Raw genomic sequence first — 42,329 nt, forward strand, 5'->3', positions numbered from 1 at the left:
CGGGCCCGGCGTCGCGGGCCGCGGCGCGGAGCAGCACGGAGGTGAACGCGGCGGCGGACAGCGCGAAAGTCCGCCGCCGCGCTCTCCTTCCCTGCGTTTCGCCGCCTGCGCGGCACCACGCCCGCGGCCCCGCCTTCCACCGGGCCCGGTTTCGCGTCCAGCTCGCTCGCGGCCGTGCGGCTTGCCCGCGCGGCTCGTCGATTGCCTTTGTCCTCGCCGCGGTGGAGGGCGGGGCCAGTCCGCCGCCGGCTCCTGCCCAGCTCTCCTGCCGCGTTTGTCCCGTCCTCACCAGGGCGGGAACCGGAAGCGGGACTTGCGAACTCTGGTGGGGTACCGGGTTGGATGGGGGCTGCCCGGTTGCGATTTGCACGGATGACCACACTCGGGGAGGCAAGGCGTGTCGCACGCGAATCCGAACAATCCCTATGGCGGGGGCGGCCACTACGGGGGCAACAACCCGTTCGGCCCGGGCGGACAGCCGCCGGTGCAGCACCGGCAGAACTGCCGCGAGCCGTTGCGGAATCCGTGCGAGAACCCGTGTGGTCAGGACGACGACAGCGAGATCGTCGACGCGCTCGGCGAGATGGGCGGTGGCGGTGACGGCGGCGGCCGAAGCGGTGGGGGCCGCGACGGCGGCGGGCGCGACCGCAACTACGACAACGGCCCCTCCGGCGACGCGACACCCAACACCGGCGGCGGCAACAGCAGCGGCGGTGGCGGTGACAAGGACGGCTGCGGCTGCATGCCCGGCGGAGGCGGCGGCCGGGGCGGCGGTGGCGGCGGAGGCCGCGGCGGGGGCGACGGCTGCGGCTGCGACGGGTGCCTGATCGTCATGGTCCTCACGCTGCCGTTCGTCGCGCTCTGGTCCGTCCTGCGCGCCCTGGTCGGCCGGCGGCCCGCCCGCCCCGACGTACCCGCGAAGCCGCCGTCGTCGGTCGACGGCGTCCTGCCGCGGGGCCGGGCCGCGCGCACGCTGTTCCGCGCGGTGCGCTGGTACCGCGTGAGCATCAGCCCGCGCAAGGCCGCGCCGGTGTGCCGGTACACGCCGAGCTGTTCGACGTACGCCGCCACCTCGCTGCAACGCCACGGGGCCTGGCGCGGCAGCCGCATGACGCTGCGCCGGCTGTCGCGTTGCAACCGGAACCACCCCGGCGGCCACGACCCCGTCCCCGAGGCCGACCCCGCACACTAGGCGCGGCGTAGGCCAGGCGGGCAGACACGCGCCCGTACTGAGTGGTAGCAAGGGAGCCGCAGGAAGCGCGGCCGCGTCGCGTCTTCGTTCATCGACCGGGAGGCAGTCATGGCGCGTGCGCCGTTCGACCCGCGGGATCCACTGGGCATCGACGACCTGTTCGACGCCGAGGAGCTGGCGGTGCGCGACACCGTGCGGCGGTTCTGCGCCGAGCGCGTGACGCCGCACGTCGCCGACTGGTTCGAGCGCGGCGAACTGCCCGTCGTCCGCGAACTGGCGGTGGAGCTGGGCCGCATCGGGGCGTTCGGCATGCACCTGGAGGGCTACGGCTGCGCCGGGGCGTCCGCGGTCCAGTACGGACTGGCCTGCCTGGAATTCGAGGCCTGCGACTCCGGGCTGCGCTCGCTCGTGTCGGTGCAGGGCTCGCTGGCGATGTTCGCGATCCACCGCTTCGGCTCCGACGAGCAGAAGGACGAGTGGCTGCCGCGCATGGCCGCGGGCGAGGCGATCGGCTGCTTCGGGCTCACCGAGCCGGACATCGGGTCCGATCCGGCGTCGATGCGCACCCGTGCGAAGCGCGACGGCGGCGACTGGGTCCTGAACGGCCGGAAGATGTGGATCACCAACGGCTCGGTGGCCGCGGTCGCGGTGGTGTGGGCGCAGACGGACGAGGGCGTGCGCGGGTTCGTCGTGCCGACCGACTCCCTGGGGTTCTCGGCCCCGGAGATCCGCCACAAGATGTCGCTGCGCGCCTCGGTCACCAGCGAACTGGTGCTCGACGACGTACGGCTGCCGGAATCGGCCGTGCTGCCCGGCGTCGTCGGCATGCGCGGGCCGCTGACCTGCTTGGGCGAGGCGCGCTACGGCATCGTGTGGGGTTCGCTCGGCGCGGCGCGGACCTGCCTGGAGGCCGCTCTGGAATACGCCGGGGGCCGCGAGCAGTTCGGCCGTCCGATCGCCGGATTCCAGCTCACCCAGGCGAAGTTCGCCGACATGGCCCTCGAACTGCACAAGGGCCTGCTGCTCGCCCTGCACCTGGGCCGCCGCAAGGACGCCGGGACGCTGCGTCCCGAGCAGGTCAGCTTCGGCAAGCTCAACAACGTGCGCGAGGCGATCGAGATCTGCCGCACCGCGCGCACGATCCTCGGCGCCAACGGCATTTCACTGGAGTACCCGGTCATGCGGCACATGACGAACCTGGAGTCGGTGCTGACGTACGAGGGCACGTCCGAGATGCACACGCTCGTCATCGGCAAGGCGCTGACCGGGTTGGACGCGTTCCGCTGACGGGTGCGGGAGCGCCGTCCGGCGCCCCCGCACCTGCGGACTCCCTTTGGCCAACCGGGCATTACGTCCGTTATGGGTCTTCTGGTGCCCGGCGAATGGCACTACCTTGCTCCCAGCGTTTCCGGCCCCGCCGTCCCGCGGGCCGACCGGTGCGTCGACGGCCGGTGCAGGGCCGAGGAAGAAGGTACGTGTGAGTGCGCAGCCCGACCCGGCGAGCGCGGCCGGCCCCGCGCCGGATCCGGGGCCTGCCCCGGCGCTCGACCCCGGATTCGACCCCTTCGCGGACGACGTGCTCGCGGACCCGTACCCGGCCTGGGCCCGCGTGCGCGAGGCCGGTGCCGCGGTGCACGTGCCGCTGCACGACGTCTGGGCCATCGGGCGCTACGCCGACGTCCGCGACGCGCTCCGCGACTCCGCGACGTTCTCGTCGCGCGGCGGCATCGGCCTGCGCGTACTGGACGACCCGGTCGAGGCCGGGCTGCCCAGCAGCGTCGACCCGCCCGACCACGACCGCTACCGGCGGCTGATGGGCGCGCAGTTGGGCCCGCGCCACCTGCCGCGGCTCGGCGACATGATCCGGGTGCGGGCCGAGGACCTGGTCAAGGACCTGGTCGAACGAGGGTCGTTCGACGCCGTGGCCGACTGGGGGCGCACCTTCCCGGTGGAGGTGCTCGGGGATCTGGTCGGTCTGCCGGTGCAGGGCCGCGAGCGGCTGCCGCAGTGGTCGGCCGCGGTGTTCGACAACTTCGGTCCGGCGGGCCCGCGCGCCGACGCCGCGCTGCCGCTGCTCGACGAACTCGTGCGCTACGTCGGCGAGGTGGTCACGCGCGAGAACCTGGACCCGGACGGCATGGGTGCCAAGGTCTACGAGGCGGCGGACCGCGGCGAGGTCAACGACGTCGAGGCGCTGTCGGTGGTCATGACCTTCCTGGTGTCCGGCATGGGCACGACCTCGGACGCGCTCGCGCAGATGCTGCTCCTGCTCGCCGAACACCCGGAGCAATGGGCGGCGTTGCGCGCCAACCCGGCGCTGATCCCGGGCGCCTTCGAGGAGGTGCTGAGGTACGACGCGCCGGTCCAGGCGTTCTTCCGGACGGTCACCCGCGACACCGAGGTCGACGGGGCCAAGGTGCCGGAGGGCGCGCGGGCCATGCTGCTGTTCGGCTCGGCCAACCGCGACGGCCGCAAGTGGGCCGACCCGGACCGCTTCGACGTCGGACGCAATCCCGTGGACCACCTCGCTTTCGGCTCGGGTACGCACAGCTGCGCGGGGCAGGCCCTCGCCCGGCTGGAGGCGAAGGCGCTGCTGGGCGCGCTGGTGTCGCGGGTCGAGAGCGTCGAACTGGCGGGCGAGCCGCGGCGACGGCTCGGACACGTCTCGCGGACGTTGGAGAGCGTGCCGCTGCGCGTGGTTCCGGCGCCCTGACGGCCGGGAGTTCGGCGGGGTCGGGCGGCGCTCAGGTCCGCCGGCGCTCGGGCGGTGCGCCTGGATCGGTGCTCCGGCGGGGGTCAGTACGCGGCTCTCAGCAGCGGCACCCGGACGCGGATCGTCTTCCCCGCCGACGACGGCAGCACGTCGATCACCCCGTGCGCCTCGGCTACCGTCAGCTTCACGATCAGCAGGCCGCGGCCGTCCTCCGAGTCCTCGTCGGTGTCCATGAGCGCGCGGGGCCGGAACGGGTGGTCGTCGGCGACGTCGAGCCGGATCCGGCCCTGGGTGAGGGCGAGGGTGACGCGTACCCGCTCGGTCAGAACCGCAGCGTGTCGGACCGCGTTGGACACGAGTTCGGTCGCCACGAGCAAGAGAGTGTCCTCAAGGTCGCGGTGAATGTGCCAACCCCGCAAGACGTCGCGCAGGCGGTGCCGGACTTCGGGCACCACGGCGACCACCGGCGGCAGCGTCCAACGGACCAGCACGGGACCGGGGGAGGGGGTGGGGGCGTGGTCCGGGCCGGGGGCCTCCGACCCGGTGCGGGGCCCCGGGGGGCCGGCGCCGACGGCGGTCTCCAGACTCCGGCGTACGCGCGCTTCGGCGCTCTCACGATGCGCGGCCCGGCGCGAGCCGGGCCGTCCTGGCACAGTCATGTGCGGCCCCGTGGTCGGCGGTGGTCGTGGTCTCTGACGTGGTTCGGACCGGGTGGCCGACGGCGCCGCGGGGTGGGGGCGAGGGATGCGGCGGGGCTGCCGGGATCGTGCGTGGCGTGCGTGGTGTGATGCCTGTGGTGGTTCCCCTGGGGTGCGGACGGAAGAGGGCGGGGGAAGGTGCGCGGCCGGGGATCGGCCTGACGGAAAGTCAGGTCCGGGGGGCGGCACGCGCCCACTGAGGGATGGCGCATCCCTGGATCCTCAAAAGTGCGGAGCGGCTTGGATGGCCAGTGTGAAGCGCCCCGAGATGAAGCATCCATGGTTTTCCGCCTGTGATCCGGAATGACATCGGACGTGATGTTTTGCCGGTCAGGTTTGCCCGTATCTGCATACTGATGGCCGACGCCATGCCGTGTCCAGGCGCCGACGCATAGTGACGGGCGCCTTCGTCGAGCCTTCGTCGCACCTTCGTCGCGCCGTCGTTCAGCCGTCGTTCAGTCTTCGTGCGACGTTCGCGGGTCCTTCATGGGGCCGCTGGGCGTACGCGACTTCGCCTCGTCGGCCTCCCAGGTGGTGGCACCGCCGCCGCCCTCGTCGCCGCCGTGGTCCTTCCCGCCCCGCGCACCGGCCTCCCGCTCGGCGGCGGCCGCGGCCGCGACGGCCTCCAGAACCGCCAGCACCAGAGCCACCAGCACCGCCACCAGCAGCACCGATCCGGGCGTCGGATCGTTCCAGAGGAACAGCCACAGGCCGCCGAGGGCGATGACACCGAGGTAGAGCGGGCCGCGGTGGGCGGCGACCCACGTCCCCACCGCGCCGGTGCGCACGCCCGCGTCCGCCGCGGCGCGCCCGGCCGCGCCGAGGCCGCCGGTGAGACCGCGGCGGATCGTCCGGGCGAGGCGGGCCGGGCCGTACAGGAACGCGGTCAGCGCGGTCACGACGCCGAGGACCGCGAGGGTCCAGGCCGACTCGCGGAGGAACTTGACCAGCGCGTCGAACACCGCCTTCGCGGCGCCCTGTTCGACGCTCGCCGGCAGCCGGTCCAGGTAGATGCGGCGGCCGATCACCAGGCCCAGCACGAGGACCAGCATGGCCGCGAGCACGCCGAAGCCGAGGCCGATGAACGCGCGGCGGCGGTTCGGCGCGATCCAGACGCCGAGCGCGGCGACGGCGAGCGCGATGAGGGGGAGCCACCAGCCGACGGCGTGCAGGATGCGGACGTACGTGCGGACCTCGTCGAGCTGGTCGGACTGCACGAGCACGATCGACCGGTCCACCTCGGGGATCGCTCCGGCGAGGCCGAACCCCCGGTCCACGAGGCGCTGTTGGGCCTGCGCGATGATCGGCCCGAGTTGCAGCCGCACGGTGCCGCCGTCGACGTCCACCGTGTCGCTGCCCTCGCCGGTGAGGATCTTGACCATCGAGGCGTGCGCGTCGCGGTTGGCGGTGGTCCACAGGTCGGCGAAGGTGTCGCTCTGCACGATGGACTCGACCTGATCGCGGACGAAACCCTCGATGCCGCTCTCCAGCGGCCCGGACAGGCGGCGCAACTGGTCGGCGACGCCGGGCGACAGGCCGTTGTTCGTCAGCGTGTCGGCGAGCGCGTCGGTGACCGCGTCCATGTCGATCCGGCTGCTCAGCGCGGTGGTGACGCGGTTGGTGACGGCCTGCTGCACCGCGGGGTCGTGCGCGAGGGGCGCGACGGTCGCGACGTACGTGTCGGTGTCCTCGATGACGTCGTCGGCCCAGACCGCGACCACCGAGAGCAGCGCGAGCAGGCACGCGAGGGTGAGCACCAGCGCGGATGCGGCGGCTCGGAACCGGCGCTTCACCCGTCCGGACGTACGCTTCCGCAACGCCTCCAACTCGGCGCGCTCGTCCCCCGACAGCGCGCTCGCCCCCTCGTCCGCAGCAGCCCGCGAAGGAACGTCTGCCGACTCGTCAGAGGGCTGCCCCGGAGACTCTTCCGGAGACCGATCCAGGGGCTGATCCGAGGGCGTGTCCGAGGAACCCGAGCTGCTGGCCATGCCTGATTGTCGCTATAAACAATGATAATTGCGACATTTAACACGCAGGCGGCCGACTCGCCCCGATCGCTCTATTCGCCCCGAGCGCTCTACTCGCCGCCGCTCGGTGACCGCCGCAGCCGCTTCACCTCACTGCGATGCGCCTTGCCGGCAAGCCGCCGCTCCTTCGCCCCCCGGCTCGGCCGCGTCGGCCGACGCGGCGGCGGGGGCGGCGCGGTGGCCTCCACCAGCATCTCGGCGAGCCGCCGCCGGGCCGCCTGACGGTTCATCAGCTGCGACCGCTGCTCCGAGGCGGCCACCGTCAGCACCCCGTCGACCAGCCGGTCCGCCAGGTTCCGCAGCGCCCGTGCCTTCAGCGGCTCCGGCAGCGCGGAGGTCGCGGCGAGGTCGAACGACACCTCCGCACGGCTGTCCGTCGTGTTGACCGACTGCCCGCCGGGCCCGGAGGAGCGTGAAAAACGCCAGGACAGCTCGGCCGCGGGCACCACCGAGCCGCGGATTTCGAGATCTGTCGGCATGGATCCATTGTCCGCCGGGCCGCGGCTCCCGTCCAAGCACTTTCCGCCGTCGCGCCGGGGCTCAGGCTTCCTCCAGCACCGACTTCAGGAAGCGCCGCGTGCGGTCGTGCTGCGGATCGCCGAAGATCTGCTCCGGCGGGCCGGACTCGACGATCCCCCCGTCGCTGAACATCAGCACGCGGTTGGACACGTCGCGGGCGAAGCGCATGGCGTGCGTCACGCACAGCATCGTCACGTCGGTGGTCCGGGCGACCTCCCGCAGGACGTCCAGCACTTCGGCGGCGATCTCCGGGTCGAGGGCCGAGGTCACCTCGTCCAGGAGCAGGATGTCGGGCCGGACCGCCAGGGCCCGGGCGATGGCCACGCGCTGCTGCTGGCCGCCGGAGAGCTGCGACGGATAGGCGTCGAGCTTGTCCCGCAGGCCGACCAGCTCCAGCAGCGACGCGGCGCGCTCCTCGGCCTCCGCCTTGGGGACCCCGTGGACGCGGATGGGCGCCTCCGTGACGTTCCGCAGCACCCGCATGTTGGGGAACAGGTTGAACTGCTGGAACACCATCGTGATGCGCCCGCGCATGGCGCGGATGTGCTTCTCCGACGCGGGTACGAGGCGGCCCCCGCGCATCTCCTGGTACAGGGGCTCGCCGCCGATCCGGATCACCCCGCTGTCCGGTCGGACGAGCGTCATCAGCATGCGCAGGATCGTCGTCTTGCCCGAGCCGCTGGGCCCGATGAGCGTGACGCGCTCGCCCGCGCCCACGGAGAAGCACAGGTCGTTCAGCACGACCTGCCTGCCGAAGCGCTTCCCGATGTTCTCGAACGTCACGAAGTCGTTCCGGCCGGGCTCGGCGGACTTCGCCTCGGGGGTCGGGGTGTCCTTCATCGGGTGCCTCCGGTCGGGGTGGGGCGGTTCGCGGCGTCGGCCTTCGGGGTCATGTCGAGCGCACCTTCCCGAAGCGGCGTTCGACGAGCCGAGCGACCGCGGACATCGCCAGCGCGATGACCAGGTAGAAGATCCCGGCCATGGTGAACGGCTCCAGGGTCTGGAACGTCTGGGAGTTCTCCTCGCGCGCGACGGCGAACACCTCCACGACGCTGATCGCGATGAGCTGCGGCGTGTCCTTGAACATGGCGATGACGTAGTTGGCCAGCGCCGGGATGACCCTCGGCACGGCCTGCGGCAGGATCACCGACGTCCACACCCGCCGCGTCGGCAGGTTCAGCGCGGTGGCCGCCTCCCACTGCCCGACCGGCACGTTGTCGATGCCCGAGCGGTACACCTCGGAGGTGTAGGTGGCGTAGTGGATGCCCAGGGTCAGGGCGCCCACGGTGAGCGCGCCCCAGGTGATCCCGATGGTCGGGAGCATGTAGTACATGAAGAAGAGCTGCACGAGCAGCGGCGTGGAGCGGATGAACTCCGAGACCGCGGCCACCGGCAGCGACACCCAGCGGCGTCGCGAGCGGCGCAGCAGGGCCAGGGCGAGGCCGAGCACCAGGGCGAGCACGTAGCCGTACGCGGTCGCCTCCAGGGCGACGAGCATGCCGTCCCACAGGTCGGGGACGATGTCCCAGGCGTAGTCCCAGTCCCAGTTCACGATGCCGCCTCCGCCCGTCGGGCCGTGCGCCGGAGCCGCTTCGGTCCGCCGCCGCCCGAGTCCGGTACCCGGCCGAGCGAGCGCGCGGCGTAGCGCTCCAGCAGCCGCATGAACGACGTCAGGACCAGGGCGATCGCGCCGTAGCCGAACAGCAGTCCGGTGAAGACCAGCGTGGTCTCACCGGACGACATGCGGACGAGCTGGCCGTTGAAGGTCAGGTCGGGGATCGACACGATCGACACCGCGGCGGACGCCTTCAGCAACTCGATCAGGTTGTTGCCCAGCGGCGGCAGCATCGCGACGAACGCCTGCGGGAACTCGACGTACCGGATGCGCTGCCACCGGGACAGGTTGAGGGCGATCGCGGCCTCGGACTGGGCGCGCGGCACGGCGGTGAAGGCACCGCGGACCACCTCGGCGGCGTACGCCCCGAGGTTCAGCCCGAGGGCCAGCATGCCCGCCCACAGCGGCGCGAGCTGCCAGCCGAGCGCGGGCAGCGCGAAGACGAACCAGAAGGCGAGCACCAGGACCGGCAGGCCGCGGAAGAGCTCGACGTAGCAGGCGCCGAGGAAGCGCACCACCCGGTTGCCGCGGGCGCGCGCGATGCCGACCGTCAGGGCCAGGACCAGCGCCAGCCCGGAGCCGCCGAGCGTCAGGTAGATGGTGTTGAGCGCGCCGTCGAGCAGAAGTTCGATTTGTCCGGAGGTCATGCGCGCACCCCCTCCTCTCCGGCCGTCATCCTTGACACACCTTCTCCGCGGTGAGGTCGGGTGCCGGCACGTCCTTCTCCGTGAAGCCGAACGGCCTCTGGATCTCCAGGAGTTGGCCGCTGTCGCGGAGCACGTGCAGTTCCCGGTTGAACGCCTCGACGAAGTTGCTCTGGTCCGGCCGCACCGCGAAGCCGCCGGCCGCGGCGATGAACTCCTGGCCGTCGATGACCGGGCGGTACGGCTCCGTCACCTCGAGGTTCAGGTGCGAACGCTGCTGGAGGCCCCAGCGCAGCGAGATCGCGGTGAGGGCGACCGCGTCGACGCGGTTGCCGGCCACGCCGTCGAAGGCGCTCGGCTGGTCGGCGAACCGGGTGATCCTGGACTCGGACACGCCGCTCTTCGTCGCGATGTCCAGTTCCACCGCGCCGAGCAGGACGCCGAGCGACGCGCCGGAGGAGGCGACGTCGGCCATCGTTCGCAGCCCCTTGGGGTTTCCCTTGGGCACCAGGAACGCCTCGGAGGCGTTGAACTCCGGGTCGGTGAACAGCACCGCCTCGCAGCGTGAGGGGAGGATGGACATCCCGGCGCCGATGATGTCGAACAGGCCCGACCGCAGGCCCGCGATCAGCGCACCGAAGTCCGCCGGCACCGGGTCGATCTTCGGAACGCCCAGCCGCTTGAAGATGACCTTGGCCAACTCGGCCGCTTCGCCGGTGAGTTCGGCGTCCTTGTCGAGGAAGCTGTACGGCGCCTCGTTGGCGAACCCGACGCGGACCGAGCCCCGGTCGCGCAGCCGCTTCAGCAGCGTGCCGCCGTCCGGCTCGTCCTCAAGGTCGATGCGGCTGCACCCGGTCGTCGCGGCGGTGGTGCCGAAGAGGGTCACCGCCATTCCCGCGCCGGCGGCTCCGCGCAGCAGGCGGCGCCGGGAAAGCCCGCCCGCATGCTGGGATCTCTGGTCGGTGACATCCAAACCCAACGTCTCCTTGCCCTGTCTCGGAAAGTCACCGCCCAGTCGAGCGGACACCCGGTCCCCGCTCCGGTGAGAGACGCCACGGCCGGAACGACGTGGCGACCCTAGGGACCCTTGAGGGGGTCCGCCAAGGCAGCGAGGCAAACAATTGGCACGCTTTCGTCATCGTTTCGCGATCAACGATGTGGCGTTATGTTCCTTATCTTCATTTTTCTGGCTTAGCCGCCTCGCGTGTTCCGTGGGTCGCGACCCGCGCGACCACCGGCGCTTCGTTATCGGGACGTGATCAAGCGCGCGAGGGGGATGTGCTGGGTTTTGTCTCGTTCGCACCGAGTGGGCGGCCGAGCGAGCCGCGCCGGGTCCGATGTCCGCCGACGTCCGCTCGGCGCCGATCGGCATCCGGTGAACGGACAAAGTGCGGCGGCGGCGGGGCGGCCCCGCGGCCCCGCCCGGCTGTGGCGGCGACCCGGGATCGCCGCTCCTCGCCGTTGCGGGCACCTCGGCGGCGGCTGTGCACGACAGAATCGAGCCCATGAGTACTCAGACCGAACTTCCGTACGGGTCCTGGCCGTCTCCGATCACCGCGGAGGCGCTGGTTGTCGGTGCCGCATCGCCGGGCGAGGTGCGGGTCGACGGGCGCGATGTCTGGTGGTCGGAGTCGCGGCCGTCGGAGGGTGGGCGCGAGCAGTTGGTGCGGCGTGGGCCGGACGGCGCACGGGTCGACGTCCTGCCCGAGGGGGTCTCCGCGCGCACCCGGGTGCACGAGTACGGCGGCGGGGCGTGGGCGGTGCGCGACGGGGTGGTGGTCTACGCGAACTGGGCCGACCAGCGGCTCCACCGGCTCGATCCCGGCGGGGCGGATCCCGTGCCGGTGGCGCCGGAGCCGAGTGTCGCGCACGGGTGGCGCTACGCCGACGCCGAGATCGTCCCCGCGGGCGTCTGGGGCGAGCGGGCGTGGGTCGTCGCGGTGCGCGAGAGCCACGAGCCGGCCGCGGTCGAGGCACACGGAGAAGCGGTCAACGAACTCGTCGCGCTGCCGCTGGACGGCGGGGCGGCCGACGATCCGGCACAGGTCCGGGTGTTGGTGACCGGCCCCGACTTCGTGTCCTCGCCGCGCGTCGCCCCCGGCGGCACGGCACTCGCGTGGACGCAGTGGAACCACCCGGACATGCCCTGGGACGCCACGGAGCTGGTCGTCGCGCGTGTGGACATCGTGGACGGCGCACCGGAGCTCACCGGCGCCGAGGTGATGGCCGGCGGGCCCGGCGAGTCGGTGCTGCAACCGGCCTGGGCGCCGGACGGCTCGCTGTGGTTCTCGTCCGACCGCCGCGACGGCTGGTGGAACCTGCACCGGGTCGGCGCCGGCGGGCAGGTCGAGGTGGTCGCGCCGGTGGACGGCGAGATCGGCGGCCCGCAGTGGGTCTTCGGCCAGCGGCAGTTCGCGTTCCTCGCCGACGGCCGCGTGGCGTGCGCGCTGGCGAGCGACGGGCTGTACGACCTGGCCCTGGTCGACCCGTCCCGTCCCGAGCAGCCGCCGCAGGCCATGGTGACCGGCCTGACCTGGGTGGACCAGGTCGCCGCGGGGCCGGAGGGCGGCGCGGACATCGTGCTCATCGGCGCCGGACCGGCCGAGGAGGCGGAGCCGCTCGGTATCTCGGTGCCCGACGAGCACGGGCGTCCGGTCACCGACGAGTCGGACCCGGTGTTCGACCGCGACATCGACGACACCGAGACCGACCTCGGCGACCTGGGCGAGGAGCGCGAGGGCGGCGGCCACGCGCTGCTGGAGCGCCTGCGCCCGGCCCGCGCCGCGGTGGTCACGCCGGACTGGTTCTCGATCCCCGAGCCGATCTCGTTCCCGTCCGCGGACGGCCGCACCGCGTACGGCATCCTGTACCGCCCCCGCAACCCCGGGGTACGCGCGCCCGCAGGCACCCTGCCCCCGCTGCTCGTCACGATCCACGGCGGACCCACGTCGATGGCGCGCGCGATGCTCACGCTCGACGTGCAGTACTGGACGACGCGCGGCTTCGCCCTCGTGTCGGTGAACTACGGCGGCAGCACCGGCTACGGCCGTCCGTACCGCGAACTGCTCAACGACGCCTGGGGAGTCGTCGACGTCGAGGACTGCGACGCCGCGGCCCGGCACCTCGCCGCCACCGGCGTGGTCGACCCCGGACGGCTCGCGATCCGCGGCGGTTCGGCGGGCGGGTTCACGACGCTCGCGGCGCTGGCGTTCGGCGACACCTTCGCGGCGGGGGCCAACCACTTCGGCGTCGCGGACCTCGCGGCGCTCGCGCGCGACACGCACAAGTTCGAATCGCGGTACCTGGACGGGCTGGTCGGTCCGTACCCGGAGGCCGCGGACCGCTACAAGGAGCTGTCGCCGATCAACCACACCGACGATCTGACCTGCCCGCTCGCGGTGTTCCAGGGCCTGGAGGACAAGGTGGTGCCGCCCGCGCAGTCGGAGATGATCGTGGAGGCGGTCAAGGCGAAGGGGCTGCCGTACGTGTATCTCGCCTTCGAGGGCGAACAGCACGGCTTCCGCAGGGCGGAGAACATCATCCGCACCCGCGAGGCCGAACTGTGGTTCTTCGGCAAGGTGTTCGGCTTCGACCCGGCGGACGCCGTCGAGGCGCCGCCCGGGGGCGGCTTCTGACGCACCGTCAAGCCGCGGGCGCGCCCGCGCCGATCGTCCCGTTCGCGCGCGCAGCCGCGCGCACAGTGGACAGCGTGCGCGCCCGCTCTCACCCGTTCGGGCGGGCGTGCCTGCGGCCCGGTCGGCGTCCCTCCCGCGAAACCGCTGGTCAGCCACCGCAATTGCGGGGCGTGAGGAATTGGATACCTCCCGGCAACAACGGCCGCACCGGCGGGTAACACGAGGCGTGAATTCTCGGTGCACCAGGAGGAGACGGGTCGACTGGAGGAACGGGGGGCCGACGTGCTGCTGACGCCGCACGAGCAAGAGCGCCTGATGCTCTCGTACGCCGCTGATCTCGCGCGGCGCCGCAGGGAGCGCGGCCTGCGGCTCAACTACCCGGAGGCGGTCGCCGTGCTGTCCTCCTTCCTGCTCGAAGGGGCCAGGGACGGGCGGTCCGTGGCCGACCTCCAGGAGGCCGGGCGCCACGTCCTCGGCCGGGACGACGTCATGGACGGCGTCCCCGAGATGCTGGGGGAGGTGCAGGTGGAGGCGACGTTCCCGGACGGCACCAAGCTCGTGACGGTGCACCACCCGATCCCGTGAGCGGCGCGTCCGGCGTGTCGGGCGTGACCGGCGGATCGGCCGCGCCCAACGGTCCGGGCGGGAAGGCCCCGCGACCGGTCGTCCCCGGCGAACTCCTCCTCGGCGCCGACCCGGTGCCGCTCAACCCCGGCCGCCCGGTCACCGTCCTGCGCGTGCTCAACACCGGCGACCGGCCGGTCCAGGTCGGCTCGCACCTCCATTTCCCGGCCGCCAACGACGCACTCGACTTCGACCGTGCGGCGGCGTGGGGGCGGCGCCTGGACGTCCCGGCGGGTACGGCCGTCCGCTTCGAGCCCGGCATCGCCCGCGAGGTGGCACTCGTGCCGCTGGCCGGGGCGCGCGTCGTACGGGGGCTGAAGGCGGGGCGCGGCGGGGTGCTGGGCGGCGCGGGCGATGCCGGAGCCGGGCGTACCGCGGCCGCCGGAAGCCCCCGCGCAACGGACGCCGCCGACCCGTCCCCCAACGGCCGGAGCCCGCAGCCGACTTCCACGCCGGAGGTGGAGACGTGAGCGCGATCGACCGCCACCGCTACGCCCTGCTCTACGGCCCCACCACCGGCGACCGCATCCGTCTCGCCGACACCGACCTGGTCGTCGAGGTCACCGAGGACCTGTGCCGCCCGCACGGCGCGGGCGGCGACGAGGTGATCTTCGGCGGCGGCAAGGTGATCCGCGAGTCGATGGGCCAGTCCGTGGCCACGCGCGCGGACGGCGCCCCCGACACCGTCATCACCGGCGCGGTCATCCTCGACCACTGGGGTGTGGTCAAGGCCGACGTCGGCATCCGCGACGGCCGTATCGCCGGCATCGGCAAGGCGGGCAATCCCGACACCATGGACGGCGTCCATCCCGACCTGGTGATCGGCCCGTCCACCGAGATCATCTCGGGCAACGGCCGCATCCTCACCGCGGGCGCGGTCGACTGCCACGTCCATCTCATCTGCCCCCAGCAGTTCGGCGAGGCGCTGGGCGCGGGCGTCACCACGATGATCGCGGGCGGCACCGGGCCCGCCGAGGGCAGCAAGGCGACCACCGTGACACCCGGTGCGTGGCACCTGGCCCGCATGCTCGAATCCCTCGACGAGATCCCGGTCAACTTCGTGCTCCTCGGCAAGGGCAACACCGTCTCCGAGGAGGCGATGTGGGAGCAACTGCGAGCGGGTGCGGCCGGGTTCAAGGTGCACGAGGACTGGGGCTCGACCCCGGCCGCCATCGACGCGAGCCTGCGCGTGGCCGAGGCGGCGGGCGTGCAGGTCGCGCTGCACAGCGACACGCTCAACGAGACCGGCTTCGTGGAAGGCACCCTCGCGGCCATCGGCGACCGGACGATCCACGCGTACCACACCGAGGGTGCGGGCGGCGGGCACGCGCCCGACATCATCACCGTCGCCTCGATGCCCAACATCCTTCCGTCGTCCACGAATCCGACGCGGCCACACACGGTCAACACCGTCGAGGAACACCTCGACATGCTCATGGTGTGCCATCACCTGAACCCGTCGGTCCCCGAGGACCTCGCGTTCGCCGAGTCGCGGATCCGGCCGTCGACCATCGCCGCCGAGGACGTCCTGCACGACCTCGGGGCGATCTCGATGATCGGCTCGGACAGCCAGGCGATGGGACGCGTGGGCGAGACGGTCCTGCGCACGTGGCAAACGGCGCATGTCAACAAAGTGCGGCGCGGTGCTCTTCCCGGTGACGGCGCATCAGACAATTTGCGCGCGCGGCGCTATGTGGCGAAGTACACAATCTGCCCGGCCGTGGCGCACGGGCTCGACGACGAAATCGGGTCGGTCGCGGTCGGCAAACTCGCCGACCTCGTCCTGTGGGAGCCCGCGTTCTTCGGGGTACGCCCGCACGCGGTCCTCAAGGGCGGCGCCATCGCGTACGCGGCGATGGGCGACGCGAACGCGTCCATCCCGACCCCCCAACCGGTGCTGCCGCGGCCCATGTTCGGGGCCGCGTCACGCACCGCCGCCGCGACAAGCGTGCACTTCGTCGCGCCGGCGGCGCTCGACGCGGGGCTCGCCGAGCGCATCGACGTGCGGCGGCGCCTGGTGCCGGTCGCCGACGTGCGCGGGCGCGGCAAAAGCGCGATGCCGCTCAACGACGCGATGCCGCGGATCGACGTGGACCCCGGCACATTCGCCGTGCACATCGACGGCGAGAAAGTGGTGGCGCAACCGGCGGCAACCCTGCCGATGGCGCAGCGTTACTTCCTGTTCTGACGGTCCATTAACAATGGGCGGGTAGCTTGACAGGAGCGTCGACGGACGACGTGGACAGCAGCGGTGACCGGCCAGAACCCGGAATCGACGGCTAGAACGGTAAGAGGTGGTTGGCAATGGCGGCGGGACTTCTCCTCCTGGGCGACTCACGACTCCCGGCGGGCGGACACGCGCACTCCGGCGGGCTGGAGAACGCGGTGGCACGCGGCGAGGTGCACGACCTCGACACGCTCACCGACTTCCTGCTCGGCCGGCTGTACGGGAACGGCACCGTCCAGGCCGCGTTCGCCGCGTGCGCGGCACTCGTCGCCGGGCCCTACGGGCTCGACGCCGACGGACCCTGGGCGGACCTCGACGCCGAACTGGACGCGCGCACCCCCTCGGCCTCCTCGCGCGCCTCCTCGCGGGCGCAAGGCCGTTCGCTCCGCCGGATCGCGCGGGCGGCCTGGCCGGAGGAGCCCTGGACGGCGCTCGGCGTGTCGCCGCACCACGCGATCGTGCTCGGCGCCGCGGCCACCCGGGCGCGGCTCGACGCCCGCGAGGCGGCCGTGCTGGCCGCCACCAACACCGTCAACGGCCCGGCCTCGGCCGCCGTGAAGCTGCTGTCCTTCGACCCGATCGCGGTCACGGTCGTGCTGGCGGAAATGGCCGGGCACTGCGACCAGGTCGCCGAGGAGGCCGCCACCGCGGCCCGCACCGTGCTCGCGGACGGCGACTGGGACCGCCTGCCCGCGTGGTCCGCACCGGGCCTGGACGTCTGCGCCGAACTGCACGCCCGCGAGGAGGTCGTTCACTTTGCATCGTGACCACGACAGCGGTGGTTCCGGGGGCCACGTGCGCCGGGTCCCGGCGGTGGTGCCGGGATCCCGCCCGCTTCGGGTGGGCATCGGCGGGCCGGTCGGCTCGGGCAAGACCGCGCTGGTGGCGGCCCTGTGCCGGGCGCTCGCCGGCAAGGTCTCGCTGGCGGTGGTGACCAACGACATCTACACCACCGAGGACGCCGACTTCCTGCGCGCCGCGGGGGTCCTGGCCGCCGACCGCATCGCCGCCGTGCAGACGGGCTGCTGCCCGCACACGGCGGTGCGCGACGACATCAGCGGCAACCTGGACGCCGTCGAGGACCTCGAAGCGGCCCACGGGGACCTGGAGTTGGTGGTCATCGAGTCGGGTGGCGACAACCTGACGATGACGTTCAGCCGCGGGCTCGCCGATGTGCAGTTGTTCGTGATCGACGTGTCCGGCGGCGACAAGGTGCCGCGCAAGGGCGGACCCGGCGTCACCCGGTCCGACCTGCTGGTGGTCAACAAGACCGACCTCGCCCCGCAGGTCGGCGCGGACCTCGGCGTGATGGACCGCGACGCGGCCCGCATGCGGCCGGGAACTCCTGTGATGTTCCTGTCACTTCGCGGCGAGCCGGGCGCGGCTCCGGTGACGGAGTGGGTGCTTGCGCAGCTTGGGGCGTGGCAGGCGGGTGGCGCGGTGCCGGTCGCGGTCGACGTCGCCGGGGGCAGGGATGGGGTCGGGGCTGGGGGCACCGCGGGCGTTGTCGCGGAGGCCGCGCAGGCGGGGGCCGCGGCGCCGGCGGGAGTCGGGGGAGCCGCCGCGAGCGCTGTCGCCCGGGCCGCGGGGGCGACGGAGGTCGCCGAGCGGGTTGCGGGCGCCGCGGAGGCAGCGGAAGCCGTCGAGGGCCTTGCCGCCGGGGCCGCCGCGAGTGCCGGGGGCGCGACGCGCGCCGCCGTGAACTCCGCTGCGAGAAACGGGATTTCCTCCGATCCGAGCGCGTCTGCCGCGTCCGCGGCGGGGTGACCCGGCGATGGAGGCCGGTGCGGTCGTCCGCGCCGAGACGGCGCCGCTGCGGCGGGGCGGACGGAGCGGCGGTCGCGGCTCCGGGCCGGTGACGCGGGTCGTGGAGGTCCGCGGCCAGGTGCCGCTGCTGCCCCGCATCGCCTCCGTCCCCGGTCCGGGCGCGGAGGTCGTGTTCGTCGCGGGCGCCGCGGGGCCGCTCGGCGGCGACGACCTGTCGGTGCGGATCGAGGTCGGGCCCGGTGCGCGGCTGACCGTGCGTACCGCCGCGGCCGCCGTCGTGCTGCCGGGCACCGGCGAACCGGCACGCCAGCGCGTCGAGATCGTCGTCGACGACGGTGGCGAGCTGGAGTGGCTGCCCGAGCCGGTCGTCGTGGCGGCCGGAGCCCGCTACGAGTCGCTCGTGAAGGTCACGCTCGGCCGCGCGACGCGTCTCCTGATGTCCGAGATCCTGGTGCTCGGCCGCGCCGCGGAAGCCTGCGGCGACGCGGTCTCGCGCTGGGACGTCACCGCCGAGGGGCGCCCGCTGCTGCGGCAGCAGTCGGCGTACGGCCCGGCGGCCAAGCCCGGTTGGCGCGGCCCCGCCGGAACCGCGGGCGGCACGGTCGTCGCGACCCGGCTGCGCTTCCCCGACATCCCCGGCAGCACCCCGCACCCGCCCAGCACCGTCGGCCGCGCGGTCTGCGAACTGGCCGGCGGAGGTCTGCTCACGACGGTGACCGCCCCCGACACCCTCACCGCCGAACGCCTGTTGGCCGAGGACGCCCCCGAACCGGCCGCCGCCGCGCGGTCGGACGAGGCGGTACGGGCGAGTGCGCGGGTTCTTGGAGGGCACGCCGCGACGGGGGCGGCGACACCTGGCGTCCCCGGTCCCACGCGACCTGCCGCAGCCGCCCGCTGACCCGGCGCGGTACCGAAGGCGGCGCGGGATTGCAGGACTTGCGCGGTGCAGACGGGACCGGCGCGGTGAACACGCCGCCGCGCGGCTCCGTTACGCCGACGCTCGTGTTACCAAATGGGTCGGCAGTATCACCGGTGCCGCGCCGTCGCCCGCGATGACGTGGTCGAGCAGCAGACGCGTCATGCGGCGGCCCTGTTCGTGGACCGGCTGGTGGACGGTGGTGAGCGGGGGGTCGGACCACAGCGCGGCCTCGACGTCGTCGAAGCCGACGACCGCGACGTCCTCCGGGACGCGGCGGCCCGACTCGCGCAGCACCGAGACCGCCGCCGCGGCCATCAGGTCGGAGGCGGCGAAGACGGCGTCCACGTCGTCCGCGGCGCGCAGCAGTTCGCGCATCGCCGCCGAGCCCGAGTCGCGCGTGAAGTCGCCGTGTACGACGAGCGGTTCGCCGTCCACCTCATCCAGGTAGCCCTTCAGGCGGTCGATGCCCGCGCACATGTCCTGCGGCCCGGCGATCGTCGCCACCCGGCAGCGGCCTTGCTCGTGCAGGTAGCGGGTGGCCAGCCGGGCGCCGCCCACGTTGTCCGCGTCGACGTACGTGATGCCCTCGGCGTGGCCGAGCGGGCGTCCGCCGACGACCACCGGAATCCCCGCCTGCACGAGGCGGTTCGGCAGCATCGCGTCGCCGTGCAGCGAGACGAGTAGCGCGCCGTCCACGTGGCCGCCGCGCAAGTAGCGTTCGAGGCGCTGCTGATCGCCGGACGTGCGGACCATCATCAGTACCAACTGCGTGTCGGTGCCCGACAGTTCCTCGCTCACCGAGCGCACGATGCCGGTCAGGTACGGGTCGCCGAACAGGTGCGTCTCCGGCTCCTGGATGACCAGCGCGACCGAGTCCGTGCGCCGCGTGACCAGGGTCCGGGCGGCGCGGTTGGGCACGTACCCGGTCTTCGCGATCGCCGCCTCGACGACCTCGCGGACCTGCGGGCTCACCTTCGGCGAGTTGTTGATGACCCGGGAGACGGTGGCGCGCGAGACCCCGGCCACCGCGGCGACCGTCTCCAGGGTCGGGGCCTCCGGCGGGGGCGGCGCAGTACCGGCCGACCGCCCCGAACCACCCGGCGTCGTCTCGTCAGGCACCCTGCGGCTCCCCGTCTCCGTTGCGGCCGCGGTGTGCGGCGATGACCGACGCGTACCAGTGCGCGCTGTCCTTGAGGGTACGGCGACCGGTGGCGAAGTCCACGTGGATGATGCCGAAGCGTTTGGCGTAGCCGTAGGCCCACTCGAAGTTGTCCATCAGCGACCACACGAAATACCCGCGTACGTCGGCCCCGTCCGCGACCGCCCGGCCGATCGCCGCGAGATGGGAGGCGATGTAGGCCTGCCGCCCGGGGTCGGCGATCACGCCGTCCGGGGCGATGGTGTCGTCGTACGCCGCGCCGTTCTCGGTGACCAGCAGCGGCAGTCCGGGGGCCTCGGAGCGGACGCGCATGATCACGTCGTACAGCCCGCTCGGGTCGACCGGCCAGTCCATCGCGGTGCGCGGCCCCGGGGTGTGCCGGAACCGCACGTCGTCGCACGCGGGCCAGGGCGAGTAGGCGCTCACCCCGTGCCCGTCGTTGCGCGGGTCGCCGGGCTTCGCACCCCCGCTCACCAGCGACGGCGTGTAGTAGTTGACGCCCATCTCGTCGATCGGCCGGGAGATGGCGGCGAGGTCGCCGTCGCGGATGTGCGACCAGTCGGTGACGGACGCGGTGTCGGCGAGCACGTCGGCCGGGTAGCTGCCGCGCAGCACGGGGTCCAGGAAGATCCGGTTGGCCAGTCCGTCGATGCGCCGGGCGGCGTCGACGTCGACCGGGTCGTCCGAAGCCGCGCGCACCGCGGCGGGGTTGAGGACCAGCGAGATCCGCCGGTCGGACGGGAGCGCCGCGCGCAGTGCGGCCACACCCTCGCCGTGTGCCAGCAGCAGATGGTGATGGGCCGTCAGGGCGGCGGCCGGGTCGGTGATGCCGGGGGCGTGCACCCCGGAGGCGTACCCGAGGAATGCCGAGCACCACGGCTCGTTGAGCGTGGTCCACATCGGGACGCGGTCGCCGAGGGTGCGGGCGACGGTGTCGGCGTACTCGGCGAACCGCGCGGCGGTGTCGCGGTTCGTCCAGCCGCCCGTGTCCTGGAGGTACTGCGGCAGGTCCCAGTGGTAGAGCGTCAGCGCCGGGACGACACCCGCCTCCAGCAGCGCGTCGACGAGCCGTTCGTAGAAGGCCAGTCCGCGGGCGTTGGCCCGGCCGCCCGGCTCGGGCAGGACGCGCGACCAGGAGACGGAGAAGCGGTACGCGCCCAGGCCGAGTCCGCCCATCAGCGCGACGTCCGTGCGGTAGCGGTGGTAGTGGTCGGCGGCGACGTCGCCGGTGTCGCCGTCGCGCACGCGGCCCGGCGTGTGGGAGAAGGTGTCCCAGATCGACGGCGAGCGTCCGTCGGCGTCCACGGCGCCCTCGATCTGGTACGACGCGGTCGCGGCGCCCCACAGGAACCCGGCGGGGAGCGCGTCGGCGAGTCCGGCGGGCGAGTCTTCTTCGGTGGTCGTACGCACGCGTTGTCCTTCTCTGTGCGGGAGTTGGCAATAGGGGGGTGGGAAGTGCCGGGCCGGCCGGGGCGGTTGGTCAGCCCTTCACGGCGCCCTGCATGATGCCGCCGACGATCTGGCGGCCCAGCAGCCCGAAGACCACCAGGACCGGGAGCGTGCCGAGGACGGTTCCGGCGAGGATCACCGACTGGTCGGGCACGTAGCCGCCGCCGAGGGAGTTGATCGCGACCTGGACCGTGGGGTTGTCCTGGCTGAGCGCGATGATCGGCCAGAAGAAGTCGTTCCAGGTGGTCATGAAGGTCAGCAGGCCCAGAACGGCCATGGCCGGGCGGGCGATCGGGATGACGATGCTCCAGAAGATCCGGAAGTGCGAGGCGCCGTCGACGCGGCCCGCCTCGATCAGTTCGTCCGGCAGTGCCTCGGCGAGGTATTGGCGCATGAAGAAGACGCCGAACGCCGTCACCAGGGTCGGCAGGATCACCGACTGGAGTTCGTTCGCCCAACCGAGCTTGGCCATCATCATGTAGAGCGGGATGAGGCCCAGTTGCGGCGGAATCATCATCGTGCCGACGGTGAACGACAGCAGCGCGCCGCGGCCGCGGAACCGCAGCTTCGCGAAGGCGAATCCGGCGAGCGTGCAGGCAAGCACCGTGCCCAGCGCGACAGTTCCCGACACGATGGTCGAATTCACCAGGGCTTCGGTGATGTTCGCCTGCTCGTTCGCCTGCTCGAAGTTCCCGGTGAGCCCGCCGCCGGGGAGGAACGGCGGGGGCACCTCGTTGATCTCGGAGTTGGAGCGGGTGGCCGCGACGATGGACCAGTAGAACGGGAACGCCGAGACGAGCGTGGCCAGGATGAGGATCACGTACGTCACGACGCCGGCCTGGTCGTGGGGCCGCAGCCGACGCCTTCCGGGACGCCTGCCCAATCGTCGCGAACGTCCGTCGTCCGCAGAGGACTTGGCGGCCATCAGGGGCGTGGTGGTGGCGGACACGTCGGTCACCTCTTCCCGTTCGGCGGCTTTGCCGCGGTCAGCTTGCCCGCGGCCGACTTGGCGCGGTAACGGGCGATCGCGGCGTTGACGCCGATCACGAGCACGATGACGAGGAACAGCAGCCACGCGATGGCGGCGGCCTTTCCGAGTGAGAAGTACTGCCAACCGGTCTGGTACATGTAGAGGCCGGTGGTCTGGTATTGGCGCGAGGCCCCGCCGTTCATGCCGGTGGTGCCGCCCTGCAACAGCAGCGGCTCGCCGAAGATCTGGAGCGCGCCGATCGTCGACACGATGATGGTGAAGATGATCGTGGGCCGCAGCCCCGGCAGCGTCACGTGGCGGAACTGCTGCCACCGCCGCGCGCCGTCCATCATCGCGGCCTCGTAGCGTTCCCGCGGTATCGCCTGCATGGCGGCGAGGTAGATCAGCGTGTTGTAGCCGGTCCAACGCCACGTCACGATCGTGGAGATGGCGATCTGGGACGGCCACTTCTCGTTGAACCAGTCGATCGGGTCGACGCCGACGAGGCCGAGGAACCAGTTGAGCATGCCGTAGTCGCGGCCGAACAACCCGGCGAAGACGAGCGTCGCGGCGGCGACGGAGGTGGCGTACGGCAGCAGCAGCGCGACGCGGAAGAAAGTCCGGCCGCGCAGGCGGTAGTTGAGCAGGTGCGCGAGGCCCAGCGCGAGGCAGAGCTGCGGGACCGTGGAGATGACCCCGATGGTGAAGGTGTTCTTCAGCGAGTTCCAGAAGAACTCGTCCTTGAGCAGCGTCGTGTAGTTGTCGAACCCGACCCAGGACATCGCGTCCGGGTTCTGCAACTGCACGCGGTGCAACGAGACATAGCCGGTGTAGATGAGCGGGAAGAGCCCGAACGCCGCGAAGAACACGAAGAAGGGCGCGATGAACGCGTACGGTGCGGCCTTGGTGCCGCGCCGCCGCCACAACTGGCGGCGGGTCGGCGCCGTGGTGGGCGTTGCCGGCTGCACTGCTGTCGGCGACGTGACGGCCATGCGGATGTCCTCGGGGCGTGGGGGAGGAGCGGACGGAAGGCGGAGCGGGGGCCGGTCCCCGGCGCAGGGACGAACGCCGGGGACCGAGCCGGGTGCCCGGTCACGGGACCAGTGCTGCGGCCGGAAGGTTTGCCGGCTCTCGGTGGACCTTTCCGGTTACGGCACTAGCCGAGAGCGGCCTTGATCGACGACTTGGCGTCGTCCCAGGCCTTGTCGGGCTTGACCCCCTGCGCCTCGACGGCGATGAGGGCGTTCTGGATCGCGGCCTTCACGTCGCCGTCGCGGACGCCGAGCGTCTGTACCGGCATCTTCTGTGCGGACTGGCTGAAGATCTGCCCGATGGGCGCGTTGTTGAAGTACGGGTCGGTCGTGTCGGCGACCTGCGAGATGGCGGTCGTACGCGACGGGAACGAGCCGCGCTGCTGGAACAGCTTGACCTGCTGCTCCTTGGCCGTCAGCCAGGTGAGCAAGTCGTAGGCCTCCTTGGGGTGCTTGGCCCCCTTCGGAATCGCGAGGTACGACCCGCCCCAGTTGCCGGTCGCGCCGGGTGCGGGGGCGACGTCCCACTTGCCCTTCGCGTCGTCGCCCGACTTCTCCTTGATGTAGCCGATCATCCACGACGGGCAGGACACCGTGGCGAAGCCGCCCTTGGCGAACGCCTGGTCCCAGTCGTTCTGGAACTGCACGAGCTTGGCGCTCAGCCCGTCCTGCCCGGCCTTCGCCGACAGGTCGAACGCGTTGCGGACGGCCGGGTTCGTGTCGTAGATCAGCTTGCCCGCGGCGTCGTAGTAGAAGGTTTGCTGCTGGCCGATCATGGCGTTGTACATGCCGGTGACGCTGTCCATGTACGCCGAGCCCTTGGGGGCCTTCGCCGCGAACTGGCGTCCGACGTCGAGGTACCCCTCCCACGTCGACCAGCGCTGCGCCAACTCGTCGCGTCCGGTGGGCAGTCCGGCCTGCTGGAACAGGTCCGTGCGGTAGCAGATGGCCATCGGGCCGATGTCGGTGCCGAGTGCGACCACCTTGCCGTCGGGGCTGGTGGCCGCCTTGGACTTCCACTCCAGGTATTCCGCGGTCTGGGACTGCGCGCCCAGGGTGTTGAGGTCGAGCCACTTGTCGGTCTGGTTCTTCGCCACGTCGATGATGCGGCCGACCTCGACGCCCTGGATGTCGTCGAGGTCGCCCCCGCCGCCGAGGCGCGTCTGGAGGGCGGGCCAGTACACCTCTTCCTTCTGGGTGACGTTCTGCTTGATCTTGATGTTCGGGTGGAGGGCTTCGTACTCCTTGTAGAGGCCGGCCTCCTCGAACCCGAACGAGCCGAACAGGCCGACGTTGAGCGTGATCTGCTTGCCGGGGTCGCCGGCGCCGCCCGCCGGGTCCTTGTTGTCGTCATCGTCGTCGGAGCCGCAGCCGGCGAGGACGGAGCCGGCGAGGACGGTGGCGCAGAGTACGGCCAGCGCTCTGGAGCGGCCGGAGGGCAAGCGCATGAGGGGACCTCCTGGGACGGGGTCGGTCGGTGGGACGCGGGCATGGGCGTGCGGGACGTGCGGACGTACAGGCGTGCGGACGTGCGGACGTGCGGTGGTGCGGTGGTGCGGTGGTGCGGTGGCGCAAGAGCGTGCGGCGCCGGCAAAGGGCGTGCGGAAATCAACCCGGGGCAGCACGAGGACAGCACGGGACAGCACGAGAGACAGCGCGGAAAACGGCGTGGCAAAGCCTGCTGCGGGAGCGCTCTTTCCTGCTGTGAGAGCGCTCTCACAGCAGTGAGATTGGCGCGTACGCCGCCCGGTGTCAAGGCTCCGGAACCGCTACGTTACGTGCGGGCAATCATCCGGTCATCACCGGTTTCTCAGCGGGATCTCACACCGGCCCCGCATTCTGGTGCCTCGGCGCACAACCGGAGGCGGATCAGATGCGACTTCTCGTCACGGGCGGAGCGGGCTACATCGGCTCGGTGACCACGGCGGTTCTCCTGAAGTCCGGACACGACGTCACCGTGCTGGACGACCTGTCCACCGGGCACCGCGACGCGGTCCCGCCGGGCGCCGGCTTCGTGGCGGCAGATGTCGCCGACGCCGGATCGGTCCTGGCCGCCGAACACCACGACGGCGTCCTGCACTTCGCGGCACGCTCCCTGGTCGCCGACTCGGTCGCCGACCCCGCCGCCTACTGGCACACCAACGTCGGCGGGACGCTCGCCCTCCTCGATGCGGTCCGCGAGCACGACGTGCCGCGCTTCGTGTTCTCCTCGACCGCGGCCGTCTACGGCGAACCCGCGACCGTCCCGATCCCCGAGGCGGCCGAAACTCGCCCCACGAACCCGTACGGTGCCTCCAAACTCGCCGTCGACCACCTGCTGACCTCGTACGCGAGCGCCTACGGCCTCGCCGCGGTGTCGCTCCGCTACTTCAACGTCGCCGGCGCGCACGCGGGGCTGGGCGAACGGCATGTCCGCGAGACGCACCTGATCCCGATCGTGCTCCAGGTCGCGCAGGGCCTCCGCGAGAACATCCAGGTCAACGGCACCGACTGGCCGACCCGCGACGGCACCTGCATCCGCGACTACCTGCACATCGCCGACCTGGCCCGCGCACACGTCCTCGCCCTCGAAGCCGCCGCCCCCGGCCGCCACGAGATCTGCAACCTCGGCAACGGTGTGGGCTTCTCCGTCCTGGAGGTCATCGAGACGGCGCGCCTGGTGACCGGCCACCCGATCCCCGCGGTCGAGGCCCCGCGCCGCGCCGGCGACCCCGCCGTCCTCGTCGCCTCCGCCGCCCGCGCCCACGACCTCCTCGGCTGGAAGCCCGAGCACCCCGACCTGGCCCGCATCATCGCCGACGCCTGGGCCCTGATGACCCCGTAGACCGGCCCAAAAAAGCGGAAGGGCGCCCGGCCAAGGACGCCCTTCCATGCGAACTACACAGGTTCGCGAGCGAAGCAATAGTAGCGGACAAGGTTTCGGTTGGCTGCAATTCCGGTTCTTCGCGAGCTGTCAGCGCACAGAACGTTGGTGGGGTAGTACTTTTTGGCCAACATTCGGAGGGCCCATGGCCGTGACGCAGATCGACATCGACGACGACGCCTTGCATCGTGCCATGGCATTGTCCAAGGCAAAGACCAAGAAGGAGGCGGTCGACCTCGCGCTCCAGTTCTACGCCGAGCAACAGGAGCGCGCTGCGCGCATCAGTCGCCACTTCGAACGCGCCCGCCATTGGGGAGCGGTCGAGGACGCGGATCGACGGCATCGGGCGGAGAAGGCCGACAGGTGATGTACCTGCTGGACACTTCGGCGCCGGTCCGGCTGTTGGCCGAGCCCAAGTTGGCTTCGGCCTGGTACGACGCGATCGATGCGGAGGCTGTGGCCTCCTGCTACCCGCAGCGCGCCGAGTTCCTGTACAGCGCCCGCGACGGTCGGGAATTTGACGAGATCGCGGAGATGTTCGCGGAGCTTTACCCCGACGTGGCGGTGCCGAAGAACGCCGGGCGCCGGATCGGAGCGGTGCAGCACCGCATGGCACGAGTGGAACGGCATCGCAGTGCGTCCGCCGTCGACTTGATCATTGCTGCTACGGCGGCTCACCATGGTCTGACGGTGCTGCACGACGACGGCGTCTATTGCACCGTCGCTCGGCACGCGCCCGATCTGCGCGAGCACAGCGTGCGTGACATCGGTTGACGTGGTCCTTCCTGATGCCGTGATGCCGTGATGCCGTGATGCTGTCGAGGCGTCGCGCCTTGGCGTATGCGATTGCCGCTGGGGAGTTCGGCCTGCTGGAGCGGGAGGCGCGGCCCGGGGCAGACCGACCGGCGGGCGACGGCCCCTGGCTTGGGGTCGCCGCCCGCCGCATTCGTCAGTCCCGGACGGGGACCCTCACTACCTGGCCGGGGAGGCCGGCGTCGGGGTTGCGGGTGCCGTCGGTTTGGATGGGGGTGCCGTTGACGAGGATGTGGCGGATGCCGGTGGGCTGGTCGGCGGTGAGGCGTTCGCCGTCGGCGGGGAAGTCGCGGACGCGGCGGACCGGGCCGGGGGCGACGGTGGCGGGGTCGAAGACGACGACGTCGGCCCAGTAGCCGGGGCGGAGGTAGCCGCGGTCGGTGAGGCCGAGGATGTCGGCCTGGACGCCGGTGAGCTTGCGGACCGCGCGTTCGACCGGCATGAGATCGCGTTCGCGGACCCACTTGCCGAGGAAGTCCGTGGCCTGCGGGGCGTCGCAGAGCTGGCCGACGTGAGCGCCCGCATCCGAGAGGCCTAGGGTGCAGTTCTCCTCGGCGAGGATGCCGAGGAGGGCGTCGACGTCGTCGTTGGCGAGCACGCAGCGCATGCGCAGGTTCAGGTCGGGCTCGTCGAGGGCCAGGTCGAGCAACGTGTCGAAGGGATCCGTGCCGCGTTCGGCGGCGACGTCGGTGAGGCGGCGGCCCGGCAGGTCCGGATGTGCTGAGGACTCGTCGACGCTGTACGTGCCCCAACGGGGGACGAGGAACGCGCCCTCGACCTGCCAGGCGGCGAGTGCGCGGGCGCGGAAGTCCGGGTCGGCGTACGCCGCGCGCCGCTCGTCCGCGCCGCCCGCCATCAGCTCCCCGAAGACCGGGTTGGAGTTGAGTGTGAACGGCTCGGCGAGGGTGAAGGCGAAGGTCAGAGGCCGCGGGCTGACCTGCGGCCAGACCTGCGAGCCCTTGGCCCAGCCGTCGCGGTTGAGCTGCACCAGGCGCTCGTGCGCGCCGGTCGGCGTGGTCATGAGCGCGGTGTAGGTGAACGGGACACCGACATCCGGCTGGATCTCGTACAGGTCGTCGATGCCGAGCTGCTCGCCGGGCGTGAACTCCACGACGCCGCGCCGCTCTTCGCGTACGACGGCGAGGAGCGCGTCGATCTCGGCGCGGTCGGCGAGGCGGGACGGCACCGGCTTGCCGTCGATGCCGCGGTGGGTCTTGGCGAAGCTGGTGGCGAATCCGGCGGCCCCGGCCCGGAGCGAGGTGCGCAGCACCTCGGCCATCTCGGCGATCTCGGCCTCGGTGGCGGTGCGTTCGTACGCGTCCATGCCCATGACGTACAGCCGCAACGCGGTGTGGCCGATGTAGGCGGTGTAGTTGAGGCCCACGCCGCGCCGCTCGACGGAGTCCAGGTAGCCCGGGAAGTCGCTGAAGTCCCAGGGGATTCCGGCCTCCAACGTGGCGACGTCCATGTCCTCGACGTTCTCCAGCGTGCGCGCGATCACGCCGTGGTGCTCGGGGCGCGTCGGGGCGATGGAGAAGCCGCAGTTGCCCGCGACGACGGTCGTGACACCGTGGAAGCAGGACGGGGTGAGCGCCGGGTCCCAGAAGACCTGCGCGTCGTAGTGGGTGTGGATGTCGATGAAGCCCGGGGCGACGATGTGCCCGGTGGCGTCCAGGGTCTGACGGCCGGTCAGGTTCGGGCCGATGGCCGAGACCCGCCCGTCCGTGACCGCGACGTCCGCCGCGTAGGGGGCGGAGCCGGTGCCGTCGACCACCGTTCCGCCGGTGATCACCAGGTCAGCGGTCATGTCCGCGGTCATGCCGGAACGCCCTTTCTTTCGGGGGATTCGCCTTCGGGGGAGGCACTTTCGCGTGAGACGCTGTCGGATGAGGCGTTGTCGTAGGCGCCGTCGGAGGTGCGGTGCGCGAACGAAAGGCCGTACAGCTCCGCGCAGTTGCGCCACAGGATGTCGTCGCGCACGTCGTCGGCGAGATGCGCGGTGTGGTCCGCGAGCACCTGCTGTGAGTACGGGAACGTCGAGTCGGAGTGCGGGTGGTCGTTGGCCCACATCAGGCGCCGGTGGTCCATCAGGTCGGTGACCCGGAACGCCACCGCGTCGTCCTGGAAGGTCAGGTAGATGTGGTCGCGGACGTACTCGCTCGGCAGCCGTCCCAGCGCCCGGTCGCCGAGCCAGTTGCCGTGGTAGCGGACGGCGTGGTCGGCGCGGTACATCCAGTGCGGCATCCACCCGGCGTCGGCCTCGACGCACACGACCTTCAGGCGCGGTTCGCGGTCGAAGACACCGCCGAAGACCATCGTGCCGATGACGTCCTGGCAGCCGCGCATGATGCCGAGGAAGCTGTTCATCTTCGGGCCGCGGTACTGCTGCGACCCGAGCTGGTCGTTGCCGGACGTCAGGATGTGGAAGGCGAGCGGCAGTCCGAGGTCGGCCGCGGCGCGCCACAGCGGGTCCCAGCGCGGGTCGTCGTAGTCGCCCGCCTCGCCCTCGCACGCGGCGTGGCCGGGCATCATGACGCCGCGCAGCCCGAGTTCCTTGATGCGCGCGAGATCGGCGATGCCCTCCTCGACGCTGCGCAGCGCGGTCTGGCCCATGCCGATCAGGCGTTCGGGGGCGTGCCCGGCGAACTCCTCGGCCATCCACAGGTTGTACGCGTCGAAGCACGCCTTCTTGTAGTCGGCGTCCGGGTGGTTGCACAGCAGCATGCCGACCGACGGGTACACCACCTCGGCCGCGACCCCGTCCCGGTCCTGCTCGGCCAGCCGGGCCACCGGGTCCCAGCCGCCCTGGTGGAGCTGGTCCCAGTCGGTGTACTCGAACGGCCCGACGGTCTCCGGGGGCCGTCCGGCCGCCGCCACCATGCCGTACGGGATGCGGCTGCGCCCGTTGTCGATGTCCATGACCGCGCCCATCCGGGGGTCGGTCGCGGCGACGGGCGCGCGGTCGCGGAAGGCCGGGTCGATGCGGTCGAGGTAGCAGTCGCCGGGCTCGGTGACATGCGAGTCGGCGGATATCGCGAACAGGGGCGTCCCCATGGCGGTCCTCTCACGTGCGGCACCGGGCCGCGGAGAGCGGTGTCGGTGCGTGGGGCGGCGGGCACGCAATTGATGAGTGCACATTAAGTACGGGGTCCGTTAGTTTCAACACTCGTGGGACGCAATCCAGAGGCCACGCGCCGAGAACTGCTCGACAGCGCCGCCCGGCTCTTCGCCGAGCGGGGCATCGCCGCGGTGTCGCTCAACGAGATCAACACCGCGGCCGGGCAGCGCAACGCCTCCGCGCTCCAGTACCACTTCCGGTCCCGCGAGGGTCTGCTGCGCGCGATGCTGGAGCGGCACATCCCGCAGGTGCGGGCGCGGCGCGACGAGCTGCTCGCGCTGGCCGACGCGCACCCGGAGAAGGTCCGCAGGTCGGCCGAGGCGTTCGTGCTGCCGCTCGCCGAGCAGTTGGACGGCGACTGGCGCGGCCGCGCGTTCCTGCGCATCACCGCCGAGCTGATGGCCGACCCCTCGCGCAGCGCGCCCGAGGTTCGGGAACTGCTCACGCAGACGCTGGCGGACGAGGCCTACGCGCGCATCTGGAAGCACGGCCACAACGTCCCGGCGCTGCTGCGGCCCGAGCGCATGCGCGTCGGCGGCACGATGGTGCTGCACGCGCTCGCCGACCGCGCCCGGCTGCTGGAGTTCGCCGGCAGGCCGACGCAGATCGCTCCGGAGCTGTTCGTGGGCAACCTGGTCGACATGTTCCTGGCGGCGACGCTGGCCCCGGTCGGACGCTGAGCCGCCGCGCGGTCCCGGCAACACGCGGAGGTCCGTACGGGACCGGCGACGCGGAGGACGCCGCCGGGCCCGTACGGACGTTCAGGGGAGGGTCAGGACGCGTCCGCGAGTGCCTTGTCCCACACGTTGTGCCAGTGCGAGACGGCCGACTCGCCCATCCCGACCACCATCGTGTCCAGCCCCGAGGCGAACCCGCGCTGGCACGCCTCGGCGCCCGGGAAGTCCTCGCTGACCAGCACGCGCTTGTTGGTCTCGTGGTTCCCGCGGGCGGTCGCGATGCTCTGCTCGTCCAACGGGTCCCACGACCCCTCGGTCATGGTGATGTACGACTCGCCGGGCACCTGCCCGGGGTAGATGCGCAGCATCGTGGTGCTCAGCGGGCTCTCCAGCAGCACCGTCGACGGCAGCACCGTCTGCACGTTGACCATCGGCAGCCGCGCCGGCCAGTTCTCCTCGGGCAGCGCCGCCAGCGCCTCGAAGCCGGCGATCGGCACCGCGAAGCGGGTGTGCGGGCCGAAGGTGTCCACGATGCCGTTGTTGAGCACGATGCCGTGGATCGTCGCCTTGTGCAGGAACGGTATGTGGTAGCCCTCCAGGTTGATGTCGACGGTCAGCTTCCAGTTGGCCTTGAGCCGGAACGTCTCGTTGACCACCGTGCGCGTGCGGTCGTACGGGAATCCCGCGAAGGCGTCGGCGACGTCGTCGAGCGCTCCCTCGACCTCGACGTCCGGCCGCAGTCCGACCACGATCAGGCCCGCGGAGATCGTCACCGGCAACCTCTTCAGGCCGAACCGCTCCGGTTCGATGCCGGGGAACTGCGGGCGGGACGGCAGCCCGACGAGCGAGCCCGCCGAGTCGAACTGCCAGCCGTGGTAGCCGCAGATGAACCGGCGCGCGCTGCCGCAGCCCGTCCCCTCGGTGCCCTCGCGTGCGGAGTCCTCGGGCGCCACCGGCATGCCCCGGTGCGTGCACGCGTTGAGGAACGCATGCAGCTCGCCGTCCTGGTCGCGCGTCACCAGCACCGGCACGCCGTCCACGTCGCGCGCCAGGAAGTCGCCGGGGTCCGCGACGTCGCCCGCCCAGCCGACCACCTGCGGCGTGCGGCGGAAGAGCACCTCGCGCTCGCGGGCCAGGCGCTCGGGGTCGGTGAAGACCGAGGCGTCCACGCGCAGCGGCGCCTCACCGAGGTCGAGGGTGCGTTCGGCCAAGTGGTCGATGATGCGGCGGCCGGTGCTGACGACGTCCTCGTGCTTCATGGCCCCTACTCCCGTGCCTGGTCGCTGCCGACGCTCGCGTGTCCGGTGCGTGTTCCGGTGCGTGCCCGCTGTGTCCCGCGTGCCCGTGCGCCCACGGGCGTCCGCGGGGGCGCTCCGGCGTTCTAATGAGGGTTCATTATGTGAAGGGGGTCATGACACCGTCAATGCGGTATGTGGTGTCATCGGACGGAGAGATCACGCGGAGGTCGGCGCACGCATGCAACACCAGGTCGAGACGGTCCACTACGAAGTGGGCGACGTACGCCTGTCCGGGCTCCTCGCCCGGCCCGCCGCCGGCCCCGCCCGGGGCACGGTCCTGGCGCTGCACGGGGGAGGCTCGCGCGCCGCGTACTGGCACCGCGACAACGCCCGCGACGCCTCGCTCCTGGAGCTCGGCGCCGCGCTCGGCTGGACGGTCCTGGCCGTCGACCGGCCCGGCTACGGCGCTTCGGCCGGGCTCCCGCGCGACCGTCAGGACCTCGACCACCAGGCGGACGTGGTCTTCGGGCTCATCGACGCGCTGCCCGGACACCTGGGCGACGACCACGGCGGCGGCGTGTTCCTGGCCGCCCACTCGATGGGGGCGATCCTCGCGCTGCGCATGGGCGCGAGCGAAGACGGCCGGATGCTGCTGGGCATCGCGGCCGGCGGCGTCCCGCTGCGCTACAGCGCGGAGAAGTCGGCCGCCATGGCCGCGGTGCCGACCGACCGGTGGGACATGGTGCCGCCTATGCGCGGCCCGGGCACCGGCTCGGCCACCTTCTTCGGCCCGCCCGGCACGTTCGACCCCGCGCTGCTCACGCGCGAGGGGCGCATCGCCGCGCCGGTCCCGATGGCCGAGTTCGTGGACGCCCGGGACAACCCGCTGACGCTGCCCGGGTTCCTCGGCAAGGTGCGGGTGCCGGTGCAGTGGGCGATCGCCGAGTTCGAGAACTCCAACCAGGCGGGCCCGGAGGCCCTGGCCGAGGCCGGGCGGCTGCTCTCCCAGGCGCCGCGCGTGGAACTGCACACGCAGCGCGGCGTCGGGCACAACATGAGCCTCCACCACGCGGCGCGGGCCTATCACCTGCGGATTCTGGCCTTCGCCGAGGAGTGCCGGGAGGCCCGCGCCAACTTCACCTGATCGGGTGAACTTAGTCGTCACCCCTGAGGGTGAACCAGACCACCTTGCCGTTCGGGAGGGCGTCCGCGCCCCACGCGTGCGCGAGGCAGTCGACGAGCGCCAGGCCGCGGCCGAACTCGTCGGCCGGCCCCCCGCCGCGCGAGGCCGGCAGCCTCGGACAGGTGTCGCGCACCTCGACGCGCAGACACGTGCCGTCGTGGCGCACGGTCAGCGTGTGCCAGGACCCGGGGCCGACGTGCAGCAGCACGTTGGTCAGCAGCTCGCTCAATAACAGCGTTGCCACGTCGGCGAGTTCGCCGATATCCCAGGTCCGCAGCAGGTGCTCCACCTCTCGGCGGGCCAGGCGGACGCCGCGGTCCGAGGCCGAGAGTTGGACGCAGTAGTGACGGACGTCTTCCGTCAACACCGGCATAGTCATCCTCCGAACAAACACGCATGGACTGCGTGAGATCGGGGCCGACCGGTCGGGGAGTTGACGACCGAGAGCGACCCTAAGGCGACGGTGAGTCAGATCGGACATTCAGCGTGCCGTGCGTCCACCAAGCCTGCAACTCCCACTCTTGGAATGTCGGGCCTTTTTCCGTAGTGGTCACGAAGCGGGCCATCGTGGTGCACACTGTCCCCCCATCGCAGCCGCGAAATCCAACCGGCTCCACCTCTTGGAGGCGCACCGTGGCCTTAGCCCCCAATCCCACCGTCCGCCAGCGCCGGCTCGGCACCGAACTGCGCAGGCTCCGCGACGCCTGCGGCCTGAGCCTCGAAGCCGTCGCCGCCCGCCTCGAATGCTCCGACTCCAAGGTCAGCCGCATCGAACTGGGCCGCAGCGGCGTGCGTCCCGTCGACCTGCGCATCCTCCTCGACCTGTACGCGGTCGAGGACGAAGGCGAGCGGGAGGCCCTGCTGACCCTGGCCCGTGAGGCCAAGAAGCGTGGCTGGTGGCGGAGTTACTCGTCCGTGCTGCCGCCCTCGTACACCGAGCTGCTCAGCCTGGAGGCCGACGCCTCCGGCATGCGCGGCTTCGAACTCTCGCTCGTGCCCGGACTGTTGCAGACGCCGGACTACGCCCGGGCGGTGATCTCCTCGGTGCGTGCCGACCTGACCCAGGACGAGGTCGACACCCTCGTGCGGGTCCGCGCCGAACGACAGGCGATCCTCGACCGGGTCGGCGCCGACGGCGAGCCGAGCTTCCAACTCACGCTCGTGCTGGGCGAAGCGGTGCTGCGGCAGGCCGTCGGCGGACGCGAGAGCATGCGGGCCCAACTGCTGCATCTCGCCGACGCGGCAAACCGCCCGAACATTCGCATTCAGGTGCTGCCGTTCGCGTCCGGAGCACATCCCGCGATCGAAGGCGCCTTCGCCATCATCGATTTCCCCGCATTGTCCGATCTGGACGTAGTGGTGGTCGACACGCGCACGAGTAGCCTCTATCTCGAGGAACCCGACCACGTCCGCGTCTATCAGCGGATGTTCGAGGACATCCGCGCTTCCGCGCTCTCGTACGGGGACTCGACGTCCATGATCGAGCACGCTGCAAAGGAATTGTCTTGAGCAACGCACAGCACGATCCAGCACTCCGAAGGCTCCCCGCGGCGCATGCCGTCGACGCAGCTCACGCGGGGTTGCCCTGGCACCGCAGCACTTTCAGCGGCGGCGCCAACAACTGTGTGGAAGCCGCCGGAACCAACGAGTTCATCTGTGTCCGCGATTCCAAGTCGGTACCCGGTCCGATCCTCTCCGTGGCATCTGTCGCGTGGGATGAATTCCTCGGTCGGGTACGCCGCGAAGGCTCGGCAGGCTGAGCTTTTCGCCCTGGCGAATTCACTCGTAAGAGTGGTGGTTATTACCCGGACGAGTGAATTCTCACGATGATCGTTTTGGTCTCCTTATCGATCTCGCCTGAAGCGGGCCCGCGACGCCCCGGCCCCGAGTCCGAGGACGACGCGCACCGCTCCCCGCCGCGACACCGGACGCCCCCTTTCCCGGTCCCACCTGGAAGAGTGGGGGTGTGTATGTCTCGGTGCTGGGCCCGCTTCAGGTGCGGGACGACCAAGGGGACCCGGTCGCGGTCTCCGGCGCGCGCCTGCGCGTGCTCCTGACTCGCCTGGCGCTCGACCCGGGGCGGCCGGTGCCCTCGGACAGCCTCGTGCGTGCCGTATGGGACCGGGCCGAGCCCTCCGGGGCCGCCAACGCCCTTCAGTCGCTCGTCTCCCGCCTGCGCCGCATGCTGGGCCCGGAGGCCATCACTTCGGGCCCGGCCGGGTACGTCCTGGCGCTGGCGCCCGACGCCGTCGACGCCCACCGCTTCGAGCAGGCCGCGTCCGAGGGGCGCCGCCTGCTCGCGACGGGCGACGCGGCGGGCGCGGAACGCGTCCTGACCGGCGCGCTCGACCTGTGGCGCGGTGCCGCGCTCGCCGACGCCGCGGAGTCCGGCTTCGCCGCCGGGCCCGCGGCGCGCCTGGAGGAGCAGCGGCTGACCGCGGTCGAGGACCGCGTCGACGCCCGGCTGCGGCTGGGCCGCGCCGCCGAGGTGGTGCCCGAGCTCGAACAACTGGCCACCGAACACCCCCTGCGCGAACGCCTGCACGGCCAGCTCATGACCGCACTGGACGCGGTCGGCCGCCGCGCGGACGCCCTCTCCGTCTACCACAAACTGCGTACCGAACTCGGCGAGGCACTCGGCATCGACCCGTCCCCGGAGCTGGATGCGGTGCACATCGCGGTGCTGCGGGGCGAGCGGGGGGTAGGGATCGGGACTGCGGCTTCGGATCCGGCGCCTGGTTCGGGTTCGGTCTCGGGTCCGGGTCCGGGTCCGGGTCCGGGTTCGGTCTCGGGTCCGGCTTCGGTCTCGGGCTCGGCCTCTGTTCCGGATCGGGATTCGGGCTCGGTTTCGGGTCCGGTCGCGACAACGGCTCCGTTCGGCCGGGCCCCGGCCCCCACTCAGGCGGGGCCCAGTCAGACGGGGCCCGGCCAGGCGGGGCCCTCCCCGACGCTGGCGGCGGGGGCGGGCGTCGGGGAGGGCGCGCTTGCCGGTGGGGTGGACAGTCGCGGCGGTGCGTCCGGCTCCACGGCGTCCGACGACGCCGGGTCCGCGAACTCCGGCGGCACGTCCACCGCTACCCCCAACTCCGCGCTCTCCGGCGGCACTTCCTCCTCCGCCGCATCCGCCGCATCTGCCGGGTCCGGGGTGAACGGGCAACTCGGCTCCGACGCGCGGGGATCCGTGTCGTCGCCGAGTCAGGCGCCGCCGACGAACCTCACCGCGCGCCTGACCAGCTTCGTCGGCCGCGACGACGAACGACTGCGGCTCGGCCAACTCCTGCACGAGTCCCGGCTGGTGTCGGTCGTCGGGCCGGGCGGCGCCGGCAAGACCCGGATCACCGTGGAGACCGGCTCCCGGCTCCTGCCCGAATTCCCGGCGGGCGTCTGGTTCGTGGAGCTGGCCCCGGTCCACGATCCGGCCGACATCCCGCAGGCCATCCTCGGCGCCCTGGGCCGCCGCGACTTCGGCATCATCAACTCGATGGCGGACACGTCCGGCAGCATCCCCGCCGGGGACGCCCTCGCCCGCGTGGTCGAAGTGCTGGCCCGCCGCCCGGCGTTGCTCATCCTGGACAACTGCGAGCACTTGGTCGCCGGGGCCGCCGAGGTGGCCGACATCCTGCTCGCCGAGGCACCCGCGCTGCGCATCCTCACCTCGACGCGCGAACCGCTCGGCATCGTCGGCGAGACGCTGTACCCGCTCGGTCCGCTGACCCTGCCGGACGACCACGGCGATACCACGACCGCGCTCCGCTCAGCAGCCGTACGCCTGTTCGCCGACCGCGCCAAGGCGGTCCGGCCCAACCTCGTCGTCGACGACGCCAACGTGGCCGCCGTCGCGGAGATCTGCCGCCGCCTCGACGGCATGCCGCTCGCCATCGAACTCGCCGCCGCCCGTACCCGCTCCCTCACCCCGACGCAGATCGCCCGGCGGTTGGACGACCGCTTCCGCCTGCTGACCGGCGGCAGCCGCACCGCCATGCCGCGCCACCAGACCCTGCGCGCGGTCGTCGAATGGAGCTGGGACCTGCTGGACGACCCGGAGCGCGCGCTGCTGCGCAGGCTCTCGGTCTTCGCGGGCGGCGCGACCCTGGAGGCCGCCGAGACGGTCCTCGCGGACGGCGCGCTGGTGCACCGCGACGACGTCCTCGACCTGCTGGCCGGGCTGGTCGACAAGTCGCTCGTCGAGATGTTCGGCACCGGCGAGCCGCGCTACCGCATGTTGGAGACCATCGCCGCGTTCGCCGCCGAGCACCGTGACGACGCGGGTGCCGACGCCGGGGTCACGCTGCGGCACGTGGCGTGGTGCAAGGCGGTGCTCGAACGCGCCGACCCGATGCTGCGCACGGCCGAGCAGTTGGAGGCCATCGACACCATCATCGAGGAGCACGACAACATCGCCGCCGCGCTGCGGTTCGCGATCGACGCGGGCGACGCGGAGTCCGCGGTACGCCTCGTCGCGCTCATGGCCTGGTACTGGACCATCCGCGGCTACCACCGCGAGGCGACCGCGTGGCTCGGCGACGCCCTCGGCATGCCCGGCGCCGACGACATCCAGGACCGCGAATCGCACATCCTGGCGGCGTGGTTCTACGGCACGACCCTGGTCGTGACCACCAGCGAGATGCAGGGCCTGCGCTGGATGATGCGCAGCCGCTGGCACCTGCGGCACTTCACGCCGTCCCCGGACCACCCGGTGTTCGTGCTCATCGAGGCCATGAACCTGGCGTTCCAGGACTACACGTCGGGCACCGGCCGGGCCCTCGAAGGCATCGACGAACACCGGGACCCGTGGGTGCGCGGCGTCATCGACCTGATGCGCGGTCATATCTCCATCAACACCGGTCGCACGGACGAGGGCCTCGACTGCCTGCGGCGCGCCCGGCTGCGGTTCGTGGAACTGGGTGACCGGTGGGGGCGTTCGTCCGCGGTCGCTGGGCTGTCCGAGGTCTACCGCTACACCGGGCGCTTTGCGGAGGGCCTGGCCGCGATCGACGAATGCCTGGAACTGGTCGGGCAGTTGCGGTCCGACGAGGACGTCCCGTTCCTCTACCTGCGCCGCGGGATGATGCACCTGCAACTCGGCGACATCGACGCGGCGCGGCGCGACCTGGCCGCGTCCGTGGAGACCGCGCACAGCGGCGACACCGTGGGCGGCCTGCTGATCGGCTACGCGGGCAGCGGCGACCTGGCCCGGCTGCTGGGCGACCGTGAGGAGGCGGACCGGCAATACGCCCTGGCCCTTGCGGAGTTGCCGCGGGCTCGGGTGGTTCCGGCGCAGATGCTGGCGATGTTGCAGTTGAGCGTCGCGTACCACTACGGGACGCAGGGTGATCGCGGCAAGGCGCGGCTGGCCCTGGACGCGTCGCGGGTCGCGGCGGTGGACAGCCACGACATGCCGGTGATGGCCTCGACGACCGAGGGCATGGCGTGGTGGACGCTGGAGTCCGGCGATGCGGAGCAGGCCGCCGTACTGCTCGGTGCGGCGGTCGCGATGCGTGGGCACGAGGACTTGGGGAGCCTCGACACGCTGGCCACGACCGAGAGGGTGCGTGCGGCGCTTGCCCCGGAGGTGTACGAGGAGGCGTACGCGCGAGGCGCGGCGCTGTCGCAGGAGGATGCGGCGGAATTGCTGGCGCGGAGTTGAGACTTCGTGCGGGGCGCCTGCGGAGCTGAGACCTCGTGTGGGGCCCCTCCGGAGCTGACCTCGTGTGGGGCGCCTACGGAGCTGAGACCTCGTGCGGGGCCGCGGGACGCTGAACTTGCCTTGGCAGGGCACTGGTTGGTGGCACCGATCGGAGTGACGTCGTTTCCGGCGGCCGGTCAGCCCGGATCGCGTCCCAGGTACGCCACCAGTCGGTCGCTGGGGCAGGCCACGGTCGCGACCGGCGTGCGCGGGGCGAACAGCGGGTGGCGGTCGTTCTCGGGTACCAACAACATGCCCACGGAGAGGAGTTCGACCGCGATGGCGGCGGGGATCGGGGTGTCGCGGCGGCAGCTTCGGGCGATGTCCCAGCCGTGCACGGCGATTTCCAGTGCACCGGCGGCGGCCATCAGTTCGGCGGGCATGCCGCGGTCGGCGACGGCGATCCGGCGCGGCGCGGTCGCCCAGAGTCCGGGCAGGTCCCGAGCGCGTCGGCGGAAGGTGGTGAGGGGGTCGGTCGACGCCGTGGGCACCGAATGGCCGCCGCGCTGGGTGGTGGCCCGGACGTCGGTCGCCTGCGGGTCGCAGGGCGGTCGGTTCGGCGGTGCGTCCGCTGGGTCGAGTGCCACGCGGGCGCCGGTCAGGCCCTCCGCCAGCGCCGCCAGCGACTCGTTGGCGTGCGCGAGCAGCATCGCCAAGTCCCAGGCCCGGCAAGGGGTCGGGCGGGACAGCAGGGCCGGAGGGATGCCGCGCGTGACGGACAGCGCGTACCCGACCGCCCGTTCGAGGAGTAGCGGCGCGGTGTTCACGGGACCAGGACCCCGCGGTGCACGGGCGGCAGCCCGAACGTCGGGAACAGGTCGGTGTCGTGGAACGCGGTGATGTGGGCGATGGCACCGCGATCGACATCTGACGGACCGACGGCGACGCAGTCGAGCAGGTAGATGCCCTGCGCGCGGTGCGTACCGTCGTCGTTCCTCATGTAAATGGCCAGTGCGTGCTGCCCGTTGGCCCGGGTCGGCACCACGCGGGAGCCCCGGAAGAAGCCCGGGCAGTGCCGTTCGATGAGGCGGCCGATGGTCCTGCGGCCGCGGAACCACGACGGCACCGGCGGCATCTCCCACACCGCGTCCTCGGTCAGCAGCGCCATGAGGGCGTCGATGTCGGACGCCTCGAAGGCCGCGGCGTACCGGTCGAGAAGGGCGCGTTCGGCCTCGTCGGAAGGACGGGCGACCTCGTCCGCGACCGGGGCGGCCTCGGCCAGCCGGGCCCGCGCCCGCTGCAACGTGCTGTTCACCGCCGCCTCGCTCGTGCCGAGCAGATGGGCGACCTCGGCGGCGCGCCAGGCGAGCACGTCGCGCAGGATCAGGACGGCACGCTGCCGGGGCGGCAGGTACTGGAAGGCGGCGGTGAGCGCCAGGCGCATCGACTCGCGCGAGCCGACCACGGCCGCCGGGTCGGCGGAGGCGGGGGTGACGAGGGCGTCCGGGATCGGCTGCAACCAGGTGTGGCCGGGCCGTTCCGGGGCGAGCGGGTGGTCGGGATCGGAGTCCGGCCCGCCGAGCCCGACGGGCAGGTCGCGGCGCTCGCGGCGTTCCAGCGCACGCAGGCACACGTTCGTGGCGATGCGGTAGAGCCAGGTGCGCATCGACGAGCGGCCCTCGAAGCCGCCGTACGCCTGCCAGGCGCGCAGCAGCGTCTCCTGCACCAGGTCCTCGGCGTCGTGCACCGAGCCGAGCATGCGGTAGCAGTACGCCAGCAACTCGGGCTGCATCTTGCCGGTGCTCCGCAGGAAGTCCTCGTCGCTACGCGGCGCTGCCATGGCCGGTCCTCTCGTCGCCCTCGTGTGCGTGCCGTGCGGGTCGGGTCGCCCGCGCGTGACAGGCGGGCGCCGTCCCTCATGAGTACTGACCCGCGCGGCGCCGGAAAGTCATCGGGGGCGGGGTACGGGCCGCGGTCGGCGACCTCGGTCGACCGCTCACCGGACAGGCTCTGACCTGCGCTTAAGGCGTTCGGCGATGAGTTCTCGAAAGTCCGCGGATCGGTACCGGCGAGGCTTTCGGAGCGATCAGGGAGACGCACATGAGCGGCATGGTGGAGGCCCAATCCGGCGGCCCGGGACCGAAGCGCAAGCGCGAGCCCGATCCGGATCCGGGGCGCGGGCCCGGCCCCGCGCCCGGGTTGGTGGCGGCCCGGCGCTGGGCGCTCGCGCTGGGCGCCGTGGCGTCGATCATGGCCGCGCTGGACACCCTCGTGGTGTCGACGGCGCTGCACACGATCCGGCTCGACCTCGGGTCGTCGGTGGAGGACCTGGAGTGGACCGTCAACGCGTACAACCTCAGCTTCGCCGTGCTGCTGCTGACCGCGGCCGCGCTCGGGGACCGCTTCGGGCGGCGCCGGATGTTCGCGGCGGGGTTGCTGGTGTTCACCGCGGGGTCGGCGGCGTGCGCGTTGTCCGGCAGCGTCGCGGCGCTGATCGCGGCGCGGGCCGTGCAGGGCGTCGGGGCCGCGTTGATCATGACGCTGGCGCTCGCCCTCGTGAGCGCGGCCTTCCCGGCCGAACGCCGGGGCGCGGCCATCGGCATCCTGGAGGGCATCACCGGGCTGGGCGTCGCGCTCGGCCCGCTGGTCGGCGGGGCGGTCGCCGAGGGGCTGGCGTGGCAGTGGATCTTCTGGATCAACGTGCCCATCGGGCTGGCCGCCGTACCGCTGGTGCTGCGCAAGCTGCCCGAGAGCCACGGCCCGGACAGCACCCTCGACCTGCCCGGCGTGGGCCTGGTGACGGCCGGTGCGTTCGGCGTCGTCTGGGCCCTGGTACGCGGCAACCCGGCCGGGTGGGGGAGCGTCGAGGTCGTGGGCGCACTGCTGGGCGGCGCCGCGCTGTTGGCCGCTTTCGTCCGCTGGGAGCTGCGCACACCCGAACCCATGCTGCCCATGCGTTTCTTCCGGTCGCGCGCCTTCTCGGCGGGCAACGCGGCGGTGTTCTGTACGTTCGCCTCGTTGTTCGTGGCGGTGTTCTTCCTGGCCCAGTTCCTCCAGACGGTGCTGGAGTACGGCCCGCTCGGGGCCGGGCTGCGCCTGATGCCGTGGACGGCCACGCTCTTCTTCTGCGCGCCCGTTGCCGGGGCGCTGGTCGACCGCGTCGGCGAACGCCCGCTGCTCTCCGGCGGATTGACGTTGCAGGCGGTCGGTCTGGGCTGGATCGCGCTGGTGGCCGAGCCGGACGTGGCGTACGGAACGCTGGTGGCGCCGCTGGTGATTGCGGGTTGCGGTGTGTCGATGGCGATCCCCGCGGTGCAGACCTCGGTGGTGGGCTCGGTCGAGCACGCGGAGATCGGCAAGGCGGCGGGGGCCAACGGCATGATGCGCGAACTGGGCGGCGTGTTCGGCATCGCGATGGCCGTCGCGGTGTTCTCCGGAGTCGGCGGCTATGCGACCGCCCAGGAGTTCTCGGACGGCTTCGCCGCCGCGCTCGGCGTTGCCGTGGGGATCGCCGTATTGGGCGCGCTGGCGGGCTTGTTCCTGCCGGACCACCGCGCCGCGTCGTCGGCTTCCCACTTGTCCGGGCCGGCGGTACCGTCCGGGTCGGCGGACGACGACGCGG

Annotated in this window: 36 protein-coding genes and 1 pseudogene; 19 read left to right on the forward strand and 18 right to left on the reverse strand. The window is 72.0% G+C overall.

Annotated features, from left to right (window positions below; translation table 11 throughout):
* Nucleotides 1–397 precede the first annotated feature (397 nt).
* The 3 genes from yidD to ACRX5S_RS36305 all read left to right on the forward strand — a co-directional run bounded on the left by yidD (nt 398) and on the right by ACRX5S_RS36305 (nt 3,905).
* Nucleotides 398–1,192, forward strand: coding sequence for a membrane protein insertion efficiency factor YidD (yidD, locus tag ACRX5S_RS36295; protein WP_436777499.1), 795 nt, complete (start codon nt 398–400; stop codon nt 1,190–1,192).
* Between the two features lie 108 nt (nt 1,193–1,300).
* Nucleotides 1,301–2,479, forward strand: a complete 1,179-nt coding sequence (locus tag ACRX5S_RS36300; protein WP_436777500.1) for an acyl-CoA dehydrogenase family protein — start codon at nt 1,301–1,303, stop codon at nt 2,477–2,479.
* Between the two features lie 190 nt (nt 2,480–2,669).
* Entirely contained in the window at nt 2,670–3,905 is a 1,236-nt protein-coding gene (locus ACRX5S_RS36305; RefSeq protein ID WP_436777501.1) for a cytochrome P450, read from the forward strand.
* An 83-nt stretch (nt 3,906–3,988) separates the two neighbouring features.
* On the opposite strand, the gene ACRX5S_RS36310 is transcribed toward ACRX5S_RS36305, so the two are convergent.
* From ACRX5S_RS36310 to ehuB, 7 genes are all read right to left on the reverse strand, one after another.
* On the reverse strand, nt 3,989–4,564 hold the full coding sequence (locus ACRX5S_RS36310) for an ATP-binding protein (protein WP_436777502.1): 576 nt from the start codon (nt 4,562–4,564) through the stop codon (nt 3,989–3,991).
* Nucleotides 4,565–5,058: 494 nt separating this feature from the next.
* Complete coding sequence (locus ACRX5S_RS36315) at nt 5,059–6,396, reverse strand: hypothetical protein (RefSeq protein ID WP_436777503.1); 1,338 nt, start codon at nt 6,394–6,396, stop codon at nt 5,059–5,061.
* A gap of 284 nt (nt 6,397–6,680) precedes the next feature.
* Nucleotides 6,681–7,109, reverse strand: coding sequence for an alternative ribosome rescue aminoacyl-tRNA hydrolase ArfB (gene arfB / locus ACRX5S_RS36320; RefSeq protein WP_436777504.1), 429 nt, complete (start codon nt 7,107–7,109; stop codon nt 6,681–6,683).
* 61 nt (nt 7,110–7,170) lie between these two features.
* Nucleotides 7,171–7,989, reverse strand: a complete 819-nt coding sequence (gene ehuA, locus ACRX5S_RS36325) for an ectoine/hydroxyectoine ABC transporter ATP-binding protein EhuA (protein ID WP_436777505.1) — start codon at nt 7,987–7,989, stop codon at nt 7,171–7,173.
* A 49-nt stretch (nt 7,990–8,038) separates the two neighbouring features.
* Nucleotides 8,039–8,701 carry an ectoine/hydroxyectoine ABC transporter permease subunit EhuD gene (gene ehuD, locus ACRX5S_RS36330; protein WP_436777506.1) on the reverse strand — a complete coding sequence of 221 codons (663 nt, stop codon included), beginning with the start codon at nt 8,699–8,701 and terminating at the stop codon, nt 8,039–8,041.
* Nucleotides 8,698–9,411 (reverse strand): ectoine/hydroxyectoine ABC transporter permease subunit EhuC, encoded by a 714-nt coding sequence (gene ehuC, locus ACRX5S_RS36335; RefSeq protein WP_436777507.1) that lies wholly within the window; start codon nt 9,409–9,411, stop codon nt 8,698–8,700. The genes ehuD and ehuC overlap by 4 nt, the downstream gene beginning before the upstream one ends.
* 25 nt (nt 9,412–9,436) lie before the next feature.
* Nucleotides 9,437–10,381, reverse strand: a complete 945-nt coding sequence (gene ehuB / locus ACRX5S_RS36340; RefSeq protein ID WP_436777508.1) for an ectoine/hydroxyectoine ABC transporter substrate-binding protein EhuB — start codon at nt 10,379–10,381, stop codon at nt 9,437–9,439.
* A 532-nt stretch (nt 10,382–10,913) separates the two neighbouring features.
* On the opposite strand from ehuB, the gene ACRX5S_RS36345 reads away from it, so the two are divergent.
* The 7 genes and pseudogenes from ACRX5S_RS36345 (at nt 10,914) to ACRX5S_RS36375 (ending at nt 18,559) form a co-directional block, all read left to right on the forward strand.
* Nucleotides 10,914–13,043, forward strand: a complete 2,130-nt coding sequence (locus tag ACRX5S_RS36345) for a prolyl oligopeptidase family serine peptidase (RefSeq protein ID WP_436777509.1) — start codon at nt 10,914–10,916, stop codon at nt 13,041–13,043.
* A gap of 282 nt (nt 13,044–13,325) precedes the next feature.
* Nucleotides 13,326–13,628, forward strand: coding sequence for an urease subunit gamma (locus ACRX5S_RS36350; protein WP_436777562.1), 303 nt, complete (start codon nt 13,326–13,328; stop codon nt 13,626–13,628).
* Nucleotides 13,625–14,137 (forward strand): urease subunit beta, encoded by a 513-nt coding sequence (locus ACRX5S_RS36355; RefSeq protein ID WP_436777510.1) that lies wholly within the window; start codon nt 13,625–13,627, stop codon nt 14,135–14,137. The genes ACRX5S_RS36350 and ACRX5S_RS36355 overlap by 4 nt, the downstream gene beginning before the upstream one ends.
* Nucleotides 14,134–15,855: an urease subunit alpha gene (locus ACRX5S_RS36360; RefSeq protein WP_436777511.1), complete on the forward strand. Its 1,722-nt coding sequence runs from the start codon at nt 14,134–14,136 to the stop codon at nt 15,853–15,855. Before ACRX5S_RS36355 ends, ACRX5S_RS36360 begins: the two co-directional genes overlap by 4 nt.
* A gap of 116 nt (nt 15,856–15,971) precedes the next feature.
* Nucleotides 15,972–16,661 carry an urease accessory protein UreF gene (locus tag ACRX5S_RS36365; protein ID WP_436777512.1) on the forward strand — a complete coding sequence of 230 codons (690 nt, stop codon included), beginning with the start codon at nt 15,972–15,974 and terminating at the stop codon, nt 16,659–16,661.
* A pseudogene (gene ureG / locus ACRX5S_RS36370) lies at nt 16,651–17,325 on the forward strand (urease accessory protein UreG); the annotation flags it as partial. The gene ACRX5S_RS36365 and the pseudogene ureG, both read left to right, overlap by 11 nt.
* Nucleotides 17,326–17,668: 343 nt before the next feature.
* Nucleotides 17,669–18,559, forward strand: coding sequence for an urease accessory protein UreD (locus tag ACRX5S_RS36375; protein WP_436777513.1), 891 nt, complete (start codon nt 17,669–17,671; stop codon nt 18,557–18,559).
* 90 nt (nt 18,560–18,649) lie between these two features.
* On the opposite strand, the gene ACRX5S_RS36380 is transcribed toward ACRX5S_RS36375, so the two are convergent.
* From ACRX5S_RS36380 to ACRX5S_RS36400, 5 genes are all read right to left on the reverse strand, one after another.
* Nucleotides 18,650–19,699 (reverse strand): LacI family DNA-binding transcriptional regulator, encoded by a 1,050-nt coding sequence (locus ACRX5S_RS36380; protein WP_436777514.1) that lies wholly within the window; start codon nt 19,697–19,699, stop codon nt 18,650–18,652.
* Entirely contained in the window at nt 19,692–21,149 is a 1,458-nt protein-coding gene (locus ACRX5S_RS36385; protein ID WP_436777515.1) for a GH1 family beta-glucosidase, read from the reverse strand. The genes ACRX5S_RS36380 and ACRX5S_RS36385 overlap by 8 nt, the downstream gene beginning before the upstream one ends.
* A 70-nt stretch (nt 21,150–21,219) precedes the next feature.
* The gene (locus ACRX5S_RS36390; protein WP_436777563.1) at nt 21,220–22,113 is read right to left on the reverse strand and encodes a carbohydrate ABC transporter permease; all 894 of its coding nucleotides are present in this window, start codon (nt 22,111–22,113) and stop codon (nt 21,220–21,222) included.
* A gap of 29 nt (nt 22,114–22,142) precedes the next feature.
* Nucleotides 22,143–23,150 carry a carbohydrate ABC transporter permease gene (locus tag ACRX5S_RS36395; RefSeq protein ID WP_436777516.1) on the reverse strand — a complete coding sequence of 336 codons (1,008 nt, stop codon included), beginning with the start codon at nt 23,148–23,150 and terminating at the stop codon, nt 22,143–22,145.
* Nucleotides 23,151–23,314: 164 nt separating this feature from the next.
* Nucleotides 23,315–24,637 (reverse strand): ABC transporter substrate-binding protein, encoded by a 1,323-nt coding sequence (locus ACRX5S_RS36400; protein WP_436777517.1) that lies wholly within the window; start codon nt 24,635–24,637, stop codon nt 23,315–23,317.
* A 425-nt stretch (nt 24,638–25,062) separates the two neighbouring features.
* Here ACRX5S_RS36400 and galE point away from each other — a divergent pair, with 425 nt between their 5' ends.
* From galE to ACRX5S_RS36415, 3 genes are all read left to right on the forward strand, one after another.
* Nucleotides 25,063–26,013, forward strand: coding sequence for a UDP-glucose 4-epimerase GalE (gene galE, locus ACRX5S_RS36405; protein WP_436777518.1), 951 nt, complete (start codon nt 25,063–25,065; stop codon nt 26,011–26,013).
* Between the two features lie 184 nt (nt 26,014–26,197).
* The gene (locus tag ACRX5S_RS36410; protein WP_436777519.1) at nt 26,198–26,419 is read left to right on the forward strand and encodes a type II toxin-antitoxin system VapB family antitoxin; all 222 of its coding nucleotides are present in this window, start codon (nt 26,198–26,200) and stop codon (nt 26,417–26,419) included.
* Entirely contained in the window at nt 26,416–26,826 is a 411-nt protein-coding gene (locus ACRX5S_RS36415; protein ID WP_436777520.1) for a PIN domain-containing protein, read from the forward strand. The genes ACRX5S_RS36410 and ACRX5S_RS36415 overlap by 4 nt, the downstream gene beginning before the upstream one ends.
* A gap of 175 nt (nt 26,827–27,001) precedes the next feature.
* On the opposite strand, the gene ACRX5S_RS36420 is transcribed toward ACRX5S_RS36415, so the two are convergent.
* Both ACRX5S_RS36420 and ACRX5S_RS36425 read right to left on the reverse strand, forming a co-directional pair.
* Nucleotides 27,002–28,684 carry an N-acyl-D-amino-acid deacylase family protein gene (locus ACRX5S_RS36420; RefSeq protein ID WP_436777521.1) on the reverse strand — a complete coding sequence of 561 codons (1,683 nt, stop codon included), beginning with the start codon at nt 28,682–28,684 and terminating at the stop codon, nt 27,002–27,004.
* Nucleotides 28,681–29,919 (reverse strand): amidohydrolase family protein, encoded by a 1,239-nt coding sequence (locus ACRX5S_RS36425; RefSeq protein ID WP_436777522.1) that lies wholly within the window; start codon nt 29,917–29,919, stop codon nt 28,681–28,683. The genes ACRX5S_RS36420 and ACRX5S_RS36425 overlap by 4 nt, the downstream gene beginning before the upstream one ends.
* 114 nt (nt 29,920–30,033) lie before the next feature.
* Here ACRX5S_RS36425 and ACRX5S_RS36430 point away from each other — a divergent pair, with 114 nt between their 5' ends.
* Nucleotides 30,034–30,663 carry a TetR/AcrR family transcriptional regulator gene (locus tag ACRX5S_RS36430; RefSeq protein WP_436777523.1) on the forward strand — a complete coding sequence of 210 codons (630 nt, stop codon included), beginning with the start codon at nt 30,034–30,036 and terminating at the stop codon, nt 30,661–30,663.
* A 92-nt stretch (nt 30,664–30,755) separates the two neighbouring features.
* Here the strand turns inward: ACRX5S_RS36430 and ACRX5S_RS36435 are convergent, their stop codons facing one another.
* On the reverse strand, nt 30,756–31,919 hold the full coding sequence (locus ACRX5S_RS36435) for an aromatic ring-hydroxylating oxygenase subunit alpha (protein WP_436777524.1): 1,164 nt from the start codon (nt 31,917–31,919) through the stop codon (nt 30,756–30,758).
* A gap of 217 nt (nt 31,920–32,136) precedes the next feature.
* On the opposite strand from ACRX5S_RS36435, the gene ACRX5S_RS36440 reads away from it, so the two are divergent.
* Nucleotides 32,137–33,042: an alpha/beta hydrolase gene (locus ACRX5S_RS36440; RefSeq protein WP_436777525.1), complete on the forward strand. Its 906-nt coding sequence runs from the start codon at nt 32,137–32,139 to the stop codon at nt 33,040–33,042.
* A 10-nt stretch (nt 33,043–33,052) separates the two neighbouring features.
* Here the strand turns inward: ACRX5S_RS36440 and ACRX5S_RS36445 are convergent, their stop codons facing one another.
* Complete coding sequence (locus ACRX5S_RS36445) at nt 33,053–33,445, reverse strand: ATP-binding protein (RefSeq protein ID WP_436777526.1); 393 nt, start codon at nt 33,443–33,445, stop codon at nt 33,053–33,055.
* A gap of 269 nt (nt 33,446–33,714) precedes the next feature.
* Between ACRX5S_RS36445 and ACRX5S_RS36450 the strand changes: the two genes are divergently transcribed.
* From ACRX5S_RS36450 to ACRX5S_RS36460, 3 genes are all read left to right on the forward strand, one after another.
* Complete coding sequence (locus ACRX5S_RS36450) at nt 33,715–34,590, forward strand: helix-turn-helix domain-containing protein (RefSeq protein WP_436777527.1); 876 nt, start codon at nt 33,715–33,717, stop codon at nt 34,588–34,590.
* Nucleotides 34,587–34,841, forward strand: coding sequence for a DUF397 domain-containing protein (locus ACRX5S_RS36455; protein ID WP_436777528.1), 255 nt, complete (start codon nt 34,587–34,589; stop codon nt 34,839–34,841). The genes ACRX5S_RS36450 and ACRX5S_RS36455 overlap by 4 nt, the downstream gene beginning before the upstream one ends.
* Nucleotides 34,842–35,047: 206 nt before the next feature.
* Nucleotides 35,048–38,728 (forward strand): AfsR/SARP family transcriptional regulator, encoded by a 3,681-nt coding sequence (locus ACRX5S_RS36460; RefSeq protein ID WP_436777529.1) that lies wholly within the window; start codon nt 35,048–35,050, stop codon nt 38,726–38,728.
* 176 nt (nt 38,729–38,904) lie between these two features.
* Here the strand turns inward: ACRX5S_RS36460 and ACRX5S_RS36465 are convergent, their stop codons facing one another.
* A complete protein-coding gene (locus tag ACRX5S_RS36465) occupies nt 38,905–39,534 on the reverse strand; it encodes a maleylpyruvate isomerase N-terminal domain-containing protein (RefSeq protein WP_436777530.1) in 630 nt (209 codons plus the stop codon).
* Nucleotides 39,531–40,547, reverse strand: coding sequence for a sigma-70 family RNA polymerase sigma factor (locus ACRX5S_RS36470; RefSeq protein ID WP_436777531.1), 1,017 nt, complete (start codon nt 40,545–40,547; stop codon nt 39,531–39,533). The genes ACRX5S_RS36465 and ACRX5S_RS36470 overlap by 4 nt, the downstream gene beginning before the upstream one ends.
* Nucleotides 40,548–40,807: 260 nt before the next feature.
* Here ACRX5S_RS36470 and ACRX5S_RS36475 point away from each other — a divergent pair.
* Nucleotides 40,808–42,329 (forward strand): MFS transporter (locus tag ACRX5S_RS36475; protein ID WP_436777532.1); only part of this gene is annotated, 1,522 nt, incomplete at its 3' end.

Origin of the sequence: Yinghuangia sp. YIM S09857, from assembly GCF_051388915.1 — a bacterium.
In the GTDB taxonomy this organism is placed as follows: domain Bacteria; phylum Actinomycetota; class Actinomycetes; order Streptomycetales; family Streptomycetaceae; genus Yinghuangia.

Coding starts and splice junctions, on each gene's coding strand:
- ACRX5S_RS36300 (WP_436777500.1), top strand. CDS start 1,301: ATGGCGCGTGCGCCGTTCGACCCGCGGGATCCACTGGGCATCGACGAC.
- ACRX5S_RS36345 (WP_436777509.1), top strand. CDS start 10,914: ATGAGTACTCAGACCGAACTTCCGTACGGGTCCTGGCCGTCTCCGATC.
- ACRX5S_RS36440 (WP_436777525.1), top strand. CDS start 32,137: ATGCAACACCAGGTCGAGACGGTCCACTACGAAGTGGGCGACGTACGC.
- ACRX5S_RS36400 (WP_436777517.1), bottom strand. CDS start 24,637: ATGCGCTTGCCCTCCGGCCGCTCCAGAGCGCTGGCCGTACTCTGCGCC.
- arfB (WP_436777504.1), bottom strand. CDS start 7,109: ATGCCGACAGATCTCGAAATCCGCGGCTCGGTGGTGCCCGCGGCCGAG.
- ehuA (WP_436777505.1), bottom strand. CDS start 7,989: ATGAAGGACACCCCGACCCCCGAGGCGAAGTCCGCCGAGCCCGGCCGG.
- ACRX5S_RS36420 (WP_436777521.1), bottom strand. CDS start 28,684: ATGACCGCGGACATGACCGCTGACCTGGTGATCACCGGCGGAACGGTG.
- ACRX5S_RS36310 (WP_436777502.1), bottom strand. CDS start 4,564: ATGACTGTGCCAGGACGGCCCGGCTCGCGCCGGGCCGCGCATCGTGAG.
- galE (WP_436777518.1), top strand. CDS start 25,063: ATGCGACTTCTCGTCACGGGCGGAGCGGGCTACATCGGCTCGGTGACC.
- ACRX5S_RS36425 (WP_436777522.1), bottom strand. CDS start 29,919: ATGGGGACGCCCCTGTTCGCGATATCCGCCGACTCGCATGTCACCGAG.
- ehuC (WP_436777507.1), bottom strand. CDS start 9,411: ATGACCTCCGGACAAATCGAACTTCTGCTCGACGGCGCGCTCAACACC.
- ACRX5S_RS36435 (WP_436777524.1), bottom strand. CDS start 31,919: ATGAAGCACGAGGACGTCGTCAGCACCGGCCGCCGCATCATCGACCAC.
- ACRX5S_RS36410 (WP_436777519.1), top strand. CDS start 26,198: ATGGCCGTGACGCAGATCGACATCGACGACGACGCCTTGCATCGTGCC.
- ACRX5S_RS36375 (WP_436777513.1), top strand. CDS start 17,669: ATGGAGGCCGGTGCGGTCGTCCGCGCCGAGACGGCGCCGCTGCGGCGG.
- ACRX5S_RS36365 (WP_436777512.1), top strand. CDS start 15,972: ATGGCGGCGGGACTTCTCCTCCTGGGCGACTCACGACTCCCGGCGGGC.
- ACRX5S_RS36390 (WP_436777563.1), bottom strand. CDS start 22,113: ATGGCCGCCAAGTCCTCTGCGGACGACGGACGTTCGCGACGATTGGGC.
- ACRX5S_RS36470 (WP_436777531.1), bottom strand. CDS start 40,547: ATGGCAGCGCCGCGTAGCGACGAGGACTTCCTGCGGAGCACCGGCAAG.
- ACRX5S_RS36395 (WP_436777516.1), bottom strand. CDS start 23,150: ATGGCCGTCACGTCGCCGACAGCAGTGCAGCCGGCAACGCCCACCACG.